This window comes from Agrobacterium sp. YIC 4121 (assembly GCF_002008205.1).
Taxonomy (GTDB): domain Bacteria; phylum Pseudomonadota; class Alphaproteobacteria; order Rhizobiales; family Rhizobiaceae; genus Agrobacterium; species Agrobacterium leguminum.
Genome location: NZ_MRDI01000013.1, coordinates 1 through 55182, shown reverse-complemented (window position 1 = coordinate 55182; position 55182 = coordinate 1). Strand labels below are relative to the sequence as shown.

47 protein-coding genes are annotated in these 55182 nt (G+C 60.6%); 27 read left to right on the top strand and 20 right to left on the bottom strand.

What is annotated here, in order from left to right; all coding sequences use genetic code 11:
- Window positions 1–176: 176 nt before the first annotated feature.
- From BTE54_RS13005 to BTE54_RS12995, 3 genes are all read right to left on the bottom strand, one after another.
- On the bottom strand, window positions 177–1682 hold the full coding sequence (locus BTE54_RS13005; RefSeq protein ID WP_065655486.1) for a sensor domain-containing diguanylate cyclase: 1506 nt from the start codon (window positions 1680–1682) through the stop codon (window positions 177–179).
- A gap of 166 nt (window positions 1683–1848) precedes the next feature.
- On the bottom strand, window positions 1849–2673 hold the full coding sequence (locus BTE54_RS13000; protein WP_078052735.1) for a bifunctional allantoicase/(S)-ureidoglycine aminohydrolase: 825 nt from the start codon (window positions 2671–2673) through the stop codon (window positions 1849–1851).
- Between the two features lie 92 nt (window positions 2674–2765).
- Complete coding sequence (locus tag BTE54_RS12995) at window positions 2766–3812, bottom strand: class I SAM-dependent methyltransferase (RefSeq protein ID WP_198939137.1); 1047 nt, start codon at window positions 3810–3812, stop codon at window positions 2766–2768.
- A 316-nt stretch (window positions 3813–4128) separates the two neighbouring features.
- On the opposite strand from BTE54_RS12995, the gene BTE54_RS12990 reads away from it, so the two are divergent.
- Window positions 4129–6123 (top strand): GGDEF and EAL domain-containing protein, encoded by a 1995-nt coding sequence (locus BTE54_RS12990; RefSeq protein ID WP_078052734.1) that lies wholly within the window; start codon window positions 4129–4131, stop codon window positions 6121–6123.
- 43 nt (window positions 6124–6166) lie between these two features.
- Here the strand turns inward: BTE54_RS12990 and BTE54_RS12985 are convergent, their stop codons facing one another.
- Together BTE54_RS12985 and BTE54_RS12980 are read right to left on the bottom strand one after the other, a co-directional pair.
- Window positions 6167–7243, bottom strand: a complete 1077-nt coding sequence (locus BTE54_RS12985; protein ID WP_162934168.1) for an Ldh family oxidoreductase — start codon at window positions 7241–7243, stop codon at window positions 6167–6169.
- Between the two features lie 92 nt (window positions 7244–7335).
- On the bottom strand, window positions 7336–10011 hold the full coding sequence (locus tag BTE54_RS12980) for a DNA translocase FtsK (protein ID WP_078052733.1): 2676 nt from the start codon (window positions 10009–10011) through the stop codon (window positions 7336–7338).
- A gap of 374 nt (window positions 10012–10385) precedes the next feature.
- Here BTE54_RS12980 and BTE54_RS12975 point away from each other — a divergent pair, with 374 nt between their 5' ends.
- From BTE54_RS12975 to BTE54_RS12930, 10 genes are all read left to right on the top strand, one after another.
- The gene (locus tag BTE54_RS12975) at window positions 10386–11996 is read left to right on the top strand and encodes an ABC transporter substrate-binding protein (RefSeq protein ID WP_078052732.1); all 1611 of its coding nucleotides are present in this window, start codon (window positions 10386–10388) and stop codon (window positions 11994–11996) included.
- A 9-nt stretch (window positions 11997–12005) separates the two neighbouring features.
- Window positions 12006–12995, top strand: a complete 990-nt coding sequence (locus BTE54_RS12970) for an ABC transporter permease (protein WP_078052731.1) — start codon at window positions 12006–12008, stop codon at window positions 12993–12995.
- Window positions 12992–13822: an ABC transporter permease gene (locus BTE54_RS12965; protein WP_078052730.1), complete on the top strand. Its 831-nt coding sequence runs from the start codon at window positions 12992–12994 to the stop codon at window positions 13820–13822. The genes BTE54_RS12970 and BTE54_RS12965 overlap by 4 nt, the downstream gene beginning before the upstream one ends.
- Complete coding sequence (locus BTE54_RS12960; RefSeq protein ID WP_078052729.1) at window positions 13819–14622, top strand: ABC transporter ATP-binding protein; 804 nt, start codon at window positions 13819–13821, stop codon at window positions 14620–14622. Before BTE54_RS12965 ends, BTE54_RS12960 begins: the two co-directional genes overlap by 4 nt.
- Entirely contained in the window at window positions 14619–15398 is a 780-nt protein-coding gene (locus BTE54_RS12955; RefSeq protein ID WP_078052728.1) for an ATP-binding cassette domain-containing protein, read from the top strand. The genes BTE54_RS12960 and BTE54_RS12955 overlap by 4 nt, the downstream gene beginning before the upstream one ends.
- A gap of 9 nt (window positions 15399–15407) precedes the next feature.
- The gene (locus tag BTE54_RS12950) at window positions 15408–16526 is read left to right on the top strand and encodes an alanine--glyoxylate aminotransferase family protein (RefSeq protein WP_078052727.1); all 1119 of its coding nucleotides are present in this window, start codon (window positions 15408–15410) and stop codon (window positions 16524–16526) included.
- A gap of 164 nt (window positions 16527–16690) precedes the next feature.
- Window positions 16691–16879, top strand: coding sequence for a hypothetical protein (locus tag BTE54_RS25095; protein WP_003506556.1), 189 nt, complete (start codon window positions 16691–16693; stop codon window positions 16877–16879).
- Between the two features lie 66 nt (window positions 16880–16945).
- Window positions 16946–17428 carry a helix-turn-helix transcriptional regulator gene (locus BTE54_RS12940; RefSeq protein ID WP_078052725.1) on the top strand — a complete coding sequence of 161 codons (483 nt, stop codon included), beginning with the start codon at window positions 16946–16948 and terminating at the stop codon, window positions 17426–17428.
- Between the two features lie 14 nt (window positions 17429–17442).
- On the top strand, window positions 17443–17847 hold the full coding sequence (locus tag BTE54_RS12935) for a VOC family protein (protein ID WP_078052724.1): 405 nt from the start codon (window positions 17443–17445) through the stop codon (window positions 17845–17847).
- A 56-nt stretch (window positions 17848–17903) separates the two neighbouring features.
- Window positions 17904–18113, top strand: coding sequence for a hypothetical protein (locus tag BTE54_RS12930; protein WP_223215672.1), 210 nt, complete (start codon window positions 17904–17906; stop codon window positions 18111–18113).
- A gap of 138 nt (window positions 18114–18251) precedes the next feature.
- Here BTE54_RS12930 and BTE54_RS12925 read toward each other — a convergent pair whose 3' ends face one another.
- Window positions 18252–20072, bottom strand: coding sequence for an IlvD/Edd family dehydratase (locus tag BTE54_RS12925; protein WP_065655500.1), 1821 nt, complete (start codon window positions 20070–20072; stop codon window positions 18252–18254).
- Between the two features lie 523 nt (window positions 20073–20595).
- On the opposite strand from BTE54_RS12925, the gene ytfQ reads away from it, so the two are divergent.
- From ytfQ to BTE54_RS12900, 5 genes are all read left to right on the top strand, one after another.
- Window positions 20596–21555, top strand: coding sequence for a galactofuranose ABC transporter, galactofuranose-binding protein YtfQ (ytfQ, locus tag BTE54_RS12920; RefSeq protein ID WP_065655501.1), 960 nt, complete (start codon window positions 20596–20598; stop codon window positions 21553–21555).
- A gap of 75 nt (window positions 21556–21630) precedes the next feature.
- The gene (locus tag BTE54_RS12915) at window positions 21631–23154 is read left to right on the top strand and encodes a sugar ABC transporter ATP-binding protein (protein ID WP_078052722.1); all 1524 of its coding nucleotides are present in this window, start codon (window positions 21631–21633) and stop codon (window positions 23152–23154) included.
- The gene (locus tag BTE54_RS12910; RefSeq protein ID WP_161987805.1) at window positions 23154–24197 is read left to right on the top strand and encodes an ABC transporter permease; all 1044 of its coding nucleotides are present in this window, start codon (window positions 23154–23156) and stop codon (window positions 24195–24197) included. The genes BTE54_RS12915 and BTE54_RS12910 overlap by 1 nt, the downstream gene beginning before the upstream one ends.
- Window positions 24194–25174: a galactofuranose ABC transporter, permease protein YjfF gene (gene yjfF / locus BTE54_RS12905; protein WP_078052720.1), complete on the top strand. Its 981-nt coding sequence runs from the start codon at window positions 24194–24196 to the stop codon at window positions 25172–25174. Before BTE54_RS12910 ends, yjfF begins: the two co-directional genes overlap by 4 nt.
- 18 nt (window positions 25175–25192) lie before the next feature.
- Window positions 25193–25927, top strand: a complete 735-nt coding sequence (locus tag BTE54_RS12900; RefSeq protein WP_078052719.1) for a FadR/GntR family transcriptional regulator — start codon at window positions 25193–25195, stop codon at window positions 25925–25927.
- Window positions 25928–25973: 46 nt separating this feature from the next.
- Here the strand turns inward: BTE54_RS12900 and BTE54_RS12895 are convergent, their stop codons facing one another.
- Window positions 25974–27191, bottom strand: coding sequence for an MFS transporter (locus BTE54_RS12895; RefSeq protein WP_078052739.1), 1218 nt, complete (start codon window positions 27189–27191; stop codon window positions 25974–25976).
- Between the two features lie 182 nt (window positions 27192–27373).
- Between BTE54_RS12895 and BTE54_RS12890 the strand changes: the two genes are divergently transcribed.
- Entirely contained in the window at window positions 27374–28312 is a 939-nt protein-coding gene (locus tag BTE54_RS12890) for an AraC family transcriptional regulator (RefSeq protein WP_065655505.1), read from the top strand.
- A 9-nt stretch (window positions 28313–28321) separates the two neighbouring features.
- Here BTE54_RS12890 and BTE54_RS12885 read toward each other — a convergent pair whose 3' ends face one another.
- The 3 genes from BTE54_RS12885 to BTE54_RS12875 are packed head-to-tail and all read right to left on the bottom strand — an operon-like array spanning window position 28322 to window position 33790.
- Window positions 28322–31597 (bottom strand): error-prone DNA polymerase, encoded by a 3276-nt coding sequence (locus BTE54_RS12885; RefSeq protein WP_078052718.1) that lies wholly within the window; start codon window positions 31595–31597, stop codon window positions 28322–28324.
- Window positions 31594–33111, bottom strand: coding sequence for a DNA polymerase Y family protein (locus BTE54_RS12880; RefSeq protein WP_198939136.1), 1518 nt, complete (start codon window positions 33109–33111; stop codon window positions 31594–31596). Before BTE54_RS12880 ends, BTE54_RS12885 begins: the two co-directional genes overlap by 4 nt.
- The gene (locus BTE54_RS12875; protein ID WP_078052717.1) at window positions 33026–33790 is read right to left on the bottom strand and encodes an ImuA family protein; all 765 of its coding nucleotides are present in this window, start codon (window positions 33788–33790) and stop codon (window positions 33026–33028) included. The genes BTE54_RS12880 and BTE54_RS12875 overlap by 86 nt, the downstream gene beginning before the upstream one ends.
- Before the next feature lie 228 nt (window positions 33791–34018).
- Here BTE54_RS12875 and BTE54_RS12870 point away from each other — a divergent pair, with 228 nt between their 5' ends.
- The 3 genes from BTE54_RS12870 (at window position 34019) to BTE54_RS25270 (ending at window position 36015) form a co-directional block, all read left to right on the top strand.
- Entirely contained in the window at window positions 34019–34372 is a 354-nt protein-coding gene (locus BTE54_RS12870) for a DUF1304 domain-containing protein (protein ID WP_078052716.1), read from the top strand.
- A gap of 4 nt (window positions 34373–34376) precedes the next feature.
- Window positions 34377–35648, top strand: a complete 1272-nt coding sequence (locus BTE54_RS12865) for a glycerate kinase (RefSeq protein ID WP_078052715.1) — start codon at window positions 34377–34379, stop codon at window positions 35646–35648.
- A gap of 118 nt (window positions 35649–35766) precedes the next feature.
- Window positions 35767–36015 carry a hypothetical protein gene (locus BTE54_RS25270; protein ID WP_078052714.1) on the top strand — a complete coding sequence of 83 codons (249 nt, stop codon included), beginning with the start codon at window positions 35767–35769 and terminating at the stop codon, window positions 36013–36015.
- 72 nt (window positions 36016–36087) lie between these two features.
- On the opposite strand, the gene BTE54_RS12855 is transcribed toward BTE54_RS25270, so the two are convergent.
- From BTE54_RS12855 to BTE54_RS12830, 6 genes are all read right to left on the bottom strand, one after another.
- The gene (locus tag BTE54_RS12855) at window positions 36088–37275 is read right to left on the bottom strand and encodes a Gfo/Idh/MocA family oxidoreductase (RefSeq protein WP_078052713.1); all 1188 of its coding nucleotides are present in this window, start codon (window positions 37273–37275) and stop codon (window positions 36088–36090) included.
- A gap of 21 nt (window positions 37276–37296) precedes the next feature.
- Window positions 37297–38349, bottom strand: coding sequence for a sugar phosphate isomerase/epimerase (locus BTE54_RS12850; RefSeq protein WP_078052737.1), 1053 nt, complete (start codon window positions 38347–38349; stop codon window positions 37297–37299).
- A gap of 145 nt (window positions 38350–38494) precedes the next feature.
- Window positions 38495–39568 (bottom strand): sn-glycerol-3-phosphate ABC transporter ATP-binding protein UgpC, encoded by a 1074-nt coding sequence (gene ugpC, locus BTE54_RS12845; RefSeq protein WP_065655513.1) that lies wholly within the window; start codon window positions 39566–39568, stop codon window positions 38495–38497.
- Between the two features lie 17 nt (window positions 39569–39585).
- Window positions 39586–40434: a carbohydrate ABC transporter permease gene (locus tag BTE54_RS12840; protein WP_078052712.1), complete on the bottom strand. Its 849-nt coding sequence runs from the start codon at window positions 40432–40434 to the stop codon at window positions 39586–39588.
- The gene (locus BTE54_RS12835; protein ID WP_078052711.1) at window positions 40427–41365 is read right to left on the bottom strand and encodes a sugar ABC transporter permease; all 939 of its coding nucleotides are present in this window, start codon (window positions 41363–41365) and stop codon (window positions 40427–40429) included. Before BTE54_RS12835 ends, BTE54_RS12840 begins: the two co-directional genes overlap by 8 nt.
- A 67-nt stretch (window positions 41366–41432) precedes the next feature.
- Window positions 41433–42734: an extracellular solute-binding protein gene (locus tag BTE54_RS12830; RefSeq protein WP_078052710.1), complete on the bottom strand. Its 1302-nt coding sequence runs from the start codon at window positions 42732–42734 to the stop codon at window positions 41433–41435.
- A 195-nt stretch (window positions 42735–42929) separates the two neighbouring features.
- Between BTE54_RS12830 and BTE54_RS12825 the strand changes: the two genes are divergently transcribed.
- From BTE54_RS12825 to BTE54_RS12815, 3 genes are read left to right on the top strand one after another with little or no spacing between them, the layout of a single operon-like run.
- Window positions 42930–44129 carry an ROK family transcriptional regulator gene (locus tag BTE54_RS12825; RefSeq protein ID WP_065655517.1) on the top strand — a complete coding sequence of 400 codons (1200 nt, stop codon included), beginning with the start codon at window positions 42930–42932 and terminating at the stop codon, window positions 44127–44129.
- 52 nt (window positions 44130–44181) lie between these two features.
- Window positions 44182–45282, top strand: coding sequence for a Gfo/Idh/MocA family oxidoreductase (locus tag BTE54_RS12820; RefSeq protein ID WP_078052709.1), 1101 nt, complete (start codon window positions 44182–44184; stop codon window positions 45280–45282).
- 17 nt (window positions 45283–45299) lie between these two features.
- Window positions 45300–45941 (top strand): ThuA domain-containing protein, encoded by a 642-nt coding sequence (locus BTE54_RS12815; RefSeq protein WP_078052708.1) that lies wholly within the window; start codon window positions 45300–45302, stop codon window positions 45939–45941.
- A 174-nt stretch (window positions 45942–46115) separates the two neighbouring features.
- Here the strand turns inward: BTE54_RS12815 and BTE54_RS12810 are convergent, their stop codons facing one another.
- Entirely contained in the window at window positions 46116–47474 is a 1359-nt protein-coding gene (locus tag BTE54_RS12810) for an amidase (RefSeq protein WP_078052707.1), read from the bottom strand.
- A gap of 343 nt (window positions 47475–47817) precedes the next feature.
- Here BTE54_RS12810 and BTE54_RS12805 point away from each other — a divergent pair, with 343 nt between their 5' ends.
- The 3 genes from BTE54_RS12805 (at window position 47818) to BTE54_RS12795 (ending at window position 52034) form a co-directional block, all read left to right on the top strand.
- On the top strand, window positions 47818–50136 hold the full coding sequence (locus tag BTE54_RS12805) for an EAL domain-containing protein (protein ID WP_078052706.1): 2319 nt from the start codon (window positions 47818–47820) through the stop codon (window positions 50134–50136).
- 30 nt (window positions 50137–50166) lie between these two features.
- Window positions 50167–51060, top strand: a complete 894-nt coding sequence (locus BTE54_RS12800) for an amino acid ABC transporter substrate-binding protein (RefSeq protein ID WP_065655521.1) — start codon at window positions 50167–50169, stop codon at window positions 51058–51060.
- A gap of 71 nt (window positions 51061–51131) precedes the next feature.
- Window positions 51132–52034 carry an amino acid ABC transporter substrate-binding protein gene (locus BTE54_RS12795; RefSeq protein ID WP_078052705.1) on the top strand — a complete coding sequence of 301 codons (903 nt, stop codon included), beginning with the start codon at window positions 51132–51134 and terminating at the stop codon, window positions 52032–52034.
- 42 nt (window positions 52035–52076) lie between these two features.
- Here BTE54_RS12795 and minE read toward each other — a convergent pair whose 3' ends face one another.
- Genes minE through minC form a run of 3 tightly spaced genes read right to left on the bottom strand, consistent with a single transcriptional unit; the run spans window position 52077 to window position 53912 of the window.
- The gene (minE, locus tag BTE54_RS12790) at window positions 52077–52337 is read right to left on the bottom strand and encodes a cell division topological specificity factor MinE (RefSeq protein WP_020809474.1); all 261 of its coding nucleotides are present in this window, start codon (window positions 52335–52337) and stop codon (window positions 52077–52079) included.
- On the bottom strand, window positions 52334–53149 hold the full coding sequence (gene minD / locus BTE54_RS12785) for a septum site-determining protein MinD (protein ID WP_003506498.1): 816 nt from the start codon (window positions 53147–53149) through the stop codon (window positions 52334–52336). The genes minE and minD overlap by 4 nt, the downstream gene beginning before the upstream one ends.
- 34 nt (window positions 53150–53183) lie before the next feature.
- Window positions 53184–53912, bottom strand: coding sequence for a septum site-determining protein MinC (gene minC / locus BTE54_RS12780; protein WP_003506496.1), 729 nt, complete (start codon window positions 53910–53912; stop codon window positions 53184–53186).
- Window positions 53913–54318: 406 nt separating this feature from the next.
- On the opposite strand from minC, the gene BTE54_RS12775 reads away from it, so the two are divergent.
- The gene (locus BTE54_RS12775) at window positions 54319–55005 is read left to right on the top strand and encodes an HAD-IA family hydrolase (protein ID WP_078052704.1); all 687 of its coding nucleotides are present in this window, start codon (window positions 54319–54321) and stop codon (window positions 55003–55005) included.
- The last annotated feature ends 177 nt before the right edge of the window (window positions 55006–55182 follow it).

Genomic DNA, 55182 nt, shown 5'->3' with positions numbered 1-55182 from the left:
GAATACGAGTAGAATCAACACCGTGCGCCATGTCCACCAAATTTAAACCGGACAGCAGTGGGCTTGTCCCGAGGATCTGCAACCGATTGATTTTATTCGACGTGACTAGATCCTCGGCACGGGGCCGAGGATGGCGTCGGGGCTGAGGGAATGCCCCACGACGCCCTCACTCCCCCTTAGGACAGACGCTTCAGGGAGGAAGCTTCCGGCTGCGAGCCGGGTTTCGTCGTGTCGTTATTGTCGGCGGATCTGTTGCGCAGCGCCGCATAATAGGCGTTCTTCTGCTCGTACATGTTCATATCGGCGCGGCGTACCAGCGATTCCATCGTCTCTCCGACCTCGCTGGTGGCCACGCCCAGTGACAGGCTGAGCGGCGCGCTGGAATAGAACTGGTTGTTGATCTTCAACAGCTCATAAACGGTCTCGACCATGGCGGCGGCCACCTGCCTGTCGGCGCCGGGAAGAAGGATGGCGAATTCGTCGCCGCCGATGCGCGCGGCATGGTTCGGCGCTGTCACCACGCCGTTCAGCACCTCGCCCACACGCCGCAACAATGCGTCGCCAGCATCGTGTCCCAGCCTGTCATTGGCGTCCTTCAGGCCGTTGAGATCGATAACGATGGCCGAAACCGGCCTGAGCGCGCTGCGCTCCAGCCGGTTCAGCTCGTCCGAATAGAAGGCGCGGTTGTGTAGCTTGGTCAGCACATCGTGTTTGCCGAGATATTCGAGATAGGCCTCCGCCTTCTTGCGCGCGGTAATGTCCGTCAACGCCACCTGCACCAGCGACCAGTCGCGCTCATGGCCCGGGAAGACGGAAAAATGCAGGAGCACATGCCGCTCCGACCCGTCAAGCGCGTAATTCACCACCTCGCGATGGTGGGTGAGATTGCCGTTCCAAAGCTCCATCAGCTGTTCCCGGAACGGCTTTTCCATCTCGCCGCGGAAAATATCGCCAAGCCGCTGCAACAGAACCTGCCGGTCCGGCGCGCAGAACAGGTCGAGCGTCGCGCGATTGACGTCGATGACGCGGATTTCGCTCATGCATTGCCGCACGAATTCGGGATGGACATCCATGAACACACGGAAATCGATGATACCGCGCTCCCTGACCTCCTCGATCAGCCGCCGCACCCGGCTGAAATCCTCCACCCACAGGGAAACGGGCGAATGTTTGAACATGCCTTCGGCGTAACGGCGATTGAGAAGCTCCTTGCGGCGCGCCTCCTCCCGCTCCGTCACATCCTCGGTGGTCAAAAGCAGCCGTCCGAGGGTTTCTTCATGGCCGGGTATGACCGCGCCGCGCAACTGGATATCCAGCCGCTTGCCGCCGATTGAGTAATTGACCGCGTTGCTGGTGAATTCCGTCTTGCCCGCCCAGAGCTCGGAAAGCTCGTTCACATGACTTTCCAGCATGTCGTCACGAAAAATCCGGTGGAGATTGTCGACGAGATGCGCCTGATCGCGAGCCTCGAACAGTTCCAGCGTCCTGGCGTTGACCTTGATCACGCGGATTTTCTGCGAGCAGGCCGCCACCCTCGATAAATCTTCCAGAAGAAACGCCCGGATATCCTCGACGCCCTGCGATCGCCAGATATCGAACTGGCTTTTCACCTCGCTGAAATCCTCGATCCACATCGCCACGGGGGCAAGATTGAAGACATTGGTATCGATTATCTCATTCATACGGGAGGTCTTCTCAAGGATAGGAGGCGAATGCCGAAACGGTGCGCAACGGCGATAGCCGTCCGCATAACCGGATTTATTAGTGATATTCGATCTAACGCAAGCATTTATCGCGCAATCCGGCGGTTTGCGCGATAATTCATGGGTTTCGGCGATATGACGCCCGTTACCAGAGCTTCACGTGCCGGTTCACATCCTTATAGAGCAGGTAACGGAAGCGGCCCGGCCCACCCGCATAGCAGGCCTGCGGGCAATAGGCGCGCAGCCACATGAAGTCGCCCGCCTGCACTTCCACCCAGTCCTCGTTCAGCCGGTAGACGGCCTTGCCTTCCAGCACATAAAGGCCGTGTTCCATCACATGGGTTTCCATGAAGGGAATGGTCGCGCCCGGCTCGAAGGTAACGATGTTGAGATGCATGTCGTAACGCACGTCTTCAGGATCGATGAAGCGGGTCGTCGCCCATTTGCCGTCCGTATCCGGCATGGCCGACAAAGCGTGCTCATCCTCATGCGTGAAGATAGCCGGCGGCGGCTCCAGCCCGTCGACCGCCTGAAACGCCTTGCGGACCCAGTGGAACTTGACGGGCGCCTTGCCCGAATTGCGAAGCTGCCAGCGGGAACCGGCCGGCAGGAAGGCGAAGGAGCCCTCCCGCAAGGCATGCGGCACGCCCTCGAATTCCACGGTCATTTCGCCGTCGACAACGAAGATCGCCGCTTGCGCCCTTGCGTCCGGTTCCGGCCGGTCGCTGCCGCCGCCCGGCTGCACCTCGACGATATATTGCGCGAAGGTTTCGGAAAAACCCGTCATTGGCCGGGCGATGATCCAGGCCCGGGTGCCGGTCCAGTGCGGCAGCACGCTCGTTACGATATCGGACATGACGGTTTTGGGGATGACCGCATAGGCGGTCTTGAACACCGCCTTGCTCGACAGAAGTTCCGTCTGTCCCGGCAGACCACCCATATCCGAATAATATCTCTTCATTTCAGCCATTCCATTCTGCAACGCATTCGGCGCGGATTCTTAGGCCCGCGCCGAGGTTTAATCAAATGGTTATTGGCAAGCAGAGACTGGCCCGAAGGATGTCACGCCTTCTTACGCATCGTGGCGTAGACGATATTGTGGTTCTCGCCGAAGAACACATCCGCCTCGATGCCTGCAGGATCGGCGCTGGCATTGACGATCCGCCACATATCCGCCTTGGAGCGCAACAGCAGCGCCCAGTTCATGAAGGTTTCCATGTAACCGTCGACGACAATGTCCTCCGAGAAATTGGCGAAGAGGAACATGCCGCCGGGCTTCAGCATTTCCATGCAGCGCCGCGTGAGTTTGATCGCCACGCGGTCGTTCAGATAGTCGTAGAGACCGGCCGCATAGATCAGATCGAAAGTGCCGAGTTCCTGTGTGCGCAGGACGATATCGCGCACGGAACCGTCGATCGCCTCGATGCAGCTGCCGTTGAAATCGCGGGCGACGGAACCGACGCTCAAGGGGTCCTGATCGAGCGCCACCCAGCGCTTGATCTTGCCCTCTTTCAGCGCCACGGAGGCATCCGCCTCACGCAGATGGCCGGAAGCGATGGTGAGGATTTCCGTCTCACTACCGTGCCGGGCCGCAGCTTCATCGACGAACCGTGTCAGCAAATCGCGCCGCTCGCGCACGGCGACCGAGGAACTGGCATCCTTCGTGTAGTCGTAAAGGGCCGCACCGAGCGGCGTGGCGTTATTTACCAGTTCGGCAACACTGTCGTGGCCATAAATGAAATCGAGCAGCTGCGCATCGCCCGAATAACCCCGCGGCTTTTCGAAAGACCAGCGCGTGAACGGGTCCTCCAGAAAATGGACCGAAACAGGGTGATTCTGCACCAGCGGAATCAGTTCAGCCCACACGCTGGAGTGGAGCTTCTCACGCAGACCATGCAGTGCGCCCGCCGTTCTATGTATTATCTCACGTGCTGAAATACGATTGTCGAACTGCTGCTGTGCCAATTCGAGAATGAGCGCAATCTCTGCTTTCGCAACGGCGAACTGCTCATCGAATGTTTCCGTTCTGCGTTCAAAAATCTCTTTTGCGACAGTATCCGGGGTAATCAGACTTGCCCCGTCAAGATTTTTCTTCTTTACCCGCACCACTTCAGCCTCCAGTATTAACACATTGTTAACTATACGTTTCTGGGAGGCGGAAGGCCACTCGCTTTCGATTTTTGAGCGGTGTAGGGATACATTAGTAAATTAGCGTATTTTTTTGGTCACACTCGTGAGGACGGGAGAAAGCAGATACGCGATTTAGTGAAACTTAATGTTGCGAACGTATGATGCGTTCTTCCTTTCCATGTTCTCCGCACGCATCGGCAGAGATCGACGGGAACCCGCACTGGGTGCGACAGCACACGGAAAAGTGGAATAAGCAGTTACTTAATAAAGTATACGCAACACTATGGGAAAGTGCATGAAGCACACATTGGGAGAGGTGAGTGGACAGCAAGACTATCGGCGGCCGGACTCCCGGTTTTCTGATGAACTCCTTGCCCTTTACCAGCAGGAAGGTGAGCGCAGCCGCCGCGGTTCTATCCGGCGGGGCCTGTGGACCGCTGTCTTCATCTATCTGCTGTTTGCCGCAACCGACATCATTCTGATACCCGACGTCGCTTTTTACACCATTATCGCACGTCTGATTGTTGTGCTGTCATCCCTGCTGACGCTGGAGATTCAGCTAAGCAAGGGCGTCAGCACCACGGCGCTCGATCTCACCTGCGCCACCGCTCTCGTCATGGGCTATATCGGCTGGCTGCTGCCGTCGCTGTTGACCGACAATACCGAAAACATGTCCTATTACATGGTTTTCGGGGCGATCTTCATGATGGGCGCCAATCTGTTTTTCACCTTCCGCTTCCATCTGTCGCTGGTGTCTTCAGGCATTATTCTCGTCACCTATTTTCTGGCGGCAACGCAGTTTCCCGAAGACAGCTTCTACAAGTTCGCCTTCGGCACTTTCTACATATCCTGTTTCGTCTTCACTTCTTACGTAAACTGGAACCTGAACCGGGAGCGCTACCACGTCTTCGTCAACGGGCTGGAGGCGAAGGCCCAGCAGAAGGCGGCTGACGAACGTGGCCAGGCGCTGCTGCGGCTTTCCAATACCGACTCCCTGACCGGCCTGCAGAACCGTCGCGCCATCGACCACCATCTGCGCCTGCTGTGGGACAACTGGATCAGGAAGGAAGAAGGCTTTGCCGTTTTCCTGATCGATGTCGACTTCTTCAAGAAATACAACGACCGTTACGGCCACCAGGAAGGCGACAAATGCCTGGTGACGGTAGGCAAAGCCCTGCAGAATGCGATCAGCGAACATGGCGCTTCCATCGGCCGCTATGGCGGCGAGGAATTCATCGTGCTGGCGCCGTTCAAATCCAAGCAGCAGGTGGGTGAGCTTGCCGAGACGATCCGCCACACCGTTGAAGACCTGTCGCTTGCGCATGACCAGCGCCGGGATGGCACCTTCATCGTCACCGTCAGCATCGGTGCGTCCTTCACCCGTCCCAACGCGGACGGCAAGCTGGAAAAGATCATCAACGAGGCCGACCGCGCGCTTTATATCGCCAAGGGCAATGGCCGCAACTGCATGAAGCTGTTCGACCCGGACGATCCGCAGACCAGCGACGAGACGGAAAACATTGCCGCCCTGCTGAAAATCGCTGTCGCGGAAGATCTCGTTTCCCTCGTCTATCAGCCTATTCTCAACGTTTCGACCAATGAGACCGCAGGGGTCGAAGCGCTGATGCGGCTTCGCCTGCTGGATGGCAATCCAGTCGCACCCGGTATTTTCATTCCGATTGCCGAACGCACCGGCACGATCATGGAACTGGGCCTGTGGACCATCAAGACCGTCTGCAAGCAGATACTGGCCGATGACAAGGTGGCGGTCGTCAGTGTCAACGTGTCGCCGATGCAATTGAAAAATCCGGGTTTCGCCACCTCGGTGGCCGCCATTCTCGTGGAGGCGGGAATTGCCGGCAACAGGCTTGCCTTCGAAATTACCGAAGGCGTCGACATGGAAATGCATTCGGACGTACTGCGTTGTCTGAACGACCTGAAAACGCTCGGCATCAATATCTGGCTGGATGATTTCGGAACGGGTTTTGCCGGCCTTTCCTGGCTGCGCATGACGGATTTCGATACCGTCAAGATCGACCGCTCCTTCCTGCACGACAGCAAGACCCCGCGTGGCCGGGCGATGCTGCAGGACATGATCCGCCTCATCCGCAATCGCGGCCACAAGATCCTGATCGAAGGCGTCGAGACCGAGGAACAGCTGAGGCTCGTGCGTCAGATGGAAATCGACTACGCGCAGGGCTATTATATCGGTCGCCCCATCGGGGCCGAAAGGCTGGGCGCGGCGGCAGCGCCCTATCCGCGTCCGAATATGCTGCTGCGACCCGCCTGAACACGGGATGACGGCGGAACGCCGCCGTCAGCCGCAGGCCGCTTTAATGATAAGCAGGCGGGTTGACCGAGAATTTTACGGCAAGCTCCGAGAAGGCCGCCCGCGTGACGGGATCGACAGGAGCCCCTTCCCTCTCCCGCCTTGCCGCCACCGCCCACTCCCGGTCACCCGGCGCCATGACCTTGCAATCTTCCCGAACGGGGGATCCGCGCAGGACCTCGAGATAACGCTTCATGCCCTCGTCGAACACCTCGCGTTCCAGGAAGGCTTCCGGCTTCAGCGCCAGAACGAAAGCCCCAAGCCCGCGCGGCGTGGAAAAATCCGGCCCGCCCATGGGAGCGATATCGAAGCTGAGTTTCATGCCCGTGAGAACAGCGCTGAAAATCTCGACCATTCCCGCAAGTGCGGCCCCCTTGAAACCGAACTCGCCGCCGACCGGGGCAAGCATTTCAACGGCATGGGGATCGCGGGTATCGACGCCGTCGCCGTCAGAGGCCACACCTTGCGGCAATTGCTGGCCGAGGCTCCGGTAAAGCAGGACACGGTTATAGGGCACCGCGCTGGTGGCCATATCCAGCAGCCAGGGCATGTCATCCGCTGCCGGCACACCGATGGCGATGGGATTGGTGCCGTGGAAACGCATGGCGCCATCGTGCAGGCGCACGAAACTGTCGGAATTGCAGAAGGTGAGGCCAATATAGCCCTGCCGCGCCGCTTCCAGCGCATATGCGCCGGCCGGGCCGAAATGCGATGAGTTGCGGATCGCCACCGCGCCAATGCCGAATTTTTCCGCGAGCACCATGGCGCTGTCCATCGCCGCATAGGTGGCGCGGGCGCCATGGGCGTGGTCGGCGTCGATCGTCTCCACCGCGCCGAAGCCCGAAACGCGGCGGATCTGCGGCCGCCGATTGAGACGCCCGCCTTCGAGCGCGGTAATATAATGGGCGAGGAGGCGCACACCGTGGCTGTCCACACCGAGCCTTGTGCCGTGCATCATGGCGCGGGTCGCCGCATCGGCCGTTTCGTCATCGGTGCCGGCGGCCAGAAAAACGGTGCGGCAAAACCGCTCCAGCTCACCCAGGCTCGCCAGAACGGTGGCTTTTTCATTGCTGTGCGCCATGAGGGAATCCTCCCAATTCCAGAATCCATGCCGCACAAGCTATTCACGGGGCGCGTTTTTGCAATCGAATATCGCGCGCCCCGAGGGCTCAATCAGTCTTCCGCTCCCATGGCATCGTAAGAAGAGCGTTCGCCGGCGATAATCGCGCGTTTGCCGACATGGTTGGCAGGCCCGACAATGCCTTCCTGTTCCATGCGCTCGACCAGCGAAGCGGCACGGTTATAACCGACGGACAGGCGGCGCTGAATATAGGAAGTAGAGCACTTCTTGTCGCGCATCACCACCTTGACGGCCTTTTCATAGAGATCGTCGCTATCATCCTCGCCCATGGCGGTCTTGTCGAAAACAGCGGCTTCCTCTTCCACCTCTTCGTCGGTTTCGTCGGCGTCTTCGGTAACGGTGCCGAGATATTCCGGGCGTCCCTGCGTCTTCAGATGCGCGACCACCTTTTCCACTTCCTCATCCGAAACGAAGGGACCGTGGACACGGGCGATGCGGCCGCCACCCATCATGTGCAGCATATCGCCCTGGCCGAGCAGATGCTCCGCGCCCTGTTCGCCAAGGATGGTGCGGCTGTCGATCTTCGAGGTCACCTGGAAGGAGATACGGGTCGGAAAATTCGCCTTGATCGTACCGGTGATGACATCGACCGACGGGCGCTGGGTTGCCATGATGAGATGGATGCCGGCCGCACGCGCCATCTGCGCCAGACGCTGGATCGCGCCTTCGATTTCCTTGCCGGCCACCATCATCAGGTCTGCCATTTCGTCGACGATGACGACGATATAAGGCATGGCCGTGAGGTCCATTTCCTCCTGCTCGTAGACCGCCTCGCCGGTGGCGCGGTCAAAACCACTCTGCACGTTGCAGAACACCGTCTCGCCCTTGGCGCGGGCAGCAGCGGCCCTTGCATTGTAGCCGTCGATATTGCGTACGCCGAGACGCGACATCTTGCGATAGCGGTCTTCCATTTCACGCACGGCCCACTTCAACGCCATGACCGCCTTTTTCGGATCGGTAACCACAGGCGTCAACAGATGCGGAATACCGTCATAAACGGACAGCTCGAGCATCTTGGGATCGACCATGATGAGACGGCACTCTTCCGGCTTCAGACGATAGAGCAGCGACAGGATCATGGTGTTGATGGCGACTGACTTGCCGGAACCGGTGGTGCCGGCGACCAGCAGATGCGGCATCTTCGCCAGTTCGGCGATGACGGGTTCGCCGCCGATGGTCTTGCCGAGGCAAAGTGCGAGCTTCTGGCGGGTCTCGGCATAGTCGGTTGCTTCGATCAGTTCGCGCAGATAAACCGTCTCGCGCACCGGGTTCGGCAGTTCGATGCCGATGACATTGCGGCCGGGCACAACGGCGACACGGGCCGAGAGCGCTGACATGGAGCGGGCGATATCGTCCGAGAGACCGATGACGCGCGAGGACTTGACGCCGGGGGCGGGTTCGAACTCATACAGCGTGACAACCGGGCCGGGGCGGACATCAATGATCTCGCCCTTAATGCCGAAATCCTCCAGCACGCTTTCGAGAAGCCCGGCGCTCTGCTCCAGCGCTTCCGGCGTCATGGTCGTGGTCTGCTGGACGCGGGCCTCCTGCAGAAGATCGATGGAGGGATATTCATATTCCCCTTCGGCGAAAACAGGCGCTTCGCGGAACATCGGCTGCGAGGCCTGGATGGGCGCGCGTGGCGTGAAGCGCGGCTCGGCCGCAATTCTCTCAACCGGCTGAACCTGCTCCACAGGTCTCGACGTCTCGACAACCATCGGCGCTTCCGCGACGGGCAGCGGCGCGACTTCCTGTTCTACCGCCGGAAGGGCGGCAGGAACGACGGACTGACGCACGCCAATCTCGCGGTAAAGCCGGATTGCGGAACCGCCCGGCACGGTGACGACCGGAGGTTCGGACGAAAGCACGATCGCAGCCGCTGCCGGCGACACGACGGCCGCTGGCGCGACTATCGTTGGCGCCGTGACGACCGAATTTGCAAGAACGGCGCGCGTGGACGCAGAAACGCCCTCGCCGGCACTGCCCGGCAGATCGAGCGTCATCACTTCCCAGAAAAGCTCATCCGGCAGATGGGCGGCGAAAGCAGGAATGGCGGCCTGAGCGGCCTCGACAGCAGGCGCGACGGATTGCGGCTGAACCGACGGGGATACCTGCGGCACAGGCGCTTCCACGGCTACGGAGATACCCTCCTGAACCGGCATCTGCGCAGCGGCAGCCGCCTCTTCCGCCTGCTTGCGGGCAAGCTCCAGCCGCAATTTGTAAGTCAGCGCCCTGGCGCCCCGGGCCTCCGGCGGCTGCGGCAGAAACGGCATGCGCGGCGGCGGCACGCGCTGGTCAGCGGGCTTCACGACGGGTTGAGGGACAGAAACCTCCTGCTGCACGGCGTGTTCCTGCTCCACCGTTTCAGGCGGGGCGGCAGCTGGGATTTCCTCTTCCGGAATATTGGGTGTCTCGACCGGCATGCGCCGGGCAAAGGCGCTTTCCGGCGTGCGGGTGAAACGCACATTCGGGCCGAGCACGAAAGCATTCTGCCAGCCGGGCATCTCGGCGCGGCCTTCAATGGCATCGGCTGCGCTAACATCGGCATTCGGCCGGGGTGCCGCGCCCGCCTTCATTCCCGCCGTCTGCTGACCGGCAACCGACTGGCCGCCGGCATGACGAGCCTTCTCGCTCCCCTCCCCTACGCTATTGGACGAATTCTGGAATCTGGATCGGGAGAAACTCATGGCAGCGTGCACACTCATCATAAACGTACATATTTCGGTCTCCCTGAAATAGAAAATAAAGGTTAATTACCCCTTTCCAAACGGGGTCACCGCGGCAGATTTTCGCTCCGCCCACAGGGGCAACGGGACACACACGGCCGAAACGCCGGCATCCCAACCACCTAATTTCATTGCGTTAAATCAATTTTCCGGAACATCGCCGCCGGCGGGACCGCAGCAGGAGAAAAGCGCATTGCCGCGAGAAAGCATATTGTTTCCGCAATGGCCCGCGCAACGTAAAATCATTGCTGTAAAGCCCGCGAATTAACGTGGACACTGCCGAGGTTGCAGTCTTAAGATCGGCCGCCGCGGACCAAGTGGAAAGGCCCGCCCAGCCCTCGTTTCCGGAGTGAATCATGTCGCCTGTCCACCTGTCCCGCCGCTCGCTTCTAAAGACGTCACTCCTTCTTGCCGCAACCACGGGTTTGGCGGGCATAGCCGCCGCGCAGGAGGCGGCACCAGGCGGAAGGCTGATCGTCGCGGCCGATTCGGAGCCGAAGAACCTCAACCCGGCGATCGTCGCCTCAAACGGCGTGTTTTATATTGCCAGCAAGATCGTCGAGCCGCTGGCCGAGGCCTCCTTCGATGGCAAGGATGGGCTCACACCGCGGCTTGCGACCGAATGGCAGGGATCGGATGACGGTCTCAGCGCCACTTTCAAGCTGCGCGAAGGCGTGTCCTGGCATGACGGCAAGCCGTTCACCGCGGCGGATGTCGCCTTTTCGGCGCTCTCCATCTGGAAACCTCTGCAGAATCTCGGACGGCTGGTCTTCGCCAATCTCGAGAAGGTGGACACGCCGGATGAACACACGGCGATCTTCCGCTTTTCCAAGCCCACGCCTTTCCAGCTCATCCGCAACGCCCTGCCGGTCGTCACCAGCGTCGTGCCGAAACATCTTTATGAAGGCACCGATATCGCCACCAACCCGGCCAATACCAAGCCGGTCGGCACCGGGCCTTTTTTCTTTGCCGAATACAAGCCCGGTGAATATTACCGCCTGACCCGCAATCCCAATTACTGGGGCAAGGGCGAACCGCAGCTCGAAGAGATCATCTACCGCGTCCTGCCGGACCGGGCGGGTGCGGCCTCCGCGCTCGAAGCAGAGGAAATTCAGCTCGCCGCCTTTTCGGCCGTGCCTCTGGCCGATCTCGAGCGCATCTCGAAGGTGCCTGGCATCAAGGTCATTGCCGATGGTTACGAGGCGCTGACCTATCAGCTAGTGGTCGAAATCAACCATCGCCGCAAGGAACTGGCCGATCTCAAGGTCAGAAAGGCCATCGCCCACGCCATCGACAAAAAATTCGTCATCGACAAGGTCTTCCTCGGTTACGCCACGGCATCCACAGGCCCGGTGCCGAAGAACGCCCCTGAATTCTACACCGACGATGTCGAGACCTATGATTTCGATGTGGCCAAGGCCAATGCACTGCTGGACGAGGCGGGTTATGCGCGCGGCCCGAACGGAACACGTTTCTCGCTGAAACTTCTGCCGGCGCCCTATTTCAACGAAACCAGACAGTTCGGCGCCTATCTTCGTCAGGCGTTGCAGGAAATCGGCATCGATGCCGAGTTGGTCAACAATGATTCAGCTGCTCACCAGAAGGCGGTCTACACCGATCATGCCTTCGACCTCGCCATCGCGCCGCCGGTCTTCCGCGGCGACCCGGCAATTTCCACCACCATTCTCGTGCGTTCCGGCATTCCGGCGGGAGTCGGCTTCTCCAATCAGGGCGGTTACGAGAACAAGACGCTGGACGAATTGATCGACAAGGCGTCGATAACGGTCGACACCGCCGCGCGCACGGCGCTTTACAAAGATTTCCAGAAGCAGGTCGCCGCCGATCTGCCGCTGATCAACGTTGCCGAATGGGGCTTCATCACGGTGGCGCGCGATACCGTCAAACATGTCGCCAGCAATCCCCGCTGGGCCGTTTCCAACTGGGCGGATACCGCGGTCGATACGTAAGGACGCATCGTGAAGCGTGCAGTAACATTGCTGAAGCGAAGGGCAGTCAGCGCCATTCCGGTGCTGCTGATCGTTGTCATCTTCACTTTCGTCCTGCTTGAAAATGCATCCGGAGACGCGGTGGACGCCTATCTCGTCTCCATTGGCGGCGGCGATGCCGGGCTCAGGGATGTGTTGCGCGAACAATTCGGCCTGAACGGTTCGGTATTTGCCCGTTTCTGGCTCTATGCCAGCTCGGTGCTGCGGCTCGATCTCGGCTGGTCCCTTGCCTTCGACCGGCCGGTGCTGGAGCTGATCCTCGAGCGGCTGCCGAACACACTTCTCCTGCTGGGCAGCGCCACCGCATTCGCCTTCATCCTCGGCACCGGGCTTGGCATCGTGGCCGGCGCGCGTCCCGGGGGGCTGACGGATCGCTTGCTTTCAACGCTTTCGCTGGCGCTTTACGCCACGCCCGGCTTCTGGCTCGGCCTCGTGCTGGCCATCGTCTTTGCCGTTCAACTCAAATGGCTGCCCACCTCAGGCATCGAAACCATCGCTTCGGGCAAGCAGGGATTTGCAAGGGCGCTCGATATTGCCCGCCATCTCGTGCTGCCGGTCGCCAGTCTCGGCCTCATTTATCTCGCGCTTTTCCTGCGCGTCATGCGCACTGCCATGGCGGCGGTCTGGCCGCTGGATTTCGTGCTTTTTGCGCAATCCAAGGGGCTTTCCAAACGGCGGATCGTGCTGCGCCATGTCGCGCGCAACGCCGCTCTTCCGCTTGTCACCGTGCTCGGCCTGCAGGCTGCAGCCATGCTGGGCGGCAGCGTGGTGATCGAAAGCGTCTTCGCGATTCCCGGTTTCGGCCGGCTGGCGCAGGAGGCGGTCAGCGGTCGCGACACGCCGCTTTTGATGGGTATTATCCTGACAAGCGCCGTCTTCGTCATCCTCGTCAATCTCGCCGTCGATATTGTCTATGCCGTTCTCGATCCGCGCATCGGCAGCGGGGAGAGACAGGCATGAGTTTCGCTCTCCGGCTGCTGCGCAGTTTCGAAGGCGCCACCGGCACCATCATACTGGTGCTACTTGCCGTGGCGGCGCTTGCCGCCCCCCTCCTCTTTCCGGGGGACCCGCTGGCCATTGTCGGCGAACCGCTGATCGCGCCGTTCACGGATGCCACCCTGCCGCTGGGCACCGACCGGCTGGGCCGCCATGTGCTGGCCGAGCTTGCACATGGCGCGCAGGCCTCCCTGCTCGTCGGCATGGGCGCCGCCGCCGCCGCGCTGGTGATCGGCACCGTCATCGGCACCATCGCCGGTTTTGCGGGCGGCCTCGTGGACGAAGCATTGATGCGCGTCACCGACGCTTTCCAGATCGTGCCGAATTTCCTGCTCGCGCTTGCCTTCGTCAGCACCATCGGACCTTCCATGCCCATCGTCATTCTCGCCATTGCGCTCGGCGCATGGGCGGATCCCGCGCGGCTGATGCGGGCGCAGGTGTTGAGCATCCGCGAGCGCGACTACGTGCAATCCGCCCGCGCCATCGGCATGCATCCGCTGGAGATCGCCTTCCGGCAGATCCTGCCCAACGCTCTGCCGCCGGTTCTGGCGCTGGCCGCCATTATCGTCGCGGCAGCCATCCTCACCGAGGCCGCGCTGTCCTTTCTCGGACTTGGCGATCCCAATATCGTCACCTGGGGTTCTATGATCGCCGAAGGACGCAACGTCCTGCGCTCGGCCGCGTTTTTGTCCGTCATCCCCGGCATCGGCCTTTTGATCACCGTTCTCGGCGTCTACCTTCTCGGCGAAGGCATCAACAGGGCGATGGCGACGAGGAGGCAAGCGCCATGAGCGGAAATGCGCTGTGCCGGATCGACGATCTCAGCGTTTTTTATGCGGCGGGCGATGCGCCGGCCTTGCAGAATGTCTCGCTGACGATCCGCCAGGGGCAGAGGCTGGCGATCATCGGCGAAAGCGGGTCGGGAAAATCCACGCTCGGCAGAGCCATTGCCGGTCTTCTTCCCGGCAATGCGAGGGTTTCCGGCGATATTTCCTGGAGCCGCGATAACGGCCTGTTTCACGCCAAGCCACAGCCGGGGCGCGATATCGGCACGATCTTTCAGGATACCGGCGCGACAATCAACCCGGTTCTCACCATCGGCGAACAGGTGGCGGAAGGCGCCGTGCGGCATCTCGGCCTGTCATGGAGGCAAGCGCGCGATCTTGCCCGCGATCTTCTGGAGCGAGTGCGGCTGCCGCATCCTTCCCATCTGCTCACCGCCTATCCGCACCAGCTTTCCGGCGGCCAGAGGCAGCGCGTGGCGATTGCCGCCGCCATTGCCGCCAGTCCTTCGATCCTGATTGCCGACGAGGCCACGAGCGCGCTCGATACGGTCAGCCAGGCCGCCATCGCCACGCTGCTGGACGATCTGGTGCGGCAGGAAAACAAGACGCTGGTCTTCATCACCCATGATATCGGCCTCGCCTCCAGCCTTGCAGACGAGATCGCGGTTCTGCGCGCGGGGCTGCTGGTGGAACACGGCCCGACGCGGCGGGTGCTCTCTACACCCGCCCATGACTATACGCGTGCGCTGCTTGCCGATTATCTCGATCTTTCCACGCCACCGCTCATCAGCGAGGCCGCGTCATGAACGAAGCCCTTCTGAGTGTCGACGGACTGTCGAAAACCTATCGCACCGGCGCAAGAACGGTGGCGGCGCTTTCCGACATCTCCTTTTCGCTTCAGCCCGGCGAGACGCTGGGGCTTGCCGGTCCCTCCGGCTGCGGGAAATCGACACTGGCGCGCATTCTGATGCGGCTGGTCCCGGCCGATGAAGGCACGATCCATTTCAAAGGCCGTGACTGGCTGGCGCTTGACGGCGGCACGCTTCGCGCCGCCCGCCGGCACATGCAGATGGTGTTTCAGGACACGCATGGCGCCTTCAATCCGCGCGCCAGCGTCGAGGATGCCATCGGCGAGCCCTTGCGCATTCATCGCATGGTCAAAAGACGCGAGCGTGCGGCGGAAATACACCGCCTTCTCGAGCGCGTGGGCCTGCCCGCCGCCTATGCCGGCCGCTCGGTCTTCGAGCTTTCCGGCGGTCAAAGGCAGCGTGTCGCGATTGCACGGGCGATTGCGCTCAAACCGTCGCTTCTCATTCTGGACGAAGCCGTCTCCGCGCTCGATGTTTCGGTTCGCCGGCAAGTCCTCGAACTGCTGGTGGAAATACAGCGGGAGACGGCCGTTTCCTGTATCTTCGTTTCCCATGATCTCGCGGTCATCCGGGCCGTCTGCCACCGCGTCGCCATCATGGAAGCGGGGCGGATCGTTGAAATCGGCAGGACGCGAAATATCGTCTCGGCACCGCAATCCTCGACCGCCAGAACCCTGATCGACGCCGCACCGCGCCTGACCATTGCCACGTAAGGAAAAGACATGCCCGTTCCGGATTATGCATTGCTGCTCGACCCACCTGCCTTTCCCGCGGAGCATTACGCCATTCTGGCCGACCGGCTGGCAGCCTTGATGGGCACGGGGAACGACGTCCTTCTCATACAGGCGGAAGCCGTGCTGGCGCTTGAGGCGGCGGCGACGAGCCTTGCCCGACCGGGTCTTAGAGCGCTCAACATCGTTACCAGCCCCTATGGCGCATGGTTCGGCGGCTGGCTCGCGAGAGGCGGCGCGACGGTACGCAACCTGACCGCCAGCCCGGCAAAGCCGGTCACGCTGGAGGAGGTGGAACGGGCGCTGAACGAGGGTCCGGGCTTCGATCTTCTCGCCATCGTCCATGCGGAATCGGCAAGCGGCATTCTCAACCCCCTGCCCGCCATTGCCGCGCTTGCTCGGCAAAGGGGTATCGTCACGCTCGTCGATGCCGTCGCCTCCATCGGCGGCCATGCCTTTGAGGTCGACCGGCTGGGTATCGATATCGCCGTGATCGGCCCGCAAAAGGCGCTGGCCGGCCCGGCCGGGGTTTCCGCCATTTCCGTCAGCGAAAAAGCGTGGGAGCTACTTTCCCATGGTGGTGCGCCGGAAAACTCCATGCTCTCGCTTCTGGACCAGAAGAAACTCTGGCTCGATGCCGGCCGGGGCGCGCTGCCCGGAACGCCTGCTCCGCTGGAATTCTACGCGCTGGAGGCCGCCCTTGACAGGATAGAGGCGGAAGGTCTGGCATCCGCCAATGAACGTCATGAAAGAGCGGCGGCGGCCACCCGGAACGGCATCAGGGCGCTCGGTATCCCGACCTGGGTGGAGGAGACACACGCCTCCGCCCTCGTTTCCACGGCGATCCTGCCGGATACCGTGGAAGCAAAGGCGTTCCTCGCTGCTGCATCCCAAAAGCAGGGCGCAGATATTTCCGCCGGTGTCGGCCCCGGCGCGGAACGGCTGATAAGGCTCAATCACACCGGTCGGAGGGCGCATCCGGAGGCAGTAAAAGCCAATATCGCGGCCTTCTCCAGCGCCCTGAAGAGCCTCGGCCATGCCGCAGATACCGATTCCGCACTGGAAGCGACTGAAAAAGCCTATTCTGACGCCCCTGCGAACGGCGTTTAATGCCGCTAATAGACGTTCATTGCGCCAAATCCGGCAGCGTTGGAATGTCAGTCACGACATTGTTGTTAAAAATGGTAGACAAATTCCTCGACCAATCTTGACGAAATCATGGCAACGCGCGAAACTTAACGCTACGTTAACTCGCGTGAAGAAGGGAAACGGCCATGGTAGCAGGGTTCAACATGCTCTCCTTTGACCTCTTTGGCATCGGCCGAAGGATGCCCGTCGTCAATGAGCGGGTGGAGACCGAGTTTCAGGACAAAACACCGCGCAGACCCGATGACGAGTCGCACGATGACGACCGCGATCAGGAATATGAACTGTTCTTCTGGTCGCTTTACCCGGTGATCTGAGCCACTCACAGCGGCTTGCAGGTATGAACCTTGCCAAGGACCGCGGGTTCATTCAATGATTGCCAAATGCGCCGGCCCGAAAAGAACTCTGCGAACAGAGACTTGCAACTGTTGCGCCGCCTTCTGCGGGCCAAGGATCATATGGACGCGGCGCCCCATGAGGCGTGGCCTGTTTCACGCCTTGCAAGCGTCAGCGGGGCCTCACAGGCGCACTTCGCGAGATCGTTTCGCGATGCTTTCGGCATACCCCCTCACCGCTATCTGCTAACACGGCGCGTGGAGCGCGCCGTGGCGCTGTTGCGTGACACGGACCTTCCGATCATCGACATCGCGCTGCAAACCGGCTGGAACAGCATCGGCACGTTCGGCCGTGTTTTCCGCGACGTGACGGGGGAAAACCCGAGTGAATTGCGGCGCAGGATGCGGCTTTTGCCTGCCGACCTTGAGCAGGTTCCCCATTGCTTCGTCAGCGCCGCACATCGTCCCCATCTCACAATCGCAGTTTCGGAGAAGCGCCGGCGAACGGAAAGCGGTAGGCACGGTGAGTGAAAGGGAGATAGCTCATGAAAAATGGTGTTCAACTTGTCGGGCTTTACGTTCATGACCAGGACAAAGCGCTGCAATTTTATGTCGAAAAAGTCGGATTTCGTCTGCATACGGACGCACGCAACGGCGATTATCGCTGGCTGACCGTGCAGCACCCGGACCAGCCGGATTTCCAGCTGGGCCTGTTTCGGCCGCAGGCCCCGACCGTTGATGAGGCGACGGCGCAGGATCTGAACGAAGCCGTGGCCAAAGGCGCCATGCCGCCGCTGGTTCTGGTGGTCGAGGATTGTAAGAAAGCCTTTGACGCCATGCACAAATGCGGCGTCGAATTCACCCAGGAACCGATCGCCCGCTACGGCTCGGTGGATGCGAGCTTCCGCGATCCTTCCGGCAATGGCTGGAAGCTCGTTCAGGCCCGCTGAAGCGCCGATGTGTCACATTCCATCATGGATGTTTTTTCTTGGGGGCGACTTTGATCTTGCGAAACTGGATAAGGCAGGGCCATCGGTGGCTGGGCATTCTGCTGACCGTCACCATTCTGGCGAACTTCGCTTCGATGGCCTTCGGCCCGACGCCACCGATGATCGTTTATGCTCCACTGGTGCCGCTGACTTTGCTTGTTCTCAGCGGGCTTTACATGTTCTTCCTGCCGTATTTAGGAAAGCCGCCAGCCCCATCGGGGAAGTAGGCAGGTAAGCAATGAGGCTATCGCGCCCTTCGGCCGCCCGCACGGTTCACGCGGTTGCGAAGCACGGTATCCAAAATGTTTCGGCCCCGGGTTTTACCCCGGGGCCGATTAAAAAGCGGTCGGCAAAACTGCCTAACCTTAGTGGTTGTCGCGCGGCAGGCCCTTGGTCTGGGCGATGCGCTGATACTTCACGGCCGGTTCCAGAACCGCGCCGGTTTCCATCTGGCTGACGATACCGCGCTGGATTTCCTGCCATGGCGTCTGGTGATCGGGGAACTTGTAACCGCCCTCAGCCGACAGCGCCTCGTAACGCTTGGCCAGTTCCTCGCCGGAAATCAGGATATCCGCCTTGCCACGGCCCACATCGATGCGGACGCGGTCACCCGTCTGCAGGATGGCGAGGCCACCACCGGCCGCCGCTTCCGGGGAAGCGTTGAGGATGGACGGGCTGCCCGACGTGCCGGACTGACGACCATCGCCGATGCAGGGCAGCGAATTGACGCCTTCCTTCAGGAGATAATCGGGCGCGCGCATGTTAACCACTTCCGCCGCACCCGGATAACCGATGGGACCGGCGCCGCGCATGAAGAGGATGGTGTTGGCGTCGATCTTCAGCGACGGATCGTCGATGCGGTGATGGTAGTCCTCCGGACCGTCGAACACCACAGCTCGGCCTTCGAAGGCTTCCGGATCGTTCGGGTTGGAGAGGTAACGGTTGCGGAACTCTTCCGAAATCACGCTCGTCTTCATGATGGCGGAGGAGAACAGGTTGCCGCGCAGGACGCGGAAGCCGGCACGTTCCTTGAGCGGCTGCTCATAGGGACGGATGACCTTCTCGTCTTCGATGATCGCGCCACGGCAGTTTTCGCCGATGGTCTTGCCGTTGACGGTCATGGCGTCTTCCATGATCAGTCCCTGGTTCATCAGCTGATTGACGACAGCCGGAACACCGCCGGCATGGTAATAATCTTCGCCGAGATATTCGCCGGCCGGCTGCAGGTTGACGAGCAGCGGCACATCTTCGCCATAGGTCTGCCAGTCATCCACCGTCAGCTCGACGCCGACATGGCGGGCAAGGCCGTTGAGGTGGATCGGCGCATTGGTGGAGCCGCCGATGGCCGAGTTGACGCGGATGGCGTTGATGAAGGCATCCTTGGTCATGATATCGGAAGGCTTCAGGTCTTCCTTGACCATTTCAACGATGCGCAGGCCGGTGAGGTAGGAGACTTCCTGACGGTCGCGGTAAGGCGCCGGGATGGCGGCGGAGCCCGGAAGCTGCATGCCGAGCGCTTCGGCAAGCGAGTTCATGGTCGTCGCCGTGCCCATGGTGTTGCAATAGCCGGTGGAGGGAGCCGACGAGGCGACGAGCTTGACGAAGCCCTGATAATCGATCTCGCCCTTCGCCAGCAGTTCGCGCGCCTTCCAGACGATGGTGCCGGAACCGGTGCGCTCGCCACGGAACCAGCCGTTCAGCATGGGACCGACGGAAAGGGCGATGGCCGGAATGTTGACGGTGGCCGCCGCCATAAGACAGGCAGGCGTGGTCTTGTCGCAGCCGATGGTCAGAACAACGCCATCGAGCGGATAGCCGTAAAGCACTTCCACGAGGCCGAGATAGGCAAGGTTGCGGTCGAGACCGGCGGTCGGGCGCTTGCCGGTTTCCTGGATCGGATGCACCGGGAATTCGATGGCGATGCCGCCCGCTTCACGGATGCCTTCGCGCAGGCGGTTCGCTAGTTCCAGATGGTGGCGGTTGCAGGGCGAAAGGTCCGAACCGGTCTGCGCAATGCCGATGATCGGGCGGTCGGACTGAAGCTCGGCCTGGCTGAGACCGAAGTTCATGTAACGCTCGAGATAAAGCGCGGTCATATCCGCGTTGGCGGGATTGTCGAACCACGCGCGCGAGCGAAGCTTGCCTCCCTTGCCCTGGGTTGCGGGAAGATTGTCGGATGTAGTCATGATGCGGGTCTCCAGCCGGAAGTGGCCAACGGTAAAATATTACGAAATGCGACAAGCTTATGTTGTGCGCAAGGAAAATGGAATCAGCTTTCGGAGATCACGCATAACCGACAGGGCAGCCCCAGACGAGTGATTTGGAGCTGTTCTTCGGCTTTAGCCGAATATTTTTCGGCATTTACGATGATACCGGCGTCGCGCAACGGCCTCTTCCTCCCTGCCTTGCCGGAATGCGTCTGGCCCGAAAGGCCCGGCACTCCGCCTCAGTCTGATATCTTTATTTATATTACTATTAGATGCCGTCATTGACTGTCAAGCCACATCGCGGGCCATTTTCGGCGTACTCAGACAGGGAAAGAGTATAATTTATTCCCACCCAAACCATTGATTTATTGTATTTTATGACAAAATTTAGTCTCAGTTCGTGAAAGCCAAATTGTGAAAAGGCTAAAAAACCGCTTTTCAAGAGTATTACTATATGCTCATAGTGTCGCCGTCACGCTGACATCATCTCTGGGAGGATAAGATGAGAAAAGCTCTTGCGGCATTCACTGTCGCCGTTTCCGCATGCCTTGCATCCAGTGTTTCCGCACAATCGCTTACCGTCGGCTTCTCGCAGATCGGTTCGGAATCCGGCTGGCGCGCAGCTGAAACAACCGTCACCAAGCAGCAGGCGGAGAAGCGCGGCGTCACGCTGAAATTCGCCGACGCACAGCAAAAGCAGGAAAACCAGATCAAGGCCGTTCGCGGCTTCATCGCGCAGGGCGTCGATGCGATCCTGATCGCTCCGGTCGTCGCAACCGGCTGGGACGCCGTGCTGAAGGAAGCCAAGGAAGAAAATATCCCTGTCATTCTGCTCGACCGCCAGATCGAGGCTTCTGACGATCTTTACCTCACCGCCGTGACCTCCGATCAGGTTCATGAAGGCAAGGTTGCCGGCGACTGGCTGGTCAAGGATGTCGGTTCCAAGGACTGCAAGGTCGTTGAATTGCAGGGCACGACCGGCTCTTCGCCCGCCATTAACCGCAAAAAGGGCTTCGAAGAGGCGATTGCCTCGCACAAGAACATCAAGATCGCACGCTCGCAGACGGGTGACTTCACCCGCACCAAGGGCAAGGAAGTGATGGAAAGCTTCATCAAGGCCGAAGGCGGCGGCAAGGATATCTGTGCGGTCTACGCTCACAATGACGACATGGCCGTCGGCGCGATCCAGGCGATCAAGGAAGCTGGCCTCAAGCCCGGAACCGACATCAAGGTCGTTTCCATCGATGCCGTGCCTGATATCTTCAAGGCCATGGCGGCCGGCGAAGCCAACGCCACCGTCGAACTGACGCCTGACATGGCCGGCCCTGCCTTCGACGCGCTCGAAGCCTACCTGAAGGACAAGAAGGCCCCGCCGAAGTGGATTCAGACCGAATCCAAGCTCTACACGGCGTCTGACGACCCGATGAAGGTCTACGAGGCGAAGAAGGGTCTGGGTTACTGATACCCCATTCTTCGGAAGGAGCGGCGCGTCGTTCGTGCCGCTCCATCATGGCATTCTTCATGCGGAACCTGCTCAATGTCCGAAACGGCACCACTTCTGGAAGCACGCGCCATCGGCAAATCCTTTTTGGGGATCACGGCGCTTGATGGCGTCGATTTTTCGCTTGGACATGGTGAAATCCATGCCCTGCTCGGCGAAAACGGCGCGGGTAAATCGACGCTCATCAAAATCCTGACCGGCGTTTATCACCGCGACAGCGGCTCGATCTTTCTGGAGGGCGCAGAGATTTCGCCCGCCAATGTGGGTGAGGCGCAGGCGCTCGGCATCGGCACGGTCTATCAGGAAGTGAACCTTCTCGAAAACCTGACGGTTGCCGAAAACCTGTTTCTCGGCCGCCAGCCGCGCCGCTTCGGGCTGATCGACCGCGGCACGATGCAGAAGAAATCGCAGGCGCTGCTTGCCCAATACGGGTTGTCCATCGACGTCAACGCGCTTCTCTCCAGCTATTCCGTGGCCATCCGGCAAATCATCGCCATTGCCCGCGCCGTCGATCTTTCCGGCAAGGTGCTGGTGCTGGACGAACCGACCGCCAGCCTTGATGCCCATGAGGTCGAGATGCTGTTTGGCGTCTTGAGAAACCTGCGCGCACGCGGCATCGGCATCGTCATCATCACCCACTTCCTTAATCAGGTCTATGATATCGCCGACCGGGTGACGGTGCTGCGCAACGGCCGTCTCGTCGGCACCCGCGACATCGGTAGCCTGCCGAGGTCCGAACTCATTTCGATGATGCTCGGTCGCGAGCTTCAGCACATCACCCATGAACATCAGGCGACCGAAGATACGGTTGCCGAGGGCGAACCGCCGATCCGTTTCGAAGGTTACGGCAAACGCGGCAGCATCGCGCCTTTCGATCTCGGCATCCGGCCAGGAGAGATTGTCGGCGTCGCCGGGCTGCTGGGTTCGGGCCGGACGGAAACAGCCTTCCTGTTGTTCGGCATCGACCGGCCGGATACCGGAAAGGCTGTCATCGACGGCCAGACAGTGGCGATTTCTTCGCCGGAAGCCGCCATTACCGCCGGGTTCGGCTTCTGTCCGGAAGAGCGCAAGACGGACGGCATCATCGGCGACTTTTCCGTCACAGATAATATTGCATTGGCGCTTCAGGCACGGCAGGGCTGGGCACGGCCGCTGTCGCGCCGACAGAAGGCGGAACTGGCCGAAAGCTTTATCAAGTCGCTCGATATCCGCCCGGCCGATCCCGAGCGGCCGATCAAATTCCTGTCCGGTGGCAACCAGCAGAAGGCCATTCTGGCGCGCTGGCTCGCCACTCACCCCCGGCTACTGATCCTCGACGAGCCGACACGCGGCATCGATATCGGCGCGCATGCGGAAATCCTGAAAATGATCGAAAAACTCTGCAGCGAGGGCATGTCGCTCGTCGTCATCTCCTCCGAACTGGAAGAGCTTACCGCAGTTGCCCATCGTGTGGTCGTGCTCTCCGACCGCCGCCATGTCAGCGAATTGAAAGGCGGCGAAGTGACCGCCGACAACATCATGCGGGCGATTGCCGATGCGGCGAAAACGGAGGCGGCGTGATGGTGGCTGTGACACGACGCCTAAAAAGGCTTGCTCCCCAGCTTGCCGCGCTCTTCATCATTCTGGCAGCGATTACAATCCTTTCGCCGGGTTTCCTGCATGTCTCGTTTCAGAACGGCCGGCTCTATGGCAGTCTGGTGGATATTCTCGTGCGCGCCGCACCCGTGGCGCTTTTAACCATCGGCATGACGCTGGTCATCGCCACCAAGGGCATCGACCTTTCCATCGGCGCCGTCATCGCCATCTGCGGCGCGGTCGCGGCCACGCTCATCAGCAATGGCCATTCCATTCCTTCCGTCATCGTCATCTCGCTTGCGGTGGGCATCGCCTGTGGCCTGTGGAACGGTGTGCTCGTCGCCCTTCTCGACATCCAGCCGATCATCGCCACGCTGATCCTCATGGTGGCGGGGCGCGGCATCGCCCAGCTCATCACCGAAGGCGTCATTCTCACCTTCAACAACGACAGCTTTTCCGCCATCGGTTCCGGCTCGTTCGCGGGCATTCCGCTGCCCGTCATCATCTGGGTGGCGGCGGCGCTCACGATCGGGCTTCTGGTGCGCAAGAGCGCGCTCGGCTTCCTGATCGAGGCGACCGGCATCAATCGTCGCGCGGCAGCGCTTGCCGGCGTACGGGCCCGTTTCCTCTTGTTTTTCGTCTATGCGGTTTCCGGCCTCTGCGCGGCCATCGCTGGCATGATCGTGACTGCCGATATTCGCGGCGCGGATGCCAACAATGCCGGGCTTTGGCTGGAACTGGACGCCATATTGGCGGTAGTCATCGGCGGCACGTCGCTGAATGGCGGGCGCTTCTCCATCACCGCCTCGCTGATCGGCGCGCTGATCATCCAGACCATCAATACCGGCATTCTCGTTTCGGGCTTTCCGCCGGAATTCAACCTCATCATCAAGGCCGGCATCATCATGGTGGTGCTGACGCTGCAATCGCCGGCGATCATGACGGTGCTTGGCTTCGTGAAAGCGCCGAAGCCACACGCCAAACCGGCGGCCACCAATGGCATGACCAAGGAAGGAACCGCGCGATGATCCACAGCCGCAACCTGCCCTTCCTCACCACTCTGACGATCTTCGTCATCGCCTATCTCCTCTGCGTGCTGCAATATCCGGCGATCTTTTCCACGCGGGTGATCGGCAACCTTCTGACCGACAATGCCTTCCTCGGCATCGCGGCCGTCGGCATGACCTTCGTCATCCTGTCGGGCGGCATCGATCTGTCCATCGGTTCAGTCATCGCCTTTACCAGCGTCTTCGTCGCCGTCATGGTCGGCACCTATAATATCCACCCGCTGCTCGCCTTCGCCATCGTGCTGGTTGTCTCGACGCTGTTTGGCTGCCTGATGGGGGCGATGATCCGCTTCCTGTCGATCCCACCTTTCGTGGTGACGCTGGCGGGCATGTTTCTGGCGCGCGGCGCGGCTTACCTCATCTCCACCCAGTCCGTGCCGATCTCGCATCCCTTCATCGATGCGATACAGGGCTTTTATTACCGCTTTCCCGGCGGCGGCAGGCTGACGGCGCTAGCCATGCTGATGCTTCTCGTCTTCGCCGCCGGCATGCTGATCGCCAGCCGCACCCGCTTCGGCGCCAATGTCTATGCGCTTGGCGGCAACCCGCAATCGGCCGAGCTGATGGGCGTGCCGATCGGGGCCACGACCATCGGCATATATGCGCTTTCCGGTTTCCTCTCCGGCCTCGCCGGCATTGTCTATACGCTCTACACGTCGTCAGGTTATTCGCTGGCGACGGTGGGCGTGGAGCTCGACGCCATCGCCGCCGTCGTCATTGGCGGCACTCTGCTAACCGGCGGCACGGGGCTTGTGGCAGGAACCTTCATCGGCCTTCTGATACAGGGCTTGATCCAGACCTACATCGTTTTTGACGGGACGCTTTCCTCCTGGTGGACGAAAATCGTCATCGGCGTGCTGCTTTTCGTCTTCATCGTGTTGCAGCGCGCAATCATCTGGTATTCAAACAGGAGACTGGCCGGACCGCATCCGGCATAATTGCCAAGGGAGGCTTGCTTGGGGCTGCTCGAAACGACGATAAGCGGGCGAAAACGCCGGAACAGCCACGCCCATGTGGTCTCCGAACTCGGCAGCGCCATCGTCTCGGGCAGAATTGCGGAAGGCTCCCTGCTGCCCAATGACGCGGAACTCTCCATGCGCTTCGGCGTCTCGCGCACCGTGCTGCGCGAAACCATGAAGACGTTGGCGGCCAAGCGGCTGGTGGAGCCCAAGGCGAAAGTGGGCACCCGCGTTCTCGACCGCTCAAGCTGGAACTTCTTCGATCCGGATGTGCTGGGCTGGCGCTGCGAGGCCGGCATAGACCAGGAATTCGTCACGCATCTGGCGGAGATCCGTCTGGCGCTGGAACCGGCGGCGGCAGCGGCAGCGGCCCTGCAGGCCTCCAATGACGATATCGTTTCGCTTTACGTCATCGCCGCCAAATTCGACAATCCGAAACATACGCCGGAGAGCATCGCCAAGGTCGATCTCGAATTCCACCTTGCCGTGGCGCATATGTCCGGCAATCCCTTCATGCGCTCGGCAAGCGGGCTGATCGAAGCAGCACTTGCCATTTCCTTCCAGCTCTCGTCGCCGGCCGCTTCGCCTGGCACCATCGCCGAAATCGCGTCCAATCATCTGCGCATCGTACATGCGATTGCGGCGCGTGACGCGGATACGGCGGTGAAAGCCATGCGCCACGTGATCGAGGTCGGTAAAGACCGGACGCAGAAGGCGATCAAGACGGTTTGAGGAGTTGTAAGACCCGCAGGAATGCGGGTCCGTTTTCTTAGACCAATTATCCCCGCGATGCCTCGACCTGCGGCACCACGCCACGGCGCGACGCCATCAGCGATGCGCCGAGAAGGGCGGCAATCGCCACGAAGACGAAGACCATCGTCGCCCCCTGAAGATCGATCAGCAGGCCGCCCAGAACCGCACCGCTGGAAATGGCGATCTGGAACGTGGTGAGCAGCAGCGCGCCGGCGCTTTCCGCCTCATCGGAAGCGGCCCGCGTGATGAAGCTCTGCACACTGACCGGGAGCGCACCGAAGGTAAAACCCCAGGAGGCGATGGCAAGGCCGGCAATCAGGGGCGACGCACCCGCAACGACCAGAACGGAAGCCGATGCCGCGATGAGAGTCGCGGCGAACGTCACTGCCCATGCCGTGTTTTTCTCGGAGAGGAAACCGCCGAAAAGATTGCCGAAAAAGCCGCTGACACCATAAACCAGAAGGACGAGGGAAATCGCCTCGACGCCAAGAAGCGTGACGTCTTCCAGGAATGGACGAACATAGGTGAAACCGGCAAAATGACCCGCAACGATGAACAGCGTCGTCAGAAGGCCGATCCGAACCTGCGGCCGCTGCAACAGCCGGAACATGGTGGAAAGACCGGGTGCGCCAGCCGGCGGCAGCGACGGAACGGTGAGCAATTGCACGAAAAGTGCGATGACACCGAGCGCACCCGCAACCACAAAGGCCGAGCGCCAGCCAAGCGTCGCCCCGATCCACGCGCCCACCGGCGCTGCACAGACGGTGGCGACCGAAACCCCTGTCAGGATGATGGCCATGGCGCGCGGCATCTTCTCAAGCGGCACCAGCCTCAGCGCCAGCGCCGCAGACATGGCCCAGAAGCCGCCAAGGCCGATGCCGAGCAGGACACGCGAGGCGAACAGCATGAAAAGACCGTTGGCGAAGGCGGCCAGCGTGCTGGAAATGATCAGCAGCGTGGTCAGCCCAAGCAATGTCCAGCGACGGTCGATGCTGCGTGTGCCGATGACGACGCCGGGGCCGGCGACCGCCGCGACCAGCGCCGTAACGGTGATGGATTGACCGGCAATGCCGGAGCTGACGGCGAGATCGACCGAAAGCGGCGTGAGAAGGCTGACCGGCAGGAACTCCGCCGTCACCAGCCCGAAAACGCCGAGCGAAAGCGAAACCACGGCCGCCCATTTCGCATCCGGCTCTGTCTTGCGCGGCACATATTCAAGCTCGTTTATGGTCCGGTTGTTCATGAAAATCTCCTGATGCGCATTCCCGGAATGCGTCCTGAAACGGAAAGGCAAAGTGGTGAAACCGGTGGGAGCCAGGTTCAACAACCGTAAATCGATGCACATAAGCTATGCGTGACATCCCGGCGTTTCCATGCTAGAAAATCCACATTCCTTAACCAAACATCCGAATTTGCGAGCAAGCCATGAATGATGCCCTGACCGAAATGTTGCGTGGCCTGAGGCTCGATGGTGTCGAATACGGCCGGTGCCGCATGGCCACACCCTGGGCGACGGCTTTTCCCGAACAGGAAGCCGCGCGGTTTCATTTCATCGGCGTCGGTCAGGCGAAATTGCTGAAACCTTCCGGGGAATGGCTGACGCTGACCTGCGGCGACGCCGTGCTTCTGCCGCGAGGGCACGCCCATGTGCTGGGCAGTGGCGAGGATGTGAAGCCCGCCCTTTTCGACCGCTTCGGCAAGAAGGAAGTCTGCCAGGGCATCTTCGACATGGAATGCGCGAGCGCCGGCGGCGATACCGTGGCCTTTACCGCTTCGATGCGTTTCAACATGGACAATCTGCACCCGCTGCTGCAGCTGATGCCGGATGTGATGCTGACCAGCGATCTGGCCAAAAGCGACCCGGCTATCCCCCATCTGCTTGAAGCCATGACGCGCGAGGTGGAACTGAACCGCGTGGGCGCGGGCGGCATTCTGGCACGGCTTGCCGATGTGCTGACCGCGACGTTGATCCGCACATGGGTGGAATATGGCTGCGGCGATTCCAGCGGCTGGCTGGCCGCCGTGCGCAATCCCGAACTCGGGCGGGTGCTGGCCGCCATCCACCTCAACCCCGAAAAGGACTGGAGCGTGGAGGAGCTTGCCTCGCTGATGGGCGCATCCCGCTCCAGTTTCGCGGAACGTTTCACCCGCATAGTGGGCGAAAGCCCGGCCCGTTACGTGGTGCGCGTGCGCATGCATCAGGCGCGGCTGTGGCTGCGCGAAGGCATGCGCGTGACGGTGGCGGCGGAAAAGCTCGGTTACGATTCCGAAGCCTCCTTCAGCCGCGCCTTCAAACGCGTGCTCGGCGCGCCGCCCAGCCAGTTCCGCAGGAAGGACACGGCCGGGCTGGAGGATGCGGCATAGGAATTTGTCTCAGTGGAAATTGCGGGAAATGACCTTTATCCGCTCCACCTCATCTTCATCATCGACTGTAGCGGGCGGGCGTTTCCTAATGGTGCGATGATCCTCCGGCGGCATGCCGTGGTGGAACTCATCGCCGCGCCCATGCGGCAGGGGAAAGGCGCGGTTGCGCTCACCCACACTTGCCAGCGCTTCCGACAAATCGGTCAGCCGGTGGGCGACCAGATGCACCACCTCGCCTTCCCGCTGGATCTTGCCGTAAATGCCTACCATGCCGGCAGACAGCACCACACGCCGGTATTTTTCGAAGGTCTTGACCCAAAGGACAGCATTGGCAATGCCGGTCTCGTCCTCCAGCGTCATGAAGATCACGCCTTTCGCCGAGCCGGGACGCTGGCGCACCAGCACCAGACCCGCCGTTTCCAGCCATGTGCCATCACGCACACGCACCGCCTCCGCGCAGGTAACAATGCGACGGCGGGAAAGATCGCGCCGCAGGAAGGTCATGGGATGTTCGCGCAGGGTCAGCCCCACATGGCCGTAATCCTGCACAACCTCGCCGCCATCAGTCATGGGCCTGAGCGCAACGGAGGGCTCCTGAAGCTCTTCGATAACGGCATCTTCCCTGACGGCAGCGGCGGCGAAAAGCGGCAGCGGCTCATCCCGCAAAGCCTTGATGGCCCAGAGCGCTTCGCGTCTGGCAAGCGAAAGCGACGGCAGAAAGGCATCGGCTTCGGCGAGACAGACAAGGGCGGCGGCAGGAACGCCCGCCCTTCGCCATAGATCGTCGACGGAGGCGAAAGGCCGATCCTGCCGGGCGGCGACAATATCGGCGGCATGATCATTGGAGAGCCCCTTCACCATGCGCAGGCCAAGCCGCACGGCGTAAAGCTCTTTACCATCGGCATCGCTCTTGCCGGTCGGTTCCAGCGTGCAATCGAAGCGGCTGTTATTGACGCAGACCGGGCGCACTTCCACGCCATGATCGCGCGCATCGCGCACGATCTGCGCGGGGGCGTAAAATCCCATGGGCTGCGAATTGAGAAGCGCCGTGCAGAAAATATCGGGATAATGGCACTTCAGCCATGAAGAGGCATAGGCAATCAATGCGAAGGAGGCCGCATGGCTTTCGGGAAAACCATAACTGCCGAAACCTTCGAGCTGTTTGAAGATGCGTTCGGCGAAGTCCTGCTCATAACCGCGCTCCACCATGCCATCGATCAGATCCTGTCTGAATTTGGAGATGGTGCCGACATTCTTGAAGGTTGCCATGGCACGGCGCAACTGATCCGCCTTGCCGGGAGAAAAACCGGCGCATTCGATGGCGACGCGCATGGCCTGCTCCTGAAACAGCGGAACGCCCAGCGTCTTGCCCAGAACTCTTCGCAATTCTTCCTTAGGATAATGAACCGGCTCCTTTTCCTGCCTTCGGCGAAGGTAGGGATGCACCATATCGCCTTGAATTGGGCCAGGACGAACGATAGCCACCTGAATGACGAGATCGTAGAATTCCTTCGGTTTAAGCCGCGGCAGCATGGACATCTGCGCCCGGCTTTCAATCTGGAAGGTGCCCAGCGTATCGGCCTTCTGGATCATGGCAAAAGTGGCATCGTCCTTGGGCGGCATGGAAGTGAGATCGTATTTCTTGCCGTCCCGTGCCTCCAGCATGTCGAAGCCGCGTTTCATGCAGGAGAGCATGCCGAGCGCCAGACAATCCATTTTCATGAATTTGACGATATCGATATCGTCCTTGTCCCACTCGATGATCTGGCGGTCATCCATGGCAGCGGGCTCGATCGGCACCAGCTCGTCCAGCCGGTCATGGGTCAAAACAAAGCCGCCCGGATGCTGGCTGTGGTGACGCGGTGTGCCGACAAGCTGATTGGCAAGTTCAAAGGCAAGTTGCAGGCGGCGGTCCTCCATATTGAGGTTCAACTCTTTCACCTGCTTTTCGCCGACCCCCTCGCTCCACCGCCACACTTGCGAGGAGAGAAGTTTGGTCAAATCTTCCGGTAACCCCAGAACCTTACCGACATCCCGCAGCGCCCCACGCCCGCGATAACGGGTAACAACCGAACAAAGCGCAGCCTTGTCCCGACCATAGGTGTCATAAACCCACTGGATGACCTCCTCACGCCGCTGATGTTCGAAATCCACGTCGATATCAGGCGGTTCGCGCCGTTCTTCGGAGACGAAGCGTTCGAACAGGAGATCAACCTTTACAGGATCGATGGCGGTTATGCCGAGCACGTAGCACACCACCGAATTGGCCGCCGAGCCGCGTCCCTGGCAGAGAATATCCTTCCCGCGCGCAAATTGGACAATGGCGTTCACCGTCAGAAAATAGGGGGCATATTCCAGCCGGCCTATTAGCCCCAGCTCATGATGCAGCGCCTTCTCCACCTTTTCCGGCAGACCATGCGCATACCGCCCCGGCACCGCTTCCCATACCATCTTCTCCAGCGCCTGCTGCGCCGTCAGCCCCGGCAGGCTGCGCTCCTCGGGATATTGATAGACCAGCTCCTCCAGCGAAAATTTGCAGCGCTTCGCGATTTCGAGACTGCGGGCCAGCGCCTCGGGGTAACGGACAAACAGCCGGTGCATCTCTTCCGGCGGTTTCATGTAACGGTCGGCGTGGCGCTCGCGGCGGAAACCGGCCTCATCGATGGTGCAATTGTGCCTTATGCAGGTGACGACATCCTGCAGCATCCGCCGCTCGGGCACATGAAACAGCACGTCATTGGTCACCACGGTCGGGACACCTGCAGCTAGCGCCAAGTTCGACAGTTCGAAAAGCCGCATCTGGTCGTTGGGGCGTCTTCTGAGGCTAAGCGCCATATAGGCCCGGTCCGCAAAAGCTGTCTTCAGCCGGCGCAGGCGAAGCGCGCATAGATCGTCGGCCAGATCGGCGAGCAGCACCACGATCAGGCCTTCGCCGTAGGCGACGAGATCGTCCCAAGCAAGCCGGCATTTGCCCTTGCCGCCTCTTTTCTTGCCGACGGAAAGCAGCCGGCAAAGCCGGCCGTAGGCCGGGCGATCCATGGGATAGGCAAGCACGGAGATATCATCATCCAGATCGAGCCGGCAGCCGATGACGAGGCGGATGCCATGATTATTGGCGGCTTCATAAGCGCGGGGAATGCCCGCAAGGCTGTTGCGGTCCACGATACCAAGCGCCTCGATGCCGAGATTTTTGGCCTGTTCGAACAGCTCCTCGCAGGAGCTTGCGCCGCGCAGGAAGGAGAAATGGGTGGTCACCTGAAGTTCGGCATAACGCGGCGCATTCATGCGAAAACCCCGTGGATGAACCAGCCCTGCGAGCCGGTCTCGGCATGTTCGCCGTCACCGGAACGGAAAATCCAGAAGCGCTCGCCGCTTTCATTTTCCACCGTGAAATAATCGCGCACGGCGGCCTTTTCCCGGTCGCGTTTCCACCATTCGCCGAACACCCGCTCCGGCCCGTCGGCGCGGCGCACATTGTGGCGCACGCCTTTCCAGAGGAAATAACGGGGGGGATGGTCCGGCAGCAGCGCCAGCGTTTCGATGGGTTCCGGCCTTGCAAAAAGCCTGACCGGGCGCGGCCAGTGGCCGGGCCAGCCGAGCCTATCCTCAGGTGCCAGCGCCGCAACCCGGGCAACGGAGCGCTCCGGCACATCGCTCGCCACCGCCGCATAACGATAGACCCTGTGGCCGCGATTGAGAATGACATCAACCGTATCGGCGATGTCCGCACGGCCTTCCTCCAGAAGCGAGGATCGGGCCTGCGCGGCGACAAGCGGCTCGGCATGGGTGGCGGTCAGCACCATCATCTCGATGCCGAAACCGGGATCGATGGTGTCGATACGGTCGGTCAGAAGCCGGACAAGCTGTTTAATGTCGCGCACCGGTCTGGAGGTGCCGGCCCGCACCGCCTGCAGGCCGCTATCGACCCGGTGCAGCACCAGATCGACACGGCGGGCGCCGAGGCCGCGCTTTTCCAGCGCGACACAAAGCTCCGGAACCAGTTTTTGCGTATAACGGGCAATCGTCTCCGCCGCTGCAATGGGTTCGGGAAAGGCGCACCGCACCTCCACCAGCTCGGCCACGCGCACCGGTTCGATGGGTTCACCGATCTCCCCCAAAGCCTGGGAAAGACGGCGCACGAGTTCGGGGCCGAAACGCAGGGTGAGCGGCGCACGCGGTGCTTCGGCCAGCTCGCCGATGCTGCGGAAACCGAGCACCTTCAACTCGGAAACGATCCGCTCTTCCAGCCTCAACGCGGCAAGTGGCAAGCCGCTGACCGCCACACGCTGCCCGCCCGGCGGCACGATGCTGATCGCCTCACGGCCAAAACGCGCCAGCGCATGGGCCGCTCCCCAGCTATCGGCAATGGCGGCGCGGGCGCTAAAGCCGGCGGCATGCAGGCGGTTGACCATGCCGCTCAGCATCAGCGCCTCATTGCCGTGCAGATGGTCCGCCCCCGCCGTGTCCAGCACCAGCCCGTCCGGCGGGTCGGCGGCGACGATGGGGGCATAGATGCGCAGGAAATGAAAAGCCAGCTGTTGCAGGGCGCGGGAATCTCCATCCGCATCCAGATCTTCCACGATAAGGCCCGGCACCAGCGCCTGCGCCTTGCTGACCGGCGTGCCCGGCCGGATGCCCGCCGCCTTTGCCGCCTTGTCGAGCGCCAGCACCAGCCGGCGGCTGCCATGGCGGCCAATCATGACCAGCGGCTTTTCAACCGGCGGCGCGTCCTTGCCCGAAAGACGCCGGAAACGATCCGTCGGCCATGTCGGCAGGTAGAGCGAGACGACCCTTTGCATCACAGGCTTCCACTTCAAATTCGGCACTTTCGCCGCCGCGACATCGCAAAAGTTCCAGAAACCAGCGCGGTCTGCCCACCCCCGGCACCGGCAAGGCGGATGAGGGCCGGACGGAGATGCGCCAGCGGGTCATCGCCGCCGTCGGCTCGCCGAACAGCGCCGCATCGGCCGCACGCCGGAAGCGACGAATGGCGATGCCGGTAACACCGGAGGTTTCCGCCGCCAGTTGCAGCCGCCGCGAGGCGTTCATCGGCAACTTCGCCAGCTCGCCCATCACCGCGCCGAAACCGTTGCAGCGTAAGCCCTCCTCGAAACAGTCGAGCACACCTTTCTCATCGCGGCATTCAACGATGATGACCCGGTTCTGCGACAGGCCGGCCTGCGTCAGCCCCGGCATGAACAGATCCCGGCGGGTGACACACCATAAAACCTTGCCGGAAAGCCGTGCCGCCACACCGGCCGCAAAAAGGGCGGCCGCCGCGCCATCGGCAGCGCCATTGCCGCCGCTGCTCACCTCATGCAGGCAACCGAGCTTCAGCCCGCCTCCCGGCAGGCGATGGTCGATGGCATCCACGCCGAAAGGCAAGGTCTCGTGCAGGCGCGGAGCGCCGTTACCGATCCTTTCCAGCCTTTCACGCAGCTCTTCGACAACGAGCAACTGATCCGCGCGCTTTTGCATGGCATGACAGGTTTCAATTCCGGTTATTCATCTTTATTGTTCCTGTTTTGTTCCCATTTCAGCAAAGAGTCAAGCAATAGGCTGCCGGTCTTCAACAGTTTGCACGGGAAGAGAGGATTCTGGCCTTGCGGCCCTCTGCCCTGCCGTTAAAACGGAATTGTCCGCTCGCCGCCTGTTTTACCCTGACAGCCGCCGGCAACGGACATCATGGTTTGGAGGAAACCGCCGATGATCGCCAGCATTCTGATTGCCGTGGTTGCGGCCATCCATATTTACATCGTCATTCTGGAAATGCTGCTGTGGGAAAAACCAGCTGGCCGAAAGGCCTTCGGTCTTTCGGCGGATTTTGCCCGGCAGACGAAAGTACTGGCCGCCAATCAGGGACTGTATAACGGTTTTCTCGCAGCGGGGCTGATCTATGGGCTGATGCAGGGCGATGAAGGGCTGAGCTTCAAGGTTTTCTTCCTGACCTGCGTTCTGGTGGCCGGTATTTTCGGCGCCATCACCGCCAATATGAAGATCCTGTTCATTCAGGCATTGCCGGCATTGTTCGCGCTCGGCTTCCTCTGGATCGGAGCATGAACCGATGAGCGCATGGAACGATCACAGCGCAAAAGACGCCCTCAACCGGATTTTCATGGCGGCAGTCGCAAGCGCCGATCCGGCAAAGGCGCTGCAACACCACCTTCCCTCCCCGCCCAAAGGCCGCTGCGTTGTGGTGGGCGCCGGCAAGGCTTCGGCCGCCATGGCTGCCGCGCTCGAAGCGGCATGGCCGCATGTCGATCTTTCCGGTGTGGTGGTGACGCGTTACGGCCATGCCGTCCCGACTGCGCGCATCGAGATCATCGAAGCTTCGCATCCGGTGCCGGACGATAAGAGCGCGGAAGCGGCAAAACGCATTCTCGCAGCCGTTGAAGGCTTGACGGCGGACGACATGGTCATCGCGCTGATTTCCGGCGGCGGTTCGGCGCTGATGGTGGCACCTGCCGAAGGCATGACGCTTGCCGACAAGATGGCCGTCAATCGTGCCCTTTTGGCCAGCGGCGCGACGATTTCCGAAATGAACGCCGTGCGCAAACATCTCTCCCGCATCAAGGGCGGGCGGCTGGCGCTGGCTGCCAAACCGGCCAGGGTCGTTTCTCTGCTGATTTCCGATGTACCGGGAGACGATCCCTCCGAAATCGCTTCCGGCCCGACGGTTGCCGATCCGAGCCATATTGAAAGCGTGCGGGAAATCGTCTCCCGTTATGCGCTCGATCTTCCCGAAAACGTGCGCAAGGTGCTGGAAAAAGGCGAGGAAACCCCCAAGGCGGGCGATATCGAGGAGGATATCCGGCTCATCGCCGCCCCTTCGCTCGCCCTGCAGGCGGCGGCGGATGAGGCGGTGAAACTCGGGCTTACGCCGCTCATCCTCGGAGATTCGCTGGAGGGTGAATCAAAAGATGTCGGCGCTGTCATGGCCGGCATCGCGCTTTCCGCCAGCCGTAAGGGCCTGCCGGTGAAAGGCCCGGCCGTGCTGCTTTCCGGCGGCGAAACCACAGTGACAATCGGCAAGGGACCGGCCGGCAAGGGCGGCCGCAATACGGAATTCCTGCTGAGCCTTGCGCTGACGCTGAAGGGTGCGGACGGCATCTGGGCCATTGCCGGCGATAGCGACGGCATAGACGGCGTGGAGGATGCGGCAGGTGCGGCGGTGACACCGGACACGCTTGCCCGCATGCGCGAAGCCGGTGTCGATCCGCGCCAATCGCTCGTGAGCCACGACAGCTACACCGCTTTCAGGGCAGCAGGAGACCTTGTCGTGACGGGGCCGACGCTGACGAATGTGAATGATATCCGCGCGATTTTGATCGGGTGATAGCGGAGAAGTTCGCAACGATTACGGGCTTTCCCGCGCGTGGATCGCGGAGGGAAGACGTTTTGACTATGCCCTCCGACAGGAGTAATCTGGCGGGATATCCTTTGGAGCCTCAGCCATGCGTCCTGGAGTGCTCATACTTGGCCTGGTCATGGCCCTTATTCCGACTTTGGCGGATGCCCACAATTGCAAATGCCGAAATCGAGGCGTCATGTTCCAGCTCGGCCAGACATCCTGCCTGAAGGTCGATGGCAGCTCTTATCTCGCGCGCTGCGAGATGAAGCTCAACGTTTCGTCATGGACAAAGATTCAGGACGGTTGCCCCATAACAGAAAGGGTGCAGACGCAGTCAACCCGCGTCAATTGATCCCATCGGCAGATGACGCCAAGGGCATCTTCTCCCCGGCATCGGGGAGAAGAAATACGCGGCAACCTAGTCTTACAGCTTCACCCAGCCGCCATTCTTCTTGCCGGACTCGATGCAGGCCGTGACGAAAGCGACACCTTTAACCCCGTCGTCCACGGTCGGGTAAATCACCGCCTTGTCGAGCGCCGAGCCGCTGCGGCGGGCTTCGATGGCATGCGCCGCCTCGGTATAGATGGTGGCGAAGGCTTCGAGATAACCTTCCGGGTGGCCGGACGGAATTCGGGTGACGCGCGCTGCGGCAGCCCCTGCCCCGGCGCCGCCGCGGGTGATCAATTGCTTGGGTTCGCCAAGCCTCGTGAACCAGAGATAGTTCGGGTCCGCCTGCGTCCACTCGATACCGGCCTCGTCGCCATAAACACGAACCTTCAGCCCGTTTTCGTGACCGACCGCAACCTGGCTGCACCAGAGCAGCCCCTTGGCCGCCTGCTTGCCGCCCTTTTGCTTGAAGCGCAGCATCACATGCGCATTGTCGTCCAGCCGTCGGCCTTCGACAAAGGTGTGCACATCTGCCGCCAGCTCATCCGCTTCCAGACCGGAAATGAAGCAACCGAGATTATAGGCATGGGTGCCAATATCGCCGGTGGAGCCGCCGACGCCCGATTGCGCCGGATCGGTGCGCCAGACGGCCTGTTTCGCACCGGTCTGCTCCACTGCTTCCGTCAGCCAGTCCTGCGGATATTCCATCTGCACCAGACGGATATTGCCGAGTTCACCGGCCTCCACCAGTTCCCGCGCGTGCCGCACCATGGGATAGCCGGTATAATTATGCGTCAGGATGAACAGGGCATCGACCTTGTCGGCCACCTGCTTCAGCTTTTTGGCGTCCTCCAGATTGGAGGTCAGCGGCTTGTCGCAGATGACATGGATGCCGCGCTCCAGAAACGCCTTGGCGGCCGGATAATGCACATGGTTCGGGGTGACGATCGCCACCGCCTCGATGCCATCCTCGCGCAGCGCTTCCTTTTCGGCCATTTCCTCGAACGAACCGTAGCAGCGCTCGGGATCGAGCCCCAGTTCACGGCCGGAGGCTAGGGATTTTTCCGGCGTCGAGGACAGGGCCCCCGCCACGAGATCGAAGCGATTGTCGAGCCGCGCCGCCATGCGGTGAACGCCACCGATAAATGCGCCCGAACCGCCACCCACCATGCCAAGGCGAATCCGCCTGTTCGCCTTGTCGGTTGTCTTTCCTTCAATAGCCATAATATCTCCCCTGAAATGCTCTCAAAGCCCAAGCATACGGCGGTTGGCCGCATCGTCCGTGCCGCTCGATGCGAAATCGTCAAAGGCTTTTTCCGTGACGCGGATGATATGCGCCTTGACGAATTCGGCTCCTTCCCGGGCACCGTCTTCAGGATGCTTCAGCGCGCATTCCCACTCGACCACGGCCCAGCCATCGAAATCATTGGCCGCCATTTTCGAGAAGACCGCACCGAAATCCACCTGCCCGTCGCCCAGCGAACGGAACCGGCCCGCGCGGTTGACCCAGCCCTGATAACCGCCATAAACGCCCTGCCGTCCGGTCGGATTGAACTCCGCGTCCTTAACGTGGAACATCTTGATGCGGTCTTTGTAAATGTCGATATTGTCGAGATAATCGAGGCATTGCAGAATGTAATGCGACGGATCGTAGAGCATGTTGGCGCGCTTGTGGTTCTTCACCCGCTCCAGGAACATCTCGAACGTCACGCCATCATGCAGGTCTTCGCCGGGATGGATTTCGTAGCAGACATCCACACCCTGCTCATCGGCATAATCGAGGATCGGCGTCCAGCGTTTCGCCAACTCGTCGAAGGCTGTTTCCACCAGACCGGCCGGGCGCTGCGGCCACGGGTAAACGAAGGGCCAGGCAAGCGCACCGGAGAAGGTCGCATGCGCCTTGATGCCGAGATTCTTCGAGGCTTTCAGCGCCAGCTTCACCTGCTCCACCGCCCATTGCTGACGCGCGTTTGGATTGCCGCGCACTTCAGGCGCTGCAAAACCGTCGAAGGCCTCGTCATAGACCGGGTGAACGGCAACCAGCTGGCCCTGCAAATGGGTGGAAAGCTCGGTCACCTCGACACCGTTCTGGCGCGCGACCCCGGCAAATTCGTCGCAATAATCCTTCGATTCCGCCGCTTTTTTGAGATCGATCAGCTGTCCGGCCCAAGTCGGCACCTGCACGCCGGCATAGCCCTTTTCCGCCGCCCATTTGGTAATGCCATCCCAGCTGTTGAAAGGTGCGGCATCGCCGGCAAACTGACCGAGAAAAAGACCCGGTCCCTTGATCGTTCTCATAAAAATCTCCTCCTGCATCGATACAGTTTCGCGGTAATCCGCTTTTTTTCCCAAGCGCCAAGCTAACCGCTCGTGATTTTCAAACAAGCCCCAAAAGCGGAGGGACGAGAGAATTTCCGCATTTCGTTGAAAATGCGGAAGGCGCTTAAAGCGCCAGTCCGCTCGCCCTGTCGAAGACGTGCACACGCTCATGGTGCACGGTGGCGGCAAAGGGGGTGTTGACCTTGACCGGCTGCTCGCCATCCACGACCGCCGTCACATGATCGCCCGCCAGTTCGAATATCACATGGGTCTGTGCGCCCGTCGGCTCCACCAGCAGTGTCCGGCCGGAGAGAGACACATCACCGCCGATGGCCGAGCCGATATGTTCCGGCCTCAAGCCAATCGTCACCGGCTGGCCGCGTTTCACCTTTCGAGAGGCGGCAATGCGGATCGCGGTTCCGTCCTTCAGCCGGGCGGCAGGCTGGTCTCCCTCGCCATCGACCACGCATTCGATGAGGTTCATGGCGGGTGAGCCGATGAAGGCGGCGACGAAGAGATTGGCGGGCGTCTTGTAGAGCTCGAGCGGCGTGCCCTGCTGTTCGATGCGACCGTGATTGAGCACCACGACCCGATCCGCCAGTGTCATCGCCTCGATCTGGTCGTGGGTGACATAGATTGAGGTGGTGCCGACCTTCTGGTGCAGCGCCTTGATTTCGCTGCGCATCTGCACGCGAAGCTTGGCGTCCAGGTTGGACAGCGGCTCATCGAACAGGAAGACGGCCGGATTGCGCACCACCGCGCGGCCCATGGCGACACGCTGGCGCTGGCCACCGGAGAGTTGTGAGGGCTTGCGATCCAGCAGCTTGCCGAGATCGAGCATGCGAGCGGCTTCCGCCACGCGCTCCTCGATCACATTTTTCGGCTGGCCGGCAAGCTTCAGGTTGAAGCCCATGTTTTCCGCCACCGTCATATGCGGATAAAGCGCATAGGACTGGAACACCATGGCGATGTTGCGCTCACGCGGGGTCATGCCATTGACCACCTTGTCTCCGATGAGAATATCTCCATCGGTGATTTCCTCCAGCCCGGCGATCATACGCAAAAGCGTGGACTTGCCGCAGCCCGAAGGCCCGACCAGCGCGATGAATTCACCGTCCGCAATATCGAGCGAGATCCCGTGAATGACATCAAGCGCGGCATAGGACTTGCGGATATCCCTAAGTTCGACGGAAGCCATGTTTTGCTCCTTTCACGTCACGATTTGACGGCACCGGCCGTCAGGCCCGCGATGATGTGTTTCTGTGCGAGGAAGAAGACGATGACGGTCGGCAGGATCGTCAGCGTGATGAAGGCGAGAACGAGCTGCCATTCGGTGCCGAATTCACCGCGATAGACCATGATGCCGAGCGGCCAGGGATATTTCGATTCCGAATTTAGCATGATCAGCGGCAGGATATAGCTGTTCCAGCTGCCGACGAAGGAAACGATGCCGACGGTCGCCACGATCGGCCGCGAGAGCGGCACGGAAATGTGCCAGAAGAAGCGCAGATAACCGCACCCATCCACGAAGGCGGCCTGAAACAGCTCCTCCGGCAGATTGCGGAAATAATTGCGGAACAGGAGAATGCTCATGCCAAGCCCGAAGGCCACCTGCGGCAGCACCACACCCCAATAGGTGTCGAGCAGGCCGAGATCGCGGATGCGGATGAACAACGGCAGGATGGCGGTGGCCGCCGGGAACATCAGCCCCAGCAGGAAATAATTCAGCAGGAAGGACGAGCCGAAGAACTTCACATGCGCGAAGGTGAAGGCGGCCATGGCCGAGACGGTCAGCGTCAGGAATACCGTCAACAGCGCGATGACCAGCGAATTGAAGATTTGCAGCCAGTATCGTTTGCCGAAAAGAATATCGCCGTAATTGGCCCATTGCCATTCGGCCGGGATGCCGAACGGGTTAACGCGCAGGTCTCCCAGCGTCTTGAAGCCGCCAAGCGCGGTGGTGAGCAACGGGATGAGCACGATGGCCGCGATCAGGCTCAGCGATATATAAAGATAGAGCTTGGTTTGCAGCGGCATGCGGACGGAGGTGGATGTGTCAGTCATGGCGCATGAAAATCCTTTTGTAACCGAAGGCGAGCGTCACGCAGATGACGAAGAGAACGACGCCGACCGCGCTGCCAAGCCCCACCTGCATGCGCATGACGCCGTAGGTGTAGAGGAAGGTGACCATGGTCTGCGTGGAGTTGGACGGCCCGCCGCCGGTGAGCGGCATGATCATGTCGAAGAGCTGCAGCGAGCCGATGACCGCAAAGAAGACGGACAAGCGAACGGTGGAGCCGAGCATCGGCAAGGTGACGTATCGGAATTTCTGCCAGCCGGAAGCGCCATCGATTTCGGCTGCTTCCAGCACATTCTTGTCGACGGATTGGAGGCCGGCGATGAACAGCATCATGTGAAAGCCGAAATATTTCCAGACGATGACGCCAAGCACGGCATAGATCGCCACATCCTTATCGGCCAGCACATAGGGATTGGCGAAACCGAAGAAATTGGAAATGGCGGCAAACAGGCCATAATCGCCATCATAAACGAAACGCCAGATCAGACCCGCCGCGACGTCAGCGAGAACGTAAGGCAGAAAGAACACCAGGCGGAAGGCGACGACGCCGGGAATGCGGTGCGCCAGCATCATGGCGAGCCAGATGGCCAGCGGAATCTGGATCAGGATCGAAATGAGGATGATGAGGCCGTTATTGATCAGGGCCTGCGAGAATGCGGCATTGCCGAAAAGCACCTGGAAATTCTTCAGGCCGACAAAATCGGTCGGCGTGCCGTAGCCGTTCCAGCGGTAAAGACTGTACCACGCCGCCTCGCCCATGGGCAGGATGACGAACAGGGTAAAGAGCAGCAGTGCGGGCGGCAGGAAGACCAGAAGGGTCAGCGCCCGGTCATGCGCGACCGAGCTTTGCTTGCGCTTTGTCTTCGCCGCGCCGCGCGCCGGTATGGACGCAGAAGTCATGGAAATATCCGTCATCTCTATCCGCTTTCATGGAGGCAGATAAGCAGCGCCGCACATTCGCGGCGCCGCCATGGAAACCAGATCAGCGCAGTTCGAATGCGTCCTGAATCTGCTGGGCACCCTCTTCGGCAGTCATCTGGCCGGAAACGATCTCAACCGAGATATCGTTGACGACACGACCGACGGCAGCGCCGAGCGTCTGGTCGAAGAAGTTCTGGTGCCAGGTGGAAGCAGCCAGCTGCTTGGCGGAATCCGCCAGCAGCGGGTTCTTCACCGCACCGGCAGCCCCTGTGGCAACCGGCAGGATCATACCGGCGGTCGCCATTTTCTCTTCGCTTTCCTTGCTGGTAAGGAAGGTGGCGAAATCGATCGCTTCCTTGGACGCGTTTTTCGTGACAGCCCAGCCGTTCAGGCCGCCCAGCGTATCTGTGGCCTTGCCCGCACCGCCCTCGACAACCGGGAAGGCGAAGCGGCCGATATTGTCTGCGGCCAGCCCCTTGCCGTCACCGGCATTCTTGCGCTGGTTGGCTTCCGTATTGTCGAAACCGAGAATAATCGCTGCCTTGCCGTCACCGAAGACACCGAGCGCCTGTGGCCAGGTGGAGCCGAGATAACCGGGCTGGAAGGGTTCGAGCTTGCCGAACTCGGCCAGCTGTTCACCCGCCTTGATGATCGCCGGATCCATGAAACCTTCGCCTTCGCCCTTGCGGGCGGCATCGAACACGGCCTGCCCGCCATTGCGCATGACGAGATAGCTCCAGTAGAAATGGATCGGCCATTTTTCACCGCCGCCACCGGCAATCGGGACGATGCCCGCTTCCTTGATCTTCTTGACCGTGGCGCTGAAATCGTCCCAGGTCTTGATGTCCTCGGCCTTCACGCCGGCCTTGGCAAACAGCTCCTTGTTGTAAAAGAAGCTGACGAGGCTGACACGGTAAGGCACGGCCCAGACCTTACCGTCGAAAGACAGGCCGTCGATTGCGGATGTATTATAGGCCTGCCGCAGCTTGCCCCCATTGGCGTCGAAAACCTCGGTCAGATCCTTCAGCGCACCGGTCTTGGACTGTTCCTCAAGGACGCCGCCACCCCAGCTATAGAAGAAATCCGGCACGTCGTTGGATTGCAGCAGCGTCGGCAATTTCGCCTTGAAAGCCTCGTTTTCGAGGAACTGCAGCTGAATATCGACATCGGGGTGCTTGGCCTCGTATTCCTTGGCGATCTCCTCCCAGACAGCCACGGATTTCGGGTCCAATTCCACATGCATCCATTTAACGACGGTCGCCGCCGAGGCGCTGGCCGCGCCGAGCATCAGGGCTATGCTTGTCGTTGCGGCAAAAGCGATCCGCCTGCCGCTCAGGCTTGCGCCTGCGTGCCAATAGGTCATGTTCGTGATCCTCCCTGGGGTTCCTCACCATTTATTCCCCAATGCGGATTAATTCACCCCACACCCTGCCCAATGTCAAGGCGGGTTGCTGATTTTTTACCCTGATGGCTTGACACACCCCTCCCGGCAGACGTTATTTAATCCGCAATCCGATATAAATTCGTTTTAGATCGAAGCCGATCGCAGCAGGACCCCATGAAGACCGCAGACCCAGAATTAATGCGCGCGATCAACAGGCTGAGCGTGCTGGACAGCATCCGCCGCCATGGGCCGATCTCGCGGGTGGAAATCAGCGAAAGAACTGAGCTTTCCACCACCACCGTCTCGGCTATTACCGCCTCGCTGCTCGATGACGGGCTTATCCTCACCCGTCATATCGGCGATATCCGCACCGAAGGCGCACGCGGCAGGCCGCGCGTGATGCTGGAACTGAACCCGGATGCCGCCCGCGTGGTGGGCGCCAAGATCGCCGCAAGCCGCATGGTCTTCGTCGTTACTGATTTCTGCGGCAACGTGCTTTCAACGCTTGCACTACCGATCCGTGTCGACCGTCAGCCCATCGGCGTCATCGCCGATCTTGTGGAGGACGGGGTGCGGCGCTGCGTCGTCGATGCCGGTCTTTCGCTGGAAGATGTGGACATGGTCTGCCTGGGCCTGCCCGGCGTCATCGAGCATCGCACCGGGAAAATTCGCAGCAGCCCGATTTTACGCGAAGTGAACGTCAATTTCGCCGAGGAAATGACCGCGCGGCTGAATTCGCCGACCATTATCGAAAGCGACGCCCACGCCATCACGCTCGCCCATCACTGGTTCGGCCATGCGCGCGATCTGGAAGACATGGTGCTGATTTCGCTCGAACAGACGCTCGGGCTTGGCGTGCTGCACCAGAACCAGCTGTTTCGCGGTGCCGGCGGGCTCAGCCACAATCTCGGCGACCTCGTCATCGGCCTTGCCAATGAGGGCACGGTGCGGCTGGCGAGCCAGGCGGGCGAAAACGCCATTCTGGGCTCCCGCCCGGCGGATGGGCGCTTTGCCGAGGCGATCCGGCTCGGCCGCGGCATGCAGCATGCCCATGCATTGATTGCGGCGGAAGACCACGATCTCATCGCGGCCGCTTTGCGCGCCGGCGCAGCGCTCGGCCTGACGCTTGCCAATATCGTCACGCTGTTTGCGCCGCCACGGGTCATCATCACTGGCTCCAGCCTCGAGCTCGGAGAACCCTTCATCGCCAGTATTCGTGACAGCTACAACGCCGCCGTTCCGCCTTCGCTGGCCGGCGTCGCCGAGCTGGTTTTCGACATTGCGAGCGACGAATTATGGGCGCAGGGGGCTGCGGCCGTCGCGCTTTACGAACTTTACGAATCGCCATGGAACACCACGGGACCGGCGCTTTAACCCACGGGTTGAGCACGGGCTTCGGCATTTCTGATTTACGGGAGGAAATCACATGAACAGGGTCGGTATCGGCATCATCGGCTGCGGCAACATCTCCAGCGCCTATCTCAAGGCCATGGCGTCGTTTCCCATTCTCGACATTCGCGGTCTTGCGGATATGAACGAGGAGGCCGCAAGGGCCCGCGCCGATGAATTCGGCCTCCAGGCAAAAAGCATCGACGCGCTTCTCTCAGATCCTTCCGTGGAGATCATCGTCAACCTGACCATTCCCAAGGCGCATGTGGAAGTTGGCCTGCGCGCGCTGGACGCGGGCAAACATGCCTATTCCGAAAAACCGCTCGGTATCAATTTCGCCGAGGGCAAGCGGCTTGCGGATGCGGCAAAGGCAAAGGGCCTTCGCATCGGCTCGGCCCCGGATACTTTCCTCGGCGGCGGGCACCAGACCGCACGCCGGCTGATCGATGAGGGCGTGCTCGGCCAGCCGGTCGGTGGAACGGCCACCTTCATGTGCCCCGGCCACGAGCGCTGGCACCCCAACCCGGCCTTTTATTACGAGGTCGGCGGCGGGCCGATGCTGGATATGGGGCCCTATTACATCACCGATCTCGTCAACCTGTTCGGCCCGGTCGCCAAAGTGGCGGGCTTTGCCATCTCGCCGCGCAATGAACGCCTCATTACCAGCGAGCCGAAGAACGGTGAAAAAATCCCCGTCCACGTCGCCACACATGTGTCCGGCGTGCTGGCTTTTGAGAACGGCGCCGTGGTGCAGGTGGGCATGAGCTTCGATGTGGCGGGCCACAAACATGTGCCGCTGGAACTCTATGGCACCGAAGGCACGTTGATCGTCCCCGATCCAAACCATTTCGGCGGCGAGGTGCAATTGCTGAAAAAGGGCGGCCAGTTCGAGCCGCAGGCGCTGTCGTCCCCCTATGCTGACGGCAATTATCGTTCGATAGGCGTCGCCGACATGGCCCATGCGATCCGCGAGAACCGCCCGCACCGCGCCAATGGCGATCTTGCCCTGCATGTGCTGGAGGTGATGGAAGCCTTCCAGACCGCATCGGACACCGGCACCGCCATTTCCATCACCACCAAGGCGGAGCGCCCTGCTCCGCTTGAAACATCGCTGGTCAACGGCCAGCTCGGCAAATAATTCGGAGGAGGAAATAAATGCGCGAAGCACTCATCGTCTGGGGCGGCTGGAGCGGCCACGAGCCGCAGGAATGCGCCACCATCGTCAAGGACATGCTGGAGGAGGACGGTTTCAAGGTCTATGTGGAGCACTCAACCGAGGCCTTCGCCGATCCTTCGGTGCATGATCTGAGCCTCGTGGTGCCCATCGTCACCATGTCGAAGATCGAAAAGGAAGAGATCAAGAACCTGACGGCCGCCGTGGAAAACGGCGTCGGCATTGCCGGTTTTCATGGCGGTGCGGGCGACAGTTTCCGCGAATGTGTGGAATATCAGTTCATGATCGGCGGCCAATGGGTTGCCCATCCCGGCAATATCATCGACTACCATGTCAACATCATCCGCCCCGACGACCCGCTGATGGAGGGGATTTCCGATTTCCCCTATACGTCGGAGCAATATTACATGCATGTCGACCCCTCCAACGAGGTTCTCGCGACGACGAAGTTTACAGGTGAGCACGCATGGTGGATCGACGGCGTGGTGATGCCGGTTGTCTGGAAACGCAAATACGGCAAGGGCCGCGTCTTCTATTCGGCGCTCGGCCATCAGGCCAAGGAGTTTTCCGTGCCGCAGATGAAAACCATGTTCCGCCGTGGCGCGAATTGGGCGGCGCGTTGAGGTTGTCGGTAGGAGGCGGCCAAGTACTCTCTCCGTCATGCCGGACCTGATCCGGCATCCAGCAGCCGCGCGTCTGCGCGGCGTCAGGAGTCTTTCGCGATCAAGGACTTGATCGCGCTGGACCCCGGATCAAATCCGGGGTGACGGAGAATGGCTGTGTGAACCGCCCTCTCCTCAGCCGCGAATAATCTCTTCCGCCGCCATCGCCACGCTGAGAACATGATCGTCCGTGCCGTGCAGGCCGGAAAGCAGCAGGCCGACCGGCATGCCCGCATCGCCCGTTCCGCAGGGGATCGAAACACCGCAGAGATCGAAAAAATTGCCGATCTGGGTGTTACGCAGGGTCTTCGCATTCATGGCGAAAAAGGCATCGTCACTCTCGAGAAGCGGCGCGACTTTGGCCGCGACATGCGGCAATGTCGGCGATACCAGCAGCTCTTGCCTGCCAATCATGCCGGAAAACGCCGCCGTCATGCGTTCGCGCGCGTCGATGATGGCGATATAGTCCGGCAGGGAAATATTCGCGCCGAGCCCTGCTCTGGCCACCACGCGCGGGTCCATGCGGGCGGCGTCGGCACCTTCCAGCCGGGTCTTGTGCAGGGCGAAGGCCTCAGCCGTCACCAGCGCACCCTTTTCCCTGATAAGATCGAACAGTTCCGAAAAAATCGGGAATGCCTGCCGCCGCACCGAAGCGCCGGCGCGGACGAGACGTTCCACCGCCTGCTCGAAAGCGGCTGCGACGCCATCCTCGATGCCATCGAAAAAGACAGTTTCCGGCACCACCAGAGACAGGCCGGAAAGGGGTGCGCGCGTGAGATCGGCAGTCGCCTTGCCGCGCATGGCGGCATCCACCCAGACGGCGTCCTGTACGGTGTGCGTGAGCGGGCCGAGAGAATCAAGGCTTTTCGCCAAGGGATAAACGCCGCGCATCGAATAACGGCCACGACTTGCCTTATAGCCCACCACGCCGTTGAAGGCGGCGGGAATACGCACCGATCCACCGGTATCGGTGCCGATCGCCACCGGCACCAGACCGGCAGCCACGGCGACGCCCGCACCCGACGAAGAGCCGCCCGGCAGACGGTGACCATCCGTAGAAGCAGGATTGCGGGGCGTACCGTAGTGCGGATTGATGCCGAGACCGGAAAACGCGAACTCGCTCATATTGGTCCGGCCGATGCAGATCATGCCCGCCTGTTTCAGCGCCGTCACCACATCCGCGTCGCGCGACGCAGGCTTATCGTTGGCAAGCACCGTCGATCCGGCCGTGGTCGCCATGCCTTCAAGGTCAAACAGGTCCTTCCAAGCCACCGGAATACCATCGAGCACACCACAGGAACGGCCATCACCAAGGCGTTTTGCCGCGGCTTCCGCCTCCGACATCGCACGCGCTGCCGTCAACTCGACAAAAATCGCCTGATCGTCCTCTCCGCCAACCGCATCCAGCGTCTCTTCCACCAGGGCACGCGGATCGAGATGGCCGCTCTGGAGGAGAACGGAAAGCTGCGCGATGCTTTTGCCTTTATGAGCCATGATATCTTCCCTGAAAGCGGCATGTTGCGCACAACATGCCGTTTATCGGCCAGTTGGCAAGGCCAATCGCCGCGCTATCGATGAGAGACATACCGGATCGGGAAACATGGCGGAGATGGCAGAATTTTGGAGTTTATCCTTGACGATTCATTTCTAACCTCGGATTTTTTCAACCTGAGGTGCAGGAACGCCATCTCTTATATAAGCTACGACTATAAAAAGACGGATTAATTCTTAATCGCATCTAAACTTTGTTGAATTATTTAGCAGACAGCATTGAAATGCATGCCCTATAAAATTCCATAAAACAATTATAACGCGACATCGCGGGGGACTATCGCGAATGGAAGAGACTGCCTATCGCGGGACAGATAGACAGGTTGAACCGGGCCACACGCTTCGCTCGCCAACGCAGCCGGAAACAGGCCGGTTTTCGCGGCGGCGTTCGCTCGCCAGCAAGATAACCCTGATATTCCTCGGCGGCGTGATCTTTTCCTACAGCATCGGCGCACTTGTCGGCTGGTATATGTTCGTCGCCGCCGCCAGCGAGCAATGGCTCAACCAGGCGCGCGTCAATTCGCAGATCGCCAGCGCCACGCTTCGCAGCATCTACACCTATGTCAGCGTCACCGCCGATGCCGACGGGCAGGTCAACGGCATATTGACCGACAAACCCATCGGCGACGACGAATCCATTCTCGTCACCGGCTTCAACCCCAGCGACGTTCTCGCGCTTATCGGCGCACAGACCAAGAATGCCGTCTGGCTTTTCCGTTATGACGAGGCAGATTCCGGCTTCCGGCAGATCGCGGCGGCTTTCGACAACGCCACCGATGACGATGAAAAGCCGCTCGCCACCGATCCCATCTTTTCCCGGGATGCGGTCGCCGCGCGTTTTTCCACTGGTTTTGCGACCATCGGCGAATCCAGCCATTATATCGGCCTGCTGCCGATCATCAGCACGGAAACGAAGAAACCCATCGGCGCGGTCGCCGTCAGCATCGGCGGCTCGGACGCGCTTTATGGCGCGCAGCGCAAGCTCATCTATAATTCGCTCGCCGCGCTGATCGTGGTCTTGACCGTCACCGGCGTGCTTGTGACCGTCATCGCCCGGCATTTCCTGAAACCGGTCCCGGCGCTGGTGCAGGCGACGCTTCGGATCGCCCGCGAGGAAACGGATGTCGCCACGCCGTTTCAGGAGCGGCGGGACGAGATCGGCGACATGGCCACCGCCATCGAGACGTTGCGTGAGGCGGTTCTGGAACGCGGACGCCTGCGGCAGATTCGCGATATGGCGCAGCAGCTGGAACATATGGCCCATCACGATGCGCTGACCGGACTTCCAAACCGCGTGCTACTGATGAAGACACTGGAAAACCGTCTCGAACAGCTTGCCGCGTCAGGCCAGCCGTTCAATGTCATGCTGCTCGATCTGGACCGCTTCAAGGCCGTCAATGACACACTCGGACACGCCGCCGGCGATTCCCTGCTGGTGGCGGTGGCCTCACGGATTTCCGCCGTGCTGGGTGAAAACGACATGGTAAGCCGTCTCGGCGGCGACGAATTCGCGATCATACAATCGGCAAATGGCGACTGCGAGAGCGATGCGGCGATGCTGGCCGCGCGGGTGGTCCATGCCGTCTCGCGCAGTTTCGGTCTCGAAGGCAGCGATATCAGCATCGATACCAGCATCGGCATCGCCTGCGCGCCGGGCCACGGCACATCCGCAACGCAGCTTCTGCAACATGCCGATCTCGGCCTTTACCGGGCGAAATCCATGGGCTGCGGCTATTTCGTCTTTTACGAGCCAGGCATGGACATGGCGGCGCAGCACAAGCATGCGCTGGAAATAGACATGAAATCCGCGCTCGAAAACCAGGAGTTCGAGCTGCACTATCAGCCGGTTGTCAATCTGCAGAGCGGTCGCATCGTCGCTTATGAAGCGCTGGCCCGCTGGCGACACAGCAAGCTTGGCCTCATCGCACCGGACCGCTTCATCGCGCTTGCCGAAGAAAACAACTTCATCAAGCCGTTGGGCGAGTGGGTTCTGGCGCAGGCCTGCAGGGATGCGATGACATGGCCGAAGGATATCAGGCTCGCCGTCAATCTATCCGCCGTTCAGCTCAGCAATGACGACATCGTACCGATAGTAGACCGGGCGCTTGAAACATCCGGCTTCCCGGCCGAACGGCTTGAACTGGAAGTGACGGAAACGGTCATGCTGGAGCGCGATAACAGCGCCCGAGCCCTGAAACTGCTGAAGGAAAGGGGCGTTCGCCTCGCGCTTGACGATTTCGGCACCGGTTATGCGGGGCTCAGCACGCTCACCCATGTCGCCTTCGACAAGATCAAGATCGACCGGGAATTCGTCTCCGGCCTGCCGTCCAATCCCATGTGTTCCGCCATCGTCAACACCGTTATCGACATGGCTGAACAGATCGGCCTGAAGGTCACCGCCGAGGGCGTTGAAAACAGGGAGCAGGTCGAAGCGCTCAAGCTTTCCGGCTGCGACGAAGCGCAGGGTTATTATTTTGCCGAGCCCGCGCCGCTTGCACGCATTCTCAAGAACCGCGCCGTCATCACTCCGATCACGCAGGATGAATTCGGCGACGTCGGTCGTCCGACACAGGAAACCTATTGCCCGCCACAAAAAGCCATTTGAGAAACCGGCCGCCGGCCCAGAGGACATAAAATGCGTCTTTCAGTATTTTGCCTTTTCCTCACATGCCTTGCTCCCATCACGCCTCTACAGGCTGCCGGCGAAGGCAATACGCTTCAGCAGATCGCCAAAACCGCAAAGATCCGCATCGGCTATCGCGAAGCCGAACCGCCCTTTTCCTATCAATTGCCGAATGGGGAGGTCACCGGTTTCTCGACCGATCTTTGTCGGGCGATCAGCGAAGATATTCGCAGGAAGCTGAAGCTCGACAGGATCGAACTCGAATACGTCAAGGCGACGCCCGCGACCCGTTTCATCCTTGTCCGCGGCGGCCAGATCGACATTGAATGCGCGGCCACGACCAACAATAGCGAACGCCGCAAGATCGTGGATTTCTCCTATCCCAACTTCATGACCGCGACGCAGTTTCTCTCCCGCAAACAGGACAATCTGAAAAGCCTTGCCGATCTAGCCGGGCGGTCCGTTACATCCGCCTCCGGCACGGTCAATATCGAGCAGCTCAATGCCGTGAACCGGGCGAAGAACCTCAATATCTCTGTGATGCCGACGAAAACCAATGAGGAGGCCTTCGAACTCGTGGTTTCCGGCAAGGCCTCCGCCTTTGTTATGGATGGCATATTGCTCGCGGCGCTGGCGGCGACATCAGAGAATCCGGACCTCTATGCGCTTTCTGAGGAAACGCTGAGCGCGCCCGAACCCTATGGCCTGGTTTTCCGGCGCAACGACCCCGGTTTCAAGGCGGCAGTCAATGAAAGCCTTCGTCATATTTTCACCGGGCCAGTCATTCATGGCCTTTATGAAAAGTGGTTCACCAAGCCCATTCCCCCAAACGGCATGAACCTGAACCTGCCGATGGCCGCCTCTCTGAAACAGGCATACGAACATCCGAGCGAATACCAGGACTGAGAGCGCAAGCCGTCCACCCGTATCGATTTTCATGAGAATGTTTTGACAGATTATTTGGCTGGAGATGCGCGATGCAGAGATCGACACTATGGCTTATGCTCGTATTTTCAAGTCTTCTTCCCGCCCAGGCGGTGAGCGAGGACGCCCAACCGCCGACACTTGAAACCATTGCCAGAACCGGCACCATCAAGCTCGGTTACGCCGATCGCAATATTCCCTTTTCCTATCTCGGCGCCGGCCCGGAGCCTATCGGCTACAGCATCGAGCTATGCCTGAGAGTGGCGGATTCCATCAAGAAAAAGCTCGGCCTGCCGGAACTGAAGGTCGAGTTCGTCAAGCGCACGCCCAGCAACCGCATCATGCTTCTCAATGACGGTACGATGGACATGGAATGCGTGGCGAGCACGAATACGGAAGAGCGGCGCAAGGCAGTGTGGTTCTCCTACAGCCACTTCATCACCGGCACCCGTTATGTGGCGCTGAAATCGAGCGGCCTGAACACCGTCGCCGATCTCGCCGGGCGAACGGTGGTGGTGACGACGGGAACCATCAACATAACCCAACTCAACGTGCTCAATCGCAAACTGGGGCTGAACGTCGCTGTTCTGCAAAATGACAGCACCGAGGGCAGTTTTGACATGGTAACGGAAAACCGTGCCTCGGCCTTCGTCATGGACGACATACTTCTGCGATCCTTCGTTGCCGAGACCGGCAAGCCGGAAGACTACGTCATCTCCGACGAATATCTTGCCCCGCCGCAGCCCTATGGCCTGATGCTCCGCCACGGAGATACCGGCTTCCGCGACGCCGTCAACGAGGCGCTCGGCCAAATCTATGAGAGCGGCGAAATCGATAAAATCTACGACAAATGGTTCAACGCGCCGATCCCGCCAAACGGAATCAACCTGAAGCGCCCGCTGCCCGGCGATCTGGCGGAGGCATTTCGAAAACCCGTCGATACGACAGCGGAATAAAAACGCCGCCCGGTGGCGGGCGGCGTTTTTTCAAGACGTATCTTACGCGGCGCGCAGATCGGCACCCAGAGGAATCTCGACATCGATCTCCAAGATTGAGACATGCTCGTCGCGATCCATCTTCACATGCACGCGATCATTGTCGATCTGCACATGTTTGGCGATGACGCCGAGAATTTCTTCCCTGAGGATGGCGACCAGATCGGAGCCGGAGGATGCCCTTTCGTGGGCGAGCAGCACCTGCAGGCGTTCGCGCGCAAGCGGTGCCGACTTCTGTTTGCGGAAAAGACTGAAGATGCTCATGCAGCCCTCCTTGCGAAGATCTTGGAGAAGATGCCACGCTTCTCGCCCGGAATGACCACCGGAATATCCTCGCCGGACAGGCGGCGGGCGGCGTCGAAATAAGCCATGGCCGGCGCGCAGCGGGCATCGGCCAGCGTAACAGGCGCACCGACGTTCGAGGCCCGCAGCACATCCGTGCTTTCGGGAATGATGCCGAGCAGCGGAATGGAAAGGATTTCCAGAACGTCGTCGACCTTCAGCATATCGCCACGCTCGGCGCGGGAAGCGTCGTAACGTGTCAGAAGCAGATGCTTCTCCATGCGCTCGCCGCGTTCGGCCTTCAGCGTCTTGGAATCCAGCAGACCGATGATGCGGTCGCTGTCGCGCACCGAGGAGACTTCCGGATTGGTGACGACAACGGCCACATCCGCATGGCGCATGGCCAGCGTCGCGCCGCGTTCGATGCCGGCGGGGCTGTCGCAGATCACCCAGTCGAAGTGCTTCTTCAGCTCGTTGATGACCCATTCGACACCTTCCGGCGTCAGATTGTCCTTGTCGCGCGTCTGCGAGGCAGGCAGCAGGAACAGCGTCTCGAGGCGCTTGTCGCGGATCAGCGCCTGCGTCAGCTTGGCATCGCCCTGGATGACGTTGACGAGATCGTAAACCACGCGGCGTTCAGCACCCATGACGAGATCGAGGTTGCGCAGGCCGACATCGAAATCGACGACCACGACCTTCTCCTTGTTCTGCGCCAGTGCGGCGCCAAGCGCTGCGGTCGAGGTGGTCTTTCCCACCCCGCCCTTGCCGGAAGTTACAACGACTACCTTCCCCATATGGCTCTCCTGTTCCTGTGTTGTTTCTCTGTTATCAGCCGAGCTTTGCGGCCTTGATCGTATCGTTTTCCAGCCAGAGCTGAACGGGCTGGCCGCGCAGCTTGTCGTCAATGTCCTCGGCCACCTTGTAGACGCCGTCGATGGCCAGAAGCTCCGCTTCGAGCTTGCGGCAGAAGATGCGCGCCGAAACATTGCCGAGCGAACCGGCCATGGCGCGACCGCGCAGGGCGCCGTAAATATGCACCGAACCGCCGGCGATGATTTCCGCCCCTGAGGCGACCGAACCGATGACGGTCACGTCACCCTCGGGAAACATGATCGACTGGCCGGAGCGAACCGGCTCGTTGATGACCAGCGACGGCACGACGGCCCTGACCTCACCGGCAGCACGCGGCTTTTCCTCCGGCAACTCGGCAGCGATGGCGACCGGCTCAACCTCGACATCGGAAGCGGGCTTTCCGCCCTTCAGCGACGGCGGCATGCCCGGCTCGATCATCGAGGGGCGAACGCCCTCGATACCCATGATGCCGACATTGCGCTCCGTCAGCGCCGCCAGCAGCTCCTTCAGCCCCGCCTTGTCGAGCGACAGCTCCGAGACGTCCAGAACCACCGGACGCGACAGGAAGAAGCCCGCCGAACGGGCGGCTAGATCATCGAGCCTTTCCAGCCATTGATCGACCGGAGATTCGGGGGACAGGACGACTGCGAGGAAGGAGCGGCCTTTGATACGGATCGAACGCTGGTCTGTTAGCACTTTGGTCATCTTGGTAAACAAATCGTTGACAATTAGGTACCTCGAATATGGTTAACAAATGGTTAACGCCGCCCCTGAAGCGGCGAACTCGTTAAGAAAATTCCGCTCCGAAAAACCTCATGCGAAACATTCAAAATCCATCATTACCTTTTGATTTAACGCGTTTCCGGCACTTGTGAAAACTCACGATAGCAGCTCATCCTTGCTGCAACCTGACGCCCGTCATCGCGAGATGGGCCCGCCATGTCCCCTACCCCAACCCGGCGAGTCGCGGAACCCGCGAACGTCCGATTCCGGGACAATATCCGCCTTCGGCCAGATGACCGCATTATGCCTTCAAGGTGGAAAAGCGATTCCGTTATCTCCGCCGATGCTGTAGAGACAGGCGTCCCGACAGCTTCAACGGAAGAATGAGATGCACAGCAAAGTCCCGCCGCAGAACCAGATATTTTCGCAAGACTATGCGGCCTTCCTGTTCGACATGGATGGAACATTGCTCAACTCGATTGCGGTGGTGGAGCGGGTCTGGCGCGAATGGGCCGTGGACAACGGCATAGAGCCGAACGCTTTCCTGCAGCGCATCCATGGCATGCGCGCGTCGGAAGTGGTGCGCCGCGAGGCCGTTCCCGGTCTCGATGTCGCGGAACAGGCGGCGATGCTGCTGCAGAAGGAAATGGACGATGTCGACGGCATCCTCCAGATTCCCGAGGCTGCGGCATTTCTCGAAAAATTGCCGGCTGGCAAATGGGCCATCGTCACCTCCGCCGCCCGCGCGCTCGCCGAGCGCCGACTGGCGGCCGCAGGCCTCACCCCGCCTGCGGTGATGATCTGCGCCGAGGACGTGGTGAACGGCAAGCCCGATCCGGAAGGATATAAAAAGGCGGCGGAAAAGCTCGGCGTCGCGCCTGAAAACTGCGTCGTCTTCGAGGACGCCCCCGCCAGCATTCAGGCCGGGGAAAGCATGGGCGCCACCGTGGTCGTCATCAACGCCACCCACTCCCATCTCATCGAAACGCCGCATCTTTCCATAGGCGGATATGGTGAGCTGGATGTCGTCATCGGCGAGAACGGCGCCCTGAGGCTCGCAGGTGGCAGGGGCTGAAAGCCGATCTTTCTATCGGCTAACAAGCCATCCCACCCGACGCCATCCGCGGGACTGTCCCGAGGATCTAATCACCTATCGTAAAACTGACCGGTAGCAGATGCTCGGGACAAGCCCACTACTGTCCGGTTTAAATTTGCGGCCATTGGAAGGCCATCTGGTTTTGGTTTGTGGGTT

Bases quoted from the DNA above. Each gene is read 5' to 3' on its own strand.
- BTE54_RS13005 (WP_065655486.1), bottom strand. From the start codon at position 1,682: ATGAATGAGATAATCGATACCAATGTCTTCAATCTTGCCCCCGTGGCG.
- BTE54_RS13000 (WP_078052735.1), bottom strand. From the start codon at position 2,673: ATGGCTGAAATGAAGAGATATTATTCGGATATGGGTGGTCTGCCGGGA.
- BTE54_RS12990 (WP_078052734.1), top strand. From the start codon at position 4,129: ATGAAGCACACATTGGGAGAGGTGAGTGGACAGCAAGACTATCGGCGG.
- BTE54_RS12985 (WP_162934168.1), bottom strand. From the start codon at position 7,243: ATGGCGCACAGCAATGAAAAAGCCACCGTTCTGGCGAGCCTGGGTGAG.
- BTE54_RS12980 (WP_078052733.1), bottom strand. From the start codon at position 10,011: ATGATGAGTGTGCACGCTGCCATGAGTTTCTCCCGATCCAGATTCCAG.
- BTE54_RS12975 (WP_078052732.1), top strand. From the start codon at position 10,386: ATGTCGCCTGTCCACCTGTCCCGCCGCTCGCTTCTAAAGACGTCACTC.
- BTE54_RS12965 (WP_078052730.1), top strand. From the start codon at position 12,992: ATGAGTTTCGCTCTCCGGCTGCTGCGCAGTTTCGAAGGCGCCACCGGC.
- BTE54_RS12960 (WP_078052729.1), top strand. From the start codon at position 13,819: ATGAGCGGAAATGCGCTGTGCCGGATCGACGATCTCAGCGTTTTTTAT.
- BTE54_RS12955 (WP_078052728.1), top strand. From the start codon at position 14,619: ATGAACGAAGCCCTTCTGAGTGTCGACGGACTGTCGAAAACCTATCGC.
- BTE54_RS12950 (WP_078052727.1), top strand. From the start codon at position 15,408: ATGCCCGTTCCGGATTATGCATTGCTGCTCGACCCACCTGCCTTTCCC.
- BTE54_RS25095 (WP_003506556.1), top strand. From the start codon at position 16,691: ATGGTAGCAGGGTTCAACATGCTCTCCTTTGACCTCTTTGGCATCGGC.
- BTE54_RS12940 (WP_078052725.1), top strand. From the start codon at position 16,946: ATGCGCCGGCCCGAAAAGAACTCTGCGAACAGAGACTTGCAACTGTTG.
- BTE54_RS12935 (WP_078052724.1), top strand. From the start codon at position 17,443: ATGAAAAATGGTGTTCAACTTGTCGGGCTTTACGTTCATGACCAGGAC.
- BTE54_RS12925 (WP_065655500.1), bottom strand. From the start codon at position 20,072: ATGACTACATCCGACAATCTTCCCGCAACCCAGGGCAAGGGAGGCAAG.
- ytfQ (WP_065655501.1), top strand. From the start codon at position 20,596: ATGAGAAAAGCTCTTGCGGCATTCACTGTCGCCGTTTCCGCATGCCTT.
- BTE54_RS12915 (WP_078052722.1), top strand. From the start codon at position 21,631: ATGTCCGAAACGGCACCACTTCTGGAAGCACGCGCCATCGGCAAATCC.
- BTE54_RS12910 (WP_161987805.1), top strand. From the start codon at position 23,154: ATGGTGGCTGTGACACGACGCCTAAAAAGGCTTGCTCCCCAGCTTGCC.
- yjfF (WP_078052720.1), top strand. From the start codon at position 24,194: ATGATCCACAGCCGCAACCTGCCCTTCCTCACCACTCTGACGATCTTC.
- BTE54_RS12895 (WP_078052739.1), bottom strand. From the start codon at position 27,191: ATGAACAACCGGACCATAAACGAGCTTGAATATGTGCCGCGCAAGACA.
- BTE54_RS12890 (WP_065655505.1), top strand. From the start codon at position 27,374: ATGAATGATGCCCTGACCGAAATGTTGCGTGGCCTGAGGCTCGATGGT.
- BTE54_RS12885 (WP_078052718.1), bottom strand. From the start codon at position 31,597: ATGAATGCGCCGCGTTATGCCGAACTTCAGGTGACCACCCATTTCTCC.
- BTE54_RS12880 (WP_198939136.1), bottom strand. From the start codon at position 33,111: ATGCAAAGGGTCGTCTCGCTCTACCTGCCGACATGGCCGACGGATCGT.
- BTE54_RS12875 (WP_078052717.1), bottom strand. From the start codon at position 33,790: ATGCAAAAGCGCGCGGATCAGTTGCTCGTTGTCGAAGAGCTGCGTGAA.
- BTE54_RS12870 (WP_078052716.1), top strand. From the start codon at position 34,019: ATGATCGCCAGCATTCTGATTGCCGTGGTTGCGGCCATCCATATTTAC.
- BTE54_RS12865 (WP_078052715.1), top strand. From the start codon at position 34,377: ATGAGCGCATGGAACGATCACAGCGCAAAAGACGCCCTCAACCGGATT.
- BTE54_RS25270 (WP_078052714.1), top strand. From the start codon at position 35,767: ATGCGTCCTGGAGTGCTCATACTTGGCCTGGTCATGGCCCTTATTCCG.
- BTE54_RS12855 (WP_078052713.1), bottom strand. From the start codon at position 37,275: ATGGCTATTGAAGGAAAGACAACCGACAAGGCGAACAGGCGGATTCGC.
- BTE54_RS12850 (WP_078052737.1), bottom strand. From the start codon at position 38,349: ATGAGAACGATCAAGGGACCGGGTCTTTTTCTCGGTCAGTTTGCCGGC.
- ugpC (WP_065655513.1), bottom strand. From the start codon at position 39,568: ATGGCTTCCGTCGAACTTAGGGATATCCGCAAGTCCTATGCCGCGCTT.
- BTE54_RS12840 (WP_078052712.1), bottom strand. From the start codon at position 40,434: ATGACTGACACATCCACCTCCGTCCGCATGCCGCTGCAAACCAAGCTC.
- BTE54_RS12835 (WP_078052711.1), bottom strand. From the start codon at position 41,365: ATGACGGATATTTCCATGACTTCTGCGTCCATACCGGCGCGCGGCGCG.
- BTE54_RS12830 (WP_078052710.1), bottom strand. From the start codon at position 42,734: ATGACCTATTGGCACGCAGGCGCAAGCCTGAGCGGCAGGCGGATCGCT.
- BTE54_RS12825 (WP_065655517.1), top strand. From the start codon at position 42,930: ATGAAGACCGCAGACCCAGAATTAATGCGCGCGATCAACAGGCTGAGC.
- BTE54_RS12820 (WP_078052709.1), top strand. From the start codon at position 44,182: ATGAACAGGGTCGGTATCGGCATCATCGGCTGCGGCAACATCTCCAGC.
- BTE54_RS12815 (WP_078052708.1), top strand. From the start codon at position 45,300: ATGCGCGAAGCACTCATCGTCTGGGGCGGCTGGAGCGGCCACGAGCCG.
- BTE54_RS12810 (WP_078052707.1), bottom strand. From the start codon at position 47,474: ATGGCTCATAAAGGCAAAAGCATCGCGCAGCTTTCCGTTCTCCTCCAG.
- BTE54_RS12805 (WP_078052706.1), top strand. From the start codon at position 47,818: ATGGAAGAGACTGCCTATCGCGGGACAGATAGACAGGTTGAACCGGGC.
- BTE54_RS12800 (WP_065655521.1), top strand. From the start codon at position 50,167: ATGCGTCTTTCAGTATTTTGCCTTTTCCTCACATGCCTTGCTCCCATC.
- BTE54_RS12795 (WP_078052705.1), top strand. From the start codon at position 51,132: ATGCAGAGATCGACACTATGGCTTATGCTCGTATTTTCAAGTCTTCTT.
- minE (WP_020809474.1), bottom strand. From the start codon at position 52,337: ATGAGCATCTTCAGTCTTTTCCGCAAACAGAAGTCGGCACCGCTTGCG.
- minD (WP_003506498.1), bottom strand. From the start codon at position 53,149: ATGGGGAAGGTAGTCGTTGTAACTTCCGGCAAGGGCGGGGTGGGAAAG.
- minC (WP_003506496.1), bottom strand. From the start codon at position 53,912: ATGACCAAAGTGCTAACAGACCAGCGTTCGATCCGTATCAAAGGCCGC.
- BTE54_RS12775 (WP_078052704.1), top strand. From the start codon at position 54,319: ATGCACAGCAAAGTCCCGCCGCAGAACCAGATATTTTCGCAAGACTAT.